This window comes from Streptomyces griseorubiginosus, from assembly GCF_001514195.1.
In the GTDB taxonomy this organism is placed as follows: domain Bacteria; phylum Actinomycetota; class Actinomycetes; order Streptomycetales; family Streptomycetaceae; genus Streptomyces; species Streptomyces griseorubiginosus.
Genome location: NZ_KQ948739.1, coordinates 1 through 57,382, shown reverse-complemented (window position 1 = coordinate 57,382; position 57,382 = coordinate 1). Strand labels below are relative to the sequence as shown.

Genomic DNA, 57,382 nt, shown 5'->3' with positions numbered 1-57,382 from the left:
GGCGCACAACCGTGCATCGGATCCGTCCCGAAGGACACCTGGGGGTCTTCCCACCCATGAGCAGAGCCGAACAGCCGTCCCGCAGAACCGTTCTCGCCGTCGCGGTCGCCGCCGCGGTGGCCGGCGGCACGGGCCCCGCGGCCGCAGCCGGCACCACGGCCGACGCGGATCACGACGAGCCCGCCCGACTGGTCGACAACCACGCCTGGACCACCTACGGCGACTGGCGCGCCGGCACCGCGCAGGGCGTCCGTGCCGTCGCCGGCAAGCGTCCCGGCGTGGTGATCAGCGCTCCCGCGGGCACCACCGACTACACCGATCCGCACACCGGGACCACCGCCACCTGGGAGTACGCGACCTGGACCTCGCCGGTGCACCGGCTCGCCGTGCCCTCGACGGAGGTGATCGCCTCCTGGAACGCCCACACCCCGGCCGGCACCTGGATCCAGATCGAGCTCCAGGGGACGTACTCCGACGGCACGGCCACCCCGTGGTACGTGATGGGCCGCTGGGCCGCCGGGGACGGGGACATCAAGCGCACCTCGGTCGACGACCAGAGCGACGACAAGAGCAGCATCTGGACAGACACCTTCGCGATCGACGCCCCGGCGACCGGGCTGCGTCTGGCGTCGTACCAGTTGCGGCTGACCCTGTACCGCAAGCCGGGGGCGAAGAACACGCCGACCGTGTGGCGCCTGGGCGCCATGGGCTCGGACGTCCCCGACCGCTTCACCGTCCCGGCCTCCACGCCGGGTGTCGCCCGCGAACTGATCGTCCCGCGCTACTCGCAGGAGATCCACAAGGGCCAGTACCCGGAGTACGACAACGGCGGTGAGGCCTGGTGCAGCCCCACCTCCTCGCAGATGATCATCGAGTACTGGGGTGGCCGGCTCACCAAGGAGCAACTGGCCTGGGTCGACCCGTCGTACGCCGACCCGCAGGTCTGCCACGCGGCCCGGTACACCTACGACTACCAGTACGCGGGCTGTGGCAACTGGCCCTTCAACGCGGCCTACGCGGCCACCTTCAAGGATCTTCAGGGCGTGGTCACCCGGCTCGGCTCGCTGACCGACCTGGAGACGCTGATCGCGGCCGGCATCCCGGCCATAACGTCCCAGTCCTTCCTCAAGGAGGAGCTCACCGGGGCCGGTTACGGCACCTCCGGTCACCTCATGACGGTGATCGGCTTCACCGCCGAGGGCGACGTGATCGCCAACGACCCGGCCTCGCCGAGCGACCCGGAGGTGCGGCGCGTCTACAAGCGGCGCGAGTGGGAGAACATCTGGCTGCGCACCAAGCGGTACAACGCCAGCGGCAAGGTCGTCTCCGGTACCGGGGGCGTCTGCTACCTGTACTTCCCCGCCTGCCCGACTCCGCGCCAGCGCAAGGCGCTCGAAGCGGTGGGCGTGCGCTGAGGTCCGGCCGGGGCCCCGGGTGACCGGGGCCCTGTGACCAAGCTCTCTGCCGCAAAAGCCCCTTTCGGTGGCAAGGTGGACGGACCGGTGGGGGGAGTCCACCCATTCGTCCGAGACGTCCGAGAGCAGCGAGCCACCATGACCGCACAGTCAGCCACCGCCGCCCGCACCCGCACCGGCGGCCCCCGGGACGACGGCCCGTCCGTCGTCGAACACCTCGCGGGCTGGGTCCTCGTCGCGGTGATCGCGATGCTCGTCACGCAACTTGGTCTGCTGTGACCTGACTCATTGTCGTGCTGTGACCTGACTCAAAGGCGACCTGACATACTGCGCTTGTCCCGCCACCAGCCCGAGACCAGGGTCGAAATTTGAATATCAGTGATCAGCGTGAAGCCGCTCGCCCGCGGGCCCGCGGCACCGAGCGCTCGGTTGCGCGCCGCGCCGAACTCATCGCCATCGGGCGGAAGTTGTTCGCGGACACCTCCTACGACGCGCTCTCCATGGACGACATCGCCAAGCAGGCGCATGTCGCCAAGGGGCTGATCTACTACTACTTCCAGTCCAAGCGGGGCTACTACCTGGCGATCATCCAGGACTCCGTCGCCGACCTGGTCACCTACGCGGCGAGCGGCCTCAGGCTGGAGCAGGAAGTGGGGCAGGTGGAACACGTCCACCGCACCCTGGACAGCTATCTCCGGTACGCCGAGCACAACCAGGCCGCCTACCGTACGGTCGTCAGCGGCGGGGTCGGCTTCGACGCCGAGGTGCACGCGGTCCGGGACGGGGTGCGCGAGGCGATCGTCGCGACCATCGCCCAAGGGGCGTACGGCCGTACCGACATCGCCCCGCTGGCCCGCATGGGCCTGCTCGCCTGGGTGTGCAGCGTCGAAGGTGCCACCCTGGACTGGATCGACGGCCCGCCCCAGCTCTCCCGTGACACCCTGCGCGACCTCCTGGTGAAGGCCCTCGGCGGCTCGATGCGCGCCATCGAGGAGATGGACCCCAACTACCCCGCGCCCCGGCCCGCCCGCAGGGACGGCTGACGGCAGGAAGCCCTGACGGCGGGTCCGGTGGCTGACGGCAAGGGGCTTCCGGCGGCTGACGGCAAGGGGCGGAGGCTCGTGGTCCCCCGCCCCAAGTCCCGGTTCGGATCGGCTAGTTGATCGCCTTGATCAGCTCACCGCCCGAGGTGTCCCCGCTCAGCTCCCAGAAGAAGGTGCCGCCGAGGCCCTGCTGGTTCTTGTACGTCATCTTCGTCGCGATGGTCGCGGGGGTGTCGTAACTCCACCAGTTGTTGCCGCACTTGGCGTACGCCGTGCCGCCGACCGTCCCCGTCGCCGGGCACTTGGACTTGAGCACCTTGTAGTCGTCGATGCCCTGTTCGTAGGTGCCCGCCGCCGGGCCCGTCGCGCTGCCACCGGGTGCCGACTGGGTGACCCCGGTCCAGCCGCGGCCGTAGAAGCCGATGCCGAGCAGCAGCTTCGAGGCCGGAATGCCGAGTCCCTTGAGCTTGGCGATCGTCGCCGAGGTGTAGAAGTTCGCCTTCGGGATGCCCGACCAGCTGTTCAGCGCCGAGTGCGGGGCCGTCGGTCCGGCCGCGTCCCAGGCGCCGAAGTAGTCGTACGTCATCGGGTTGTACCAGTCGACGTACTGCGCCGCGCCCGCGTAGTTCGCCGCGTCGATCTTGCCGCCCGCCGTGGCGTCGGCGGTGATCGCGGCGGTAACCAGCGAGCCCCTGCCGAACTTCGCGCGCAGCGCCGCCATCAGGTTCTTGAACGCCTCCCGGCCGCTGGTGTCACAGGTGTTGCCGCACGCGTTCGGGTACTCCCAGTCGATGTCGATGCCGTCGAAGACGTCGGCCCACTTGGAGTTCTCGACCAGGTCGTAGCAGGACTGCGCGAACGCGGCGGGGTTGCGGGCGGCCTCGCCGAAGCCGCTCGACCAGGTCCAGCCGCCGAACGACCAGATGACCTTCAGCCCCGGGTGCTTCTTCTTCAGCTCGCGGAGCTGGTTGAAGTTGCCCCGCAGCGGCTGGTCCCAGGTGTCGGCCACGCCGTCCACCGACTCGGCCGCGGTGTAGGTCCGGTCGGTCGCCGCGTAGGCGTCGCCCATCGCGCACTTGCCGCCGGTGACGTTGCCGAAGGCGTAGTTGATGTGCGTCAGCTTCGCCGCCGAGCCGGAGGTCTCGATGTTCTTGACGTAGTACTTGCGGTCGTAGGTGCCCCATTCGGTGAAGTAGCCGACGACCTTGGAGCCGGCCGCCTGCACGGTGGGGGCCGCCTCGGTGGTCGCGGTCGCGCTGCTCGCGCCGGCCAGCAGGCCCGCGCCGAGGACCGCGCAGCACGCGGCGGAGATCAGCGCCCGGAACCGGGCGCGCTGGGGAAGGTGCATCGGTGTCTCCTCGTGGGGGAGAGGGGAACGCCAGGGGATTGGCATGAACGCGGTAAAGCGTTGCCGGAACAGTAGGAGGACTAGACCACCGCGTCAATGGTTCGGACCAATTCCGGCGCGATCGCGCGGCCGCTTGTCGGTGCCCTGGGCTATCTTGAAGTAAGCGGTCGTTAACCAGTGACCAGGGGTCCCCGATCGGGCATACTCACAGGGCGCAGCCGCTGGTCAGCAGCTTCCGTGACCCGGGAGACGCGAGCAGCGGACGGCGCCCAGTGAGACCGGCGGAGCCGCCCCACCCCACGGCGTGCGTCCGCCAGCGCCCTACAGGGAGGAGAGCGTCGCCATGCCCGACCGCGCCCCGCAGCCGGTGGACCGGCAACTGCCCACGGACGAGGCCCGGGAACTGATCTCGCTCGTCCGCGACATCGCGCAGGCCGAGATCGTCCCGAAGGCGGCCGAGGAGGAGGACGCCGGGCACTTCCCGCGCGAGGTCTTCACCCTGCTCTCCCGGACCGGACTGCTCGGTCTGCCCTACGACTCCGAACACGGCGGCGCCGACCAGCCGTACGAGGTCTACCTCCAGGTCCTCGAAGAGCTCGCCGCGGCCCGCCTCACCGTCGGCCTCGGTGTCAGTGTGCACACCCTCGCCTCCTACGCGGTGGCGACCTACGGCACCAAGCAGCAGCAGGTCGAACACCTGCCCGCGATGCTCGGCGGCGGGCTTCTCGGCGCGTACTGCCTCTCGGAGCCGTCCTCCGGATCCGACGCGGCCTCGCTGCGCACCAGGGCGGTCCGGGACGGCGACGACTGGGTGATCAACGGCACCAAGGCCTGGATCACCCACGGCGGGATCGCGGACTTCTACACCGTCATGGCGCGCACCGGCGAGGAGGGCCCGCGCGGGATCACCGCGTTCCTGGTCCCCGCCGACGCGGACGGCGTCAGTGCCGCCGCGCCGGAGCGGAAGATGGGCATGAAGGGCTCGCCCACCGCCCAGGTGCACTTCGACGGCGTACGGGTCCCGGACGCGCGGCGCGTCGGCGACGAGGGCCAGGGCTTCGCGATCGCCCTGTCCGCCCTGGACTCGGGACGGCTCGGCATCGCGGCCTGCGCGATCGGGCTGGCCCAGGCGGCCCTCGACGAGGCGGTCGGCTACGCGACCGGGCGACAGCAGTTCGGGCGGCCGATCGCGGACTTCCAGGGGCTGCGCTTCATGCTCGCCGACATGGCGACCCAGATCGAGGCCGGCCGGGCGCTGTACCTCGCGGCGGCGCGGCTGCGGGACGCCGGGCGGCCCTTCGCCAAGCAGGCGGCCATGGCGAAACTGCACTGCACCGACACCGCGATGAAGGTCACCACCGACGCCGTCCAGGTCCTCGGTGGCTACGGCTACACCGCCGACTTCCCGGCCGAGCGGTACATGCGCGAGGCCAAGGTCCTGCAGATCGTCGAGGGCACCAACCAGATCCAGCGGATGGTCATCGCCCGTCACCTGGCGGGTCCTGAGACGCGCTGAACTGCCCCGGCCTGACCTGCGGCGCCGCGAGCCGGACCCACTCCGGGTCGTGGCGCCCCGGCAGGGTGCGGCCGCCGACGGCCCAGGTCCGCATCAGATCGCGGTAGATGGGCGGGTCCTGGGGCGGCGGCGGAGCGGGCCGGTAGGACGGGGGAACCGATTCGGCGACCGGCGCGTAGGCAAGGGTCATGCCGGGGCAACGCGACACCCCGCGACCGGGTCACCGCTCCCCGCAATCGAGCGTGAGTTCACCGGCGTCCGGCCGGACATCTGGTCACCGACAGCTCTCTGACGTACCGTCAGCCCCCACCCAGGCAGGGAGGTTGACCGTGCCCGACGACCGCCCGGTACCGCTCGACGAGTACCCCGTGCACCAGGTCCCCCTGTCCATGAAGTATGTGGCGACGGGCGACCGCAACGCCTACGACCGCTGCATCTTCCACGTCCTCGACCACGAGGGACAGGCCCTGCTGATACTCGGGCTCGGGGTGTACCCCAACCTCGGGGTCATCGACGCCTACGCCACTCTGCGCCTCGGCGACACCCTGCACGCGGTGCGCGCCTCGGACGCCCTGCGGGACGACGACCGTACCGACCTGGGCGTGGGCCCGCTGCGCATCCTCGTCGAACGCCCGCTGCGCGACTTCGTGGTGAGCTGCGAGGCCGCCCCGGACGACCCGGACGGACTGTCGTACGAGATCACCTGGACCGCCGACTTCCCCGCCCTGTGGGAACCGCACCACCTCCAGCGGCGGGGCGGCCGGCTCACCCTGGAGGGGCGGCGGTTCGTGCAGGCCGGGCACTGCGACGGGTGGATCCGGGTGGGCGGGCGCGAGATCCGGGTCCAGGGCTGGACCGGGACCCGCGACCGCAGCTGGGGCGTACGGCCGGTGCCGGGGGAGCAGGGCGGCCGGTTCGCCGAGGAGCAGCCGACCGAGGGCTTCCACTGGATCTGGTGCCCGGTCCGCTTCGAGGACCGGTTCCTCATGGTGATCGTCCAGGAGGACGCCGACGGCCACCGCTCGCTCAACGACGCGACCCTGGTCCGCCCCGGCCACCGGGACCGTCAACTCGGCTGGCCCCAGGCCGAGATCACCTACCACCCCGGCACCCGCCGACCCGAACACGCCCTCGTCCACCTCGGCGACGTCCGCAAGCCCATGGAGCTGGAGGTGGAGGTCCTCACCTCCTCGCCCCTCGCCCTCGGCGCCGGCTATCCGCCCGCCGACGACTGGCAGCACGGCACCTGGCAGGGCCGCGACTGGACCGACCGCCGCACCTACGACCTCTCGCGGGAGCACCCTTTGGCCGCGTTCGGCGTCACCGACCACGCGGCCCGCTTCCGTCTGGACGGCCGGGTCGGCCACGGCATCTTCGAACACGGCTCGTTCGGCCGCCACGACCCGAGCGGCTTCACCGGATTCGACTCCGTCGCACCGTAAGGGGACCCGCTCATGGCCACGGCACCCCGCCCGCGCACCACCACCCGCGACCCCGAGGAACTCGCCGGCCGCCTCACCGCCTGGCTCGGCGCCCGTCTCCCCGGAGCCAGGGCCACGGACATCACCGTCCCCGCCTCGAACGGCATGTCCAGCGAGACCCTGCTCTTCACCGTCGAGCACCCCGAACCGCCCCTGCGCCAGTGCGCGTTGAGACTGGCGGCGGACCCGTCGGCGTACACGGTCTTCCCGGTGTACGACATGGTCCGCCAGTACCGCACGATGCGCACGGTGGCGGAGTTCTCCGACCTCCCGGTGCCGAGGGTGCAGTGGCTTGAGGAGGACCCCGGGCCGCTGGGAGCACCCTTCTTCGTCATGGAGCGCGTGGCAGGACGCGTACCGCCGGACGTCATGCCCTACACCTACGAGGGCAACTGGCTGCACTCCGCGAGCGACACCGAACGCGCGCACCTGGAGGCGGCCTCGATAGGCCTGTTGGCGCGCCTGCACGACCAAGTCCCGCTGAAGGAGGCCGAGTTCCTGGCCCTGCCCGGCCAGGGCGACGCGCTGCGCCGACACGTCACCGCCCAACGCGCCTACTACGACTGGGTGGTGGACGGTCTCGCCCGCTCACCCCTCATCGAGCGGTCCTTCGACCGGCTGGAGGAGATCTGGCCGCGCGAGGTGGGCCCGGCCGTCCTCAACTGGGGCGACGCACGCATCGGGAACGTCGTCTACGACGGCTTCGACCCAGTCGCCGTACTGGACTGGGAGATGGCGGCCCTGGCCCCGCGAGAGGTCGACCTCGGCTGGACGGTCTACCTGCACCGCTTCTTCCAGGACCTCACCGTCGGCTTCGGGCAGCGCGGACTGCCCGACTTCCTGCGCCGCGACCGCGTCGAGGCACGCTACGCCGAACTCACCGGCCACACGCCGCGCGACATGGACTTCTTCACGCTGTACGCGGCGCTGCGGCACGCGATCGTCATGCTGAGGATCGCCTACCGCCAGGCGTACTTCGGCGAGGTGGTCGTACCGGACGATCCCGACACGCTGATCCTGCACCACGGCAGCCTGCGAGCCATGGTGCAGGGCGACTACTGGGACTGAGCGAAGCGGCTCAGGCGGCCTGGCGGCGGATCACCGGCACCCGCATGGGGCGCGACCCGGGGCCGCCCACGTGCGAGAACGGCTGGGTCCGCCAGTCGAGTCCCTGAGGGAGCGTCAGCAGGAGGGCCGTCTCCTGCTCCTGGGGCTCCGCGGACTCGTCCGCCGAGCCGGCCTCGGCTGCCCGGCGACCCGTACCGGCACACACCGTCAGGCCGAAGGGGTTCCACGGCGAGGCGCACAGCGCGTGCTCCGGCAGCACCTCCTCGTCCGCGAGGAGCGCGATGGGCTGCGCGCAGTCCGGGCAGATCACCCGGTACATCTCGAAGGTGTCGTACGCGTCGAACTCGTCGTCCAGGGCGTCGAGTTCGACGCCCTCCGGCTCGGGCTCGACGACTGCCAGGCGCTTGGGCGCGGTACGACCAGGGCGCTTAAGACTCTGCATTGGGTTCTCCCCCTCGGGCTGGGCCGTGAAGGCACTGCGGCCTCGACCACAGCAAGCACTTCCCGCCCGGTCACGGAGGTAATCACGAGAACATCACGGAGGCTCCCGCAGGGGTGTGGCCTTCGTCACATGCCGCTCGCAGGTGCCCGTGGCGGTCGCTTTGTCCCCCGGACGGCGCACCGGCGGCGCCCGCCCACATCACGAACCGGGCATGACCTGGGCCGCTCAGGTATCCGAGGAGATCAGGCGCACTGTAGGTTCTAGCGCCATGGAGGAGCTGGACCGACAAATCGTGCAGCTGCTCGTCAAGGACGGGCGGATGAGTTACACAGACCTGGGCAAGGCCACGGGCCTGTCCACGTCGGCCGTGCACCAGCGGGTGCGACGGCTGGAGCAGCGCGGTGTCATCCGCGGGTACGCCGCGGTGGTCGACCCGGAGGCGGTGGGCCTGCCCATGACCGCCTTCATCTCGGTGAAACCCTTCGACCCCAGCGCCCCCGACGACATCGCGGAACGCCTGGCGGGCGTCCCCGAGATCGAGGCGTGCCACAGCGTGGCGGGCGACGAGAACTACATCCTCAAGGTCCGGGTGGCCACTCCGCACGAGCTGGAGGAGCTGCTGGCGCGACTGAGGACCCTGGCGGGCGTCTCGACCCGCACCACGGTGGTGCTGTCGACCCCGTACGAGGCGCGTCCGCCGAGGATCTGATCCGGCGGGGCCCGCGCCCGTACGGCGGGACGGCCCCTGAAACACTGTCCCCATGAGTGAACAGCAGACGGTGCTCCTCCGCCGAGGCGAGGTCCACAGCCCCGCCGACCCCTTCGCCACCGCGATGGTCGTCGAGCGAGGACAGGTGGCGTGGGTCGGATCGGAAGGCGCCGCCGACGCCTTCGCCGACGGAGTCGACGAGGTCGTGGACCTGGACGGCGCGCTGGTCACCCCCGCGTTCACCGACGCACACGTGCACACCACCGCGACGGGCCTCGCCCTCACCGGCCTCGACCTCTCCGGCGCCCCTTCCCTGGCCGCCGCACTGGATCTCGTACGGGACTTCGCGACCGCCCGTCCGGACGACCGCGTCCTCCTCGGACACGGCTGGGACGCGGCCCGCTGGCCGGACGGCCGCCCGCCCGCGCGTGCCGAGCTGGACGAGGCCACCGGTGGCCGCCCGCTGTACCTGAGCCGCATCGACGTCCACTCGGCGGTCGTGACGACGGCACTTCTCGACATGACGGCCGTGGGGCACGCGGACGGCCCCCTCACCGCCGACGCCCATCACGCCGTCCGCGCGACGGCTCTCGCGTCCGTCTCCGCGGCCCAGCGCGCGGAAGCGCAGCGCGCCGCGCTCGCCCACGCGGCCTCCCTCGGCATCGGGACCGTTCACGAATGCGCAGGACCGGAGATCTCCTCGGAGGAGGACTTCACCGGGCTCCTGCGCCTCGCGGACGACGAACCCGGCCCACGGGTCGTCGGCTACTGGGCCGAACAGGACGTCGACAAGGCGCGCGAGCTCGGCGCGGTCGGCGCCGCCGGCGACCTCTTCGTGGACGGCGCCCTCGGCTCCCACACCGCGTGCCTGCACGAGCCGTACGCCGACGCCGACCACACCGGTATCGCCTACCTGGACGCCGACGCCGTGGCCGCCCATGTCACCGCCTGCACCGAGGCGGGCCTCCAGGCCGGCTTCCACGCCATCGGGGACGCGGCCGTGACCGCCGTGGTCGAGGGGGTCCGCGCCGCCGCGGAGAAGCTCGGCCTCGCCCGCGTCCGTGCCGCCCGGCACCGCGTCGAGCACGCCGAACTGCTCACCCCCGAGGCCGTCGCCGCCTTCGCCGAACTCGGCCTCACCGCCTCCGTGCAGCCCGCCTTCGACGCCCTGTGGGGCGGCGAGGAGGGCATGTACGCCCGCCGTCTGGGCCGGGAGCGGGCGAGGCGTCTCAACCCCTTCGCGGCCCTCCTGCGCGCCGGTGTCCCGCTCGCCTTCGGCTCCGACAGCCCGGTGACCCCGCTCGACCCGTGGGGCACGGTCCGCGCGGCCGCCTTCCACCACACCCCCGACCACCGGGTCTCGGTGCGCGCCGCCTTCACCGCGCACACCCGCGGCGGCTGGCGGGCGATCGGCCGGGACGACGCCGGTGTCCTGGTGCCCGGCGCCCCCGCGGACTACGCGGTGTGGCGCACCGACGAACTCGTCGTCCAGGCCCCCGACGACCGCGTGGCCCGCTGGTCCACCGACCCCCGCTCCGGCACCCCCGGCCTGCCCGACCTGACGCCGGGCCGTGACCTGCCCGTCTGTCTGCGCACGGTGGTCGGCGGACGGACGGTTTTCGTACGGCCGGGCGAGTGATCTCCTGGGGTGGCGCGGACCCGCTCACCCGTCCCCACCCTGTCGCGCGACCTGCGCATCCTCCCCACTGACCAGGGCATTGACGGCGGAGCCGCAGGTCAAACGGCTGTTGACAGCCGACGGCAGGGGGCCGGTAGGTTCGGCCGGGTCCACCACCGGACGCCCGACCGCGGAACCTCCGCCCAGTCGTCGCAGCGCCGCTGGGTCAGGGACGGTGTGCCGCACCGGGGCACCGCCACTGGGAGCCAGGCTCAGCGCTCGCGCCACGGCGAGGGAACGTTCCGTCCGGCCGGGAAGGTGTGACCCGGGTGGGGCCCGGACGTTCAGTAGACAACGGCTTTCGGTCGACCCGCAGCCAGCGGGCCCCAGGTCGGCCCGAAGGGCGCCGGGCCCCCATCCGCAGTGCGGCGACCGACGTCGGCGGGGGTCGCATTTCGCCACAGGGGCCGAAAATCGTAGTCTTACCCCGCTCTTGTGGAAACGACACCAGCATACGAACGCCTTGTCACGTCATCGCAGGCCGTGAGCACTATGGTGGACGCCTGCGCAATGACTCGAAGGGGCAGCAGTGAACGACGGTGACGTGGCCCGCACGGCCCAGGAGAGACGGTTCGGCCCGCTCGGCACCGCCTTGGTGATCATCCCGACCTACAACGAGGCGGAGAACGTCAAGTCGATCGTCCGCCGGGTGCGGGCTGCCGTCCCCGACGCCCACGTCCTCGTGGCCGACGACAACAGCCCCGACGGCACCGGCAAGCTTGCCGACGAACTCGCCGTCGAGGACGCCCAGGTCCACGTCCTGCACCGCAAGGGCAAGGAAGGTCTCGGCGCCGCCTACCTGGCGGGCTTCCGCTGGGGTCTGGAGCACGACTACGGCGTCCTGGTCGAGATGGACGCCGACGGCTCCCACCAGCCCGAGGAACTGCCCCGGCTGCTGACCGCCCTCAAGAGCGCCGACCTGGTGCTCGGCTCGCGCTGGGTGCCCGGCGGCCGGGTCGTGAACTGGCCCAAGTCCCGCGAGGTCATCTCCCGGGGCGGCAGCTTCTACTCCCGGGTGGCCCTCGACCTGCCCCTGCGGGACATCACCGGCGGCTACCGCGCGTTCCGCCGCGAGACCCTCGAAGGCCTCGGCCTGGAGAACGTCGCCTCGCAGGGCTACTGCTTCCAGGTCGACCTGGCCCGCCGTGCGGTCAAGGCGGGCTTCCAGGTCGTGGAGGTGCCGATCACCTTCGTCGAGCGCGAACTGGGCGACTCCAAGATGAGCCGCGACATCCTGGTGGAGGCCCTGTGGCGGGTCACCACCTGGGGCGTGGGCGAGCGGATCGGCCGGATCACCGCGCGCGGCAAGCGCCCGCAGGCGTAGCCCCACGGCCTGCCGGGCGAAACCGGTCCACGGGTCCACAGACCCGGCTGATCGTCCCCTTATGCCGTGCTGAGCCACGCCCAGGCACACTGGACATATGACGACAGGCGCTTCGACCCCCACGTACCCCGCCCGGCCCCGACGTTCCCGTGTCCGCACCTTCCTGCCGCTGGGCGTCGCCGCCTGGCTGGTGCTGGAGATCTGGCTGCTGACCCTGGTCGCGGGCGCGGCGAGCGGGTTCGCGGTGTTCCTGCTCCTCGTCGCCGGCTTCGTGCTCGGCTCGGTGGTGATCAAGCGCGCCGGCCGCCGCGCGTTCCGGAACCTGAACGAGGCGCTCCAGCGGGGCGGCGCCCCGTCGGACTCGGACAGCGGTGGCAACGGCCTGATGATGCTGGGCGGCCTGCTCCTGATGATCCCGGGCCTGATCTCCGACGCGGTGGGCCTGCTCCTGCTGATCCCGCCGGTCCAGAAGGCCGTCGGCCGGTATGCCGAGCGCACCTTCGACCGCAAGCTCCGCACCGCCGCGCAGGGCAGCCTGGGTGACGCCTTCCAGCAGGCCCGCATGCACCGCCCCGACGGCAAGGTGGTCCAGGGCGAGGTCATCCGCGACGTGCAGGACCGACCGGAGGACACGCCCGAGGACCGTAGGCCGCCGCTGACCCGCTGACCCGCTGACCCGCTGACCCGCTGACCCGCTGACCCGCTGGTCGGGCTCGGCGCCTGACGGTGCACAGCATGAGGCCGGCTCGTCCGTTGACCGCCGGCCGGCTCACCCGCTGACAGCACAGAACCGCGGGCGCCGTACGTGAATCACGTACGGCGCCCGCGGTTCTACACGTGCACTTGTGCTGTTATGCGGCCCAGTCCCTGCGGGGACTACGCCGACTTGCGGCTGTCCCGGGGATGAACCGCGATGTTCATCGCCCCGGATCGCAGAACCGCCAGACGCTCCTCGAGGACCTCTTCGAGCTCCTCGCGGGTGCGTCGCTCCATCAGCATGTCCCAATGGGTACGCGCGGGCTTGGCCTTCTTTTCCTCAGGGCCGTCGCCGTCGACCAGAAGTGCCTGGGCCCCGCAGACCTTGCACTCCCACTCCGGCGGGATCTCCGCCTCGACCGAGAAGGGCATCTCGAAGCGGTGCCCCTTCTCACATGCGTACTCCACGGCCTGGCGCGGGGCCAGGTCGATGCCGCGGTCCGTCTCGTAGCTGGTCACCACGAGGCGCGTGCCGCGAAGAGCTCGCTCACTCATGAATCGTGCCTCCCGGGCTTGTCGCCCACAGGACAGGTGTCGCTGTCGTCGTCATACCGGTCAACGTCCGGTCGGCGGTAAAGATTCCCGTTCCGGGTCCCGTCCCGGGCAATGCGTCGCCGTCGTAGCCGCCCCTTGTTGTACCCACCAGCGCCCGGTTTGTCACATCTGCTAGCAGATGTCACCCAGCGTTTCAGCATCTTTGACGCGCAGTAACGGTACGCCTGGCAGGCCAAACGCGTACACTACAGCGCTTTGGTGTTGAACGCTAAATCCTTTCGGGTACGGGATTGCCCGCGTCGCTGATCGCCTGCCGTACCGGAACCCTCGCGAGCAGGGCGAATCCGATGACGAAGAAGGCCACCAGGGAGATGATCGCGTCCCGGTAACTTCCCGTCAGCTGGTAGGTGATCCCGAACAGCAGCGGTCCCAGCCAGCTCATGCCCCGGTCGCTCATCTCGTACGCCGAGAAGTACTCGGCCTCCTTGCCGGGCGGGACGAGATGGGAGAACAGCGAGCGGGACAGGGCCTGGCTGCCGCCGAGCACCAGCCCGATCCCGGACGCCAGAACGAAGAACCACACCGGCGCGCCGGCCGGCAGGAAGAACCCGGCCGCCAGGATCACCGCCCAGGCCACCAACGAGCCGAGGATCGTGCGCTTGGCCCCGTGGGTCCGCGCGATCCGGCCCAGCGCCAGCGCCCCGGCCACCGCGAGCACCTGGACCAGGAGCACGGCCGCGATGAGGGTCGACTGGCCGAGGCCCAGCTCCTCCGAGCCGTAGACCGACGCCTGGGAGATGACGGTCTGGATGCCGTCGTTGTAGATCAGGTACGCCAGCAGGAAGGCGAGCGTGAGGGGGTGGCGGCGCATGTCGCGGACAGTGGCGGCGAGTTGTCGGAAGCCCGGGGCCGTGGGCTCCCTCGTCTCCCCGGCGGCAGACCTCCGGTCCCGCAGCCGGCGTAGCGGAATCAGCGTGAAGGCGCCCCACCACAGCCCTGCCGAGGCCAGGCAGACCCGGACCGCGGCGCTCTCGGAGAGGTCGAAGGACGCGTGGCCCATGTACAGGACGAGGTTCGCGACCAGGACCAGGGCGCCCGCCGCGTAGCCGAAGGCCCAGCCCTTGGAGGAGACCGCGTCGCGCTCCTCGGGCGGGGCGATCTGCGGGAGGTAGGAGTTGTAGAGCATCATCCCCACGGACTGCGCCGCGTTCGCGACGACCAGGAGGACGCCACCGAGCAGATACCGGTCGCCGCCGAGGAAGAACATGCCGGTCGTGGCCGCGGCGCCGGTGTAGGCGGCGGCCGCGAGCAGCGGCTTCTTGCGGCCGCCCCGGTCGGCCGCGGCGCCCACCAGGGGCATCACGAGCACGGCCACGATCACCGAGAGGGACACCGAGTAGGCGAAGAACGAGCCCGCCCTTACCGGGATGCCCAGCGGGTGGACGTAACCGTCAGCGTCCGCCGCGTTCTTGGCGACCGACGTCAGATAGGGGCCGAGGAACACGGTGAGCACGCTCGTCGAGTAGACGGAGCACGCCCAGTCGTAGAAGTACCAGCCGCGCTGCTCGCGCCGCCGTTCGGCGGCCTCGTCGGCCGAACCCGCCCGCACGGTGTCGGTGCCCACCCGTGCCCTCGCTTCCCGGTGGTGCCCTGCGCGGACCGGTGGCGGGACGGGTCAGACCCAGGTGCCCCGGTCCTCCATGACCTTGCGCAGAGTGTCGATGTGATCGGTCATGATGCCATCGACTCCCAGGTCCAGGAGCCGGTGCATGCGATCCGGTTCGTTGACGGTCCACACGTGCACCTGGAGCCCGTGCGCGTGGGCGGCGCGCACGAAGCGGTGGTCGACCACCGGGATGCCGGACTGGGCCTCGGGCACCTGGGCGGCGACGGCCGAGCGGCGCAGCGCCGCGGGCACTCCCCAGGAGCGCAGCCGCAGATTGAGCACGCCCCTCGTGCCGTACGACGTCGCAAGGCGCGGTCCGGCCAGCCGCTGGGCGCGCATCACGCGCGCCTCGGAGAAGGAGCCGACGCAGATCCGGTCCCAGGTGTCGGTGCGCTCGACGAGCTCCAGGAGCGGCAGGAGGGCCGGCTCGGCCTTGACGTCGATGTTCCAGCGGGCCTCGGGGAAGGTCTCCAGGAGCTCCTCGAAGAGCGGCACCGGCTCCTTGCCCGCCACGCGCGCGTGCCGTACGTCGGCCCAGGGCAGGTCCGCTATCCGGCCCGCGCCGTCGGTCACCCGGTCCAGCGTCATGTCGTGGAAGGCGACCAGCCTGCCGTCGGCGGTGGCGTGGACGTCGGTCTCCAGATAGCGGTAGCCGGCCTCGACCGCCTGCCGGAACTGGAAGGCGGTGTTCTCCAGACCGTCCGCCGCCCCGCCCCGGTGGGCGAAGGGGATCGGGCCGGGATGGTCGAGGTAGGGGTGGCGTATCCGCGGGGTCACGGTCGCAGTATCGCTCCCCGCGGTTGCCCGACGGCAACGACCGTGCTGCCGTCGGATGCCGGGGACACGGCGAACACCCTCAGGAAGAGCTGGGCGAGCGGGCCGATGGACACCGCGTAGAGGACGGTGCCGACGCCGATGGTGCCGCCGAGGGCGAACCCGGTGACCACGACCGCCACCTCGATCCCGGTCCGCATCAGCCGGATCGAGCGCCCCGTGCGCCGGTGCAGCCCCGTCATCAGGCCGTCCCGCGGCCCCGGGCCGAAGCGGGCCGCGATGTAGAGGCCGGTGGCCACCCCGTTGAGCAGGATGCCGGCCAGCAGGACAGGGATCCGTACGGCGAGACCGTGCACGTCGGGGACGGCGGCCAGGGTGGCGTCCATGGCGATGCCGACCACGAAGACGTTGGAGACGGTGCCGAGCCCCGGCCGCTGGCGCAGCGGGATCCACAGCAGCAGCACCGCCGCGCCCACGATGATCGACACGACCCCGATGGACACACCGGTGAGCTCCGCGAGGCCCTGGTGCAGCACGCCCCAGGGCTCCAGGCCCAGGCCCGCCTCGACGAGGAGCGCGGAGCTGGCCCCGTACAGGGCGAGCCCGACGTACAGCTGGATCAACCGTCGCCCGAGACGGCTCTGTGCGGACAAGGCGGGTTCCCCCTGATCGTGACATGTGAGGTGGTGCGGGTGGCCTGACACATGACACCCTGTGGCTTGGGATGGCATGCCATCTATGGCCAATTCCGGGAAGGTGGACTGATTTCAGTGGCGCAGTGGACCTCGGCGGTGGGTGCCGCGCAGCTCGCCCGGCTCCTCAACTCCCAGCAGGACCGCCCGGCGGGCGCCGCCACGCGCCGCCCGCCGGCCTACCGCGCCCTCGCCGACGGCATCCGCCTGCTGGTCCTGGAGGGCCGGGTACCGGTGGCCGCCCGGCTGCCCGCCGAACGCGAACTGGCCCTCTCCCTGTCCGTCAGCCGTACGACCGTCGCGGCGGCCTACGAGGCGCTGCGGGCCGAGGGGTTCCTGGAGTCCCGGCGCGGCGCGGGCAGCTGGACCGCGGTCCCGGCCGGGAACCCGCTCCCCGCCCGCGGCCTGGAACCCCTCCCGCCCGAGACCCTCGGCTCGATGATCGACCTGGGCTGTGCGGCCCTGCCCGCCCCCGAGCCTTGGCTGACCCGCGCGGTGCAGGGCGCCCTGGAGGAGCTGCCGCCGTACGCCCACACCCACGGCGACTACCCGGCGGGGCTGCCCGCCCTGCGCGCGATGATCGCCGAGCGCTACACGGCGCGCGGGATCCCGACCATGCCCGAGCAGATCATGGTCACGACGGGTGCGATGGGCGCGATCGACGCCATCTGCCACCTGTTCGGCGGACGCGGCGAGCGCATCGCCGTCGAGTCCCCCTCCTACGCGAACATCCTCCAGCTGATGCGGGAGGCGGGCGCCCGGCTGGTGCCCGTCGCGATGGCGGAGGGGCTGACCGGCTGGGACATGGACCGCTGGCGCCAGGTCCTGCGGGACGCGGCACCCCGGATCGCCTATGTCGTCGCCGACTTCCACAATCCGACCGGTGCGCTGGCCGACGAGGACCAGCGGCGCCGGCTGGTGGAGGCGGCGCGGTCCGCGGGGACCGTGCTGGTGGCCGACGAGACGATGACGGAGCTGTGGCTCGACGAGGTCTCGATGCCGCGCCCGGTGTGCGCCTTCGACCCGGCCGGTTCCACCGTGGTCACCGTCGGCTCCGCCAGCAAGGCGTTCTGGGCGGGGATGCGCATCGGCTGGGTCCGGGCGGCACCGGACGTCATCCGCAGCCTGGTCGCCGCGCGGGCCTACGCCGACCTCGGGACGCCGGTCCTCGAACAGCTGGCCGTGAACTGGCTGTTCAGCACCGGCGGCTGGGAACACGCGGTGGAGCTGCGCCGAGGCCAGGCCCGGGAGAACCGGGACGCGCTGGTGGCGGCGGTCCGCAAGGAACTCCCGTCCTGGGAGTTCGAGGTCCCGCAGGGCGGACTGACACTGTGGGTACGGGCCGGGGGGCTGTCCGGTTCGCGACTTGCGGAGGTGGGGGAGCGGGTCGGAGTCCGGGTGCCGTCGGGTCCCCGCTTCGGGGTGGACGGCGCCTTCGAGGGCTATGTGCGCCTGCCGTTCACGGTGGGAGGTGCGGTGGCTGAGGAGGCGGCTGCGCGATTGGCCGCGGCCGCGAGAGTGGTGGAGAACGGCGGGGCTTCGGGCGGGGGGGAATCGCCGCGCACGTTCGTGGCCTGAGGGGACTGCACCCACCCAGGGGCGCGGGGAACTGCGCGACCGGCCCCCACGGACCCGCAGCCGCACGACCGGCCCACACCCCTACGGCGCTTCCGCGACCACCGCTTCCGAAGTCACCGCTTCCGAAGTCACCGTTTCCGAGCCCACCGCGTCCGACGGAACCGTCTCCCCATCGGCCGGAGTCGTCCGCTCCGGCAGCAGCGCCAGCACCGCCTGCCGGTCCGCCTCGCTCGTCGCGTCGTCGTACGGATCCGGGGTCGCCGGAACCTGAAGCCGGTGCACGGGCCCCGTCCCGAGGCGGGCATACCCCCGCCCCGGCGGCACCTGCGCCACCGGAGTCGTGTGCGGCGGCGCCCCCAGCACGGCCTCCAACTGCTCCGCAGTCGCGGGCCCCAGCACCACCCGCGCGCGCGTGTGCTGCCGTACCGGATCGCTCAGCGCCTCCGCGCTGTCGAACTGGTCGGCCACGACCACCGTGACGTTGGCCGCTCGGCCGTGCCGCAGGGGGACCTGGAGCAGGGACTGCGGATCCTTGCGGCCGTCCGCGGCGGCGAGGTGGGTGAAGGCGGTGGGGCGGTCGAGCAGCACCCACAGGGGGCGCTTGGTGTCGTCCGGTGCGGGCCGGCCCGCCTGGCGGGCGTGGTTGACGGCGATCAGGCGGCGCTCGGTCTCGGTCGCCGCCCACTCCAGGCTCGCCAGCGCCCCCGCAAGACCGCACTCGACCGCGAGGACGCCGTCCCGCCCGGTCAGGCACGCGTACTCGCCGGTGCCGCCGCCCTCGACGATGACGACGTCGCCGTACTGAAGGGCCTGGAGCGCGATCGAGCGCAGCAGGGTAGAGGTGCCGCTGCCCGGCTGGCCCATGACCAGCAGATGCGGCTCGGTGGAGCGGATGCCGGTGCGCCAGACGACCGGCGGGACGTCCCGCTGCCCGTCGCCGTGGCCGAGCGGGAGCGTGCGCTGGACCTGGGTGGGGTCGGTGAAGCCGAGGACCGTCTCGCCCGGGGCGGTGACGAACCGCTGGGCGGCGATGTCGGTGGGAAGCGGGGCGAGGACGGTCACGGTGAGTTCGTTGCCCTCCTCGTCCCAGGTGAAGTGGTACTCGCGGCCGCGGCCCGACTTGGCGTGCAGCAGCTGCTCGATGCGGGCCCGGGACTCCGCCTCGCCGTCGGTGAAGTACGCCGGGTAGCGGACGAGCAGATGGGTGATGCGGCCGGTGGCGTCGAAGTCGTAGGCGGGGAAGGCCTTCTCCCACTCGCCGCCGTGCGTGTACAGCGGGTCCGGGTCCTCGGCGGCCGAGAAGTACGGGACGAGTGCTTCGTACAGCGACTGGAGGCGCTGGGTCTGCGACTCGTCGGGTTCTTCCGGCTCCGGGGACTTGCGCTCCCGGCCGTGCCAGGCCGCCGCCGCCATCAGGCTGATGACGGCGAGCAGCGGGCCGTACGGGACGAGCGCGACGACCAGGACCACCGAGGCCACCAGGAACAGCAGCGGCCCGCGTCTGTCCTTGGGGGTCTCGGCCCATCTGCGCCGCCCGGCCGAGGCCAGCCGGCGCAGACCGCGGGTGATCGTGATCAGCGGGTGGAGGACGTCGGTGGCGCTGTCGGCCGCCGTCCGGGCCAGCTCCCGGCTCCGGGCGATCTGCGCGCTGCCTGTGCTCAGGATGCGGGGGAGGGGGCGGCGGGCCACGGCTGTCTCCTGTTGGTGCGTGCGGACGGGAGTGACGACGTCAGAACTTGATGCCGCCGAGGAGGCTCGCCAGGCTCTCGCCGCCGGCCTTGATGCTCGGGGCGATGGCCGTGCTGGCCAGGTAGAACCCGAACAGCGCCGAGATCAGGGCGTGGGAGGCCTTGAGCCCGTCCTTGCGGAAGAAGATGAAGACGACGATGCCGAGCAGTACGACACCGGAGATGGAGAGGATCATGTGAGTGCTCCTGGTTCGTGGGGACAGTCACCATGAGTACTTCCAGCATCACAGCATGTATCCATACGACAAAAGGTGCAAATGGGTGAAATTCTTTTGATTTCACCGGTTTGGCGGAGCCGCGGTGATCCTTACGTCCGGCACTTCGGGTCATGTGCGGCGCGAGCCAGTACCCTTGCGGTTCACCTGAACGGTTGTATGAGAGGCGGTCCGGCCGATGAGCGAAGCCCCCGACCCCGAGGTCGTGGAGCTGGCGACGAAGATCTTCGATCTGGCCCGGCAGGGGCAGACCGAGGCGCTCGTGGCGTACGTCGACGCCGGGGTCCCGGCAGGCCTCACCAATGACCGCGGGGACTCGCTCGTGATGCTCGCCGCCTACCACGGCCACGCGGACGCGGTACGCGCGCTCGTCGCCCGCGGGGCGGCGGCCGGCGGCGTCAACGACCGGGGGCAGACACCGCTCGCCGGAGCGGTCTTCAAGGGCTCCGAGGGGGTCATCAAGGCTCTGCTCGAAGGCGGCGCCGACCCGTCCGAAGGCACGCCCTCGGCCGTCGACACCGCCCGGATGTTCGGCCGGACAGAACTGCTCGAATTGTTCGGCGCGCACTGATCCACATGTTCTGACCAGCGAAAACACACACAACGGGGGAGGCGGTACAGGGCCGCCGAAATTTCGGTCGCGGCAGACGGAAGTGCCGGGTCATCATGACGTCGTGGTTCACGGACGGGATGGCTGGGCAGGTGATGCCGCACCGCGTGGACCGTGAAACGGTCCGCATGGGCCACCGACGAGAGGCAGAGGAAGATGGCTTACAGCAAGCAGGAAACGGCGGGCGCCCCGACGTGTTGTCACGCGGCCAGGTAATGCACGTCCCCGGTTGCGTCGACGCTTGATGTGAGGCTGTTTCCCATGTTCGATCCGGTCATAGCGCCCAGCGGTACGCTGCTCGGCCTGCTCCAGCGGGGCCGCGGCGACGGCACGCTGCACGCGCTCACCGCCCCGCGCGCCGAGGCGCTCGCGGCCCTGAACCACTGCGTGCTGCGCGATCCCCGCCACGACTGGCAGGTGGAGAACCGCTCCCTTTACTACGCCCGTCTCTACCTCGACCTGAACGGCGAGCTGGACGAGATCGAGGCGCACCTCTTCGAGGTGGACGACGTCTTCGACACCGAGGAGTCACGCACGGGCCTCGCCCTCGCCGTCCTCGGCCATCTCGCCTCCTACGGCAGGCGCGACGCGCTCGAACTCCTGCGCAGGTACGCCGCCTCGGGCTCCAACTGGGCCTGGGCGCTCGACGAACTCGCGCTGCGGGACGACGACGCGGGCCTGCGGGCCCTCGCCGCCCCTGTGCTCGCCCGGTTCGGCACCGATCCCGAGGGCGAGGCCGAGCTGGCCGTCGCCGTCCGGGACGCCTTCGAGCCGAGGCCATGGCGGTTGTGGGCCGACGATCCCCGTGAATCCGTCTCCACGCGTGTGCGTGCCGCCCAGGAGGCCGGCTGTTTCGACCGCTGGCAGCGCCAGATGCGACCTACCGGGCCCCGTCCGGGGTGGAGCGTGCGGGCCGTCTTCGAGTGGGCCCAGCAGGGCGTCGAGCGGGGGGCCGCGCTGCATGTGCCCGCCGCCCGCTGCCTGGCCGCCGTGGCCGGACCCGAGGACCGGCCCGAGATCCTCGCGACCGCCGAGGACGGCACCGACGGGGCGCGCTGCACCGCCCTGCGCTACCTCGCCGACAGCAATGACGCCGCCGCCCTCGATCTGATCGAGCGGGCCGTGGCGACCGGCTCCGCGGCCGTCGTGGAGGCCGCGCTCGACTCATTCGAACGCATGCGCAGTATCGCCGCCGTCGACCGGGCCCGGAGCTGGGCGCGACGGCCCGATGCGCTCGGAGCCGCCGCCGGACGCATGCTCGCCTGTCTGGGCGGCGCCCAGGACCGGGACCTCGTGCTCGCGGCCCTCAGAGAGGCCGTCCGGGGCGAGGGCCCCGACGCACCCACCCTGTGGACCCTCGTCGACGGCGCCGGACGGCTCGGCATCGCCTGCGCCGCCCCCGTGCTGCGCCATGTCTACCGGGAGACGGCCTCCTCCCATCTCCGTGGCCGCGCCGCCCACGCGCTCGCCGCCACCGACCCCTCCTTCCCCACCGGCTTCGCCGTCGAGTGCCTCTGGGACTGCGAGGAGACCACCCGCGAGATCGCCGCCCGGCACGCCGAGACAGGTGACGCCCGGGTCGTGGAACGACTGCGCAGGCTGGCCGCCGACCCGGCGGAGGAGGCCGAGGTCCAGACGGTCGTCCGCAGCCGCATCGGACCGGACACCGCCGCCATGTGACACCGGCCCCGGGAGGGGACCGCCGGGCACCGTCAGGCCCGGTCGGTGAACTCGCGGTGACCCGCGGGTCAGGTCGGCATGGACACGGCCTGACCTGCTCGGGTGCGCAGCGGAACGCTCATGGGACGTTCACCGTTCGCAAAGATCCACGTTGACGCGGCCACGTCCAGTACGGCGACAACACCGGTATGCGTGTCGTCATAGTGACCGAATCCTTTCCCCCCGATGTGAACGGCGTGGCCCACTGCGCGCTCCAGACCGCCCGGCACCTCGTAGATCGCGGTCACCTCCCGCTCGTCGTCGCGCCGGCCACCGCGTCCGGCCCCGGGGCCGGCGTGGACGCCCTCGCGCCCTGCCCCGTCGTCCGTGTCCCCTCCCTCCCGCTCCCGGGCTACCCCCAGGTCCGCGTCGCCCTCCCCAGCAGGCGCGTGGCCGCGGCGATCGCCGAGCACCGTGCCGACGTCGTCCACCTGGCCAGCCCCTTCGTCCTCGGCGTCCGCGGCATGGCCGCAGCCGCCCGGCTCGGCATCCCCGCCGTGGCCGTCTACCAGACCGACCTCGCCGGATACGCCCGCACCTACGTGCACGCGGGCGAGGCCGCCGCCTGGCGCCGCATCCGCTCCGTCCACGCCGCCGCCGACCTCACCCTCGCCCCGTCCAGCGCCTCCCTGCGCGACCTGGAGGCGCACGGCGTGCCCCGGGTCAAGCTGTGGCCGCGGGGCGTCGACACCGTCCGCTTCCGCCCCGAACTGCGCGACGAGAGCCTGCGCCGGCAGCTCGCCCCGAACGGCGAGACGATCGTCGGATACGTCGGCCGGCTCGCCCCCGAGAAACATGTCGAACTGCTGGCCGACACCTGCCGCCTGGAGGGCGTCAAGGTCGTGGTGGTCGGCGACGGACCCAGCGAACCCGCGCTCACCGAAGCCCTGCCCGGCGCTGTCTTCCTGGGCCGCCGCACGGGCGACGACCTGGCCCGGATCTTCGCCTCCTTCGACGTCTTCGCGCACACCGGACCCTTCGAGACCTTCTGCCAGACCGTGCAGGAGGCCATGGCCAGCGGGATCCCCGTGGTCGCGCCCGCCTCGGGCGGCCCGCTGGACCTGGTCGCCCACGGGCGCACCGGGTTCCTCGTCCCGCCGCGCGACCCGGCCGCCGTACGGGACGCGGTGCGGTCCCTGGCCGCCGACCCCGGCCTGCGCGCCGCGTTCGGCTCCGCCGCGCGGGCCCTGGTCGAGGGGCGCACCTGGGCTGCCGTCGGCGACCAGCTGATCGGCCACTACGGCGCCGTCCTCGCCGGCCGGAAGACAGCGGTGGCGGCATGAGCGGCCAGTCGTTGCGGATCGTCCGGCTCGCCAACTTCGTCGCCCCCGCCTCGGGCGGCCTGCGCACCGCCCTGCGCGAACTCGGCAAGGGCTACCAGGAGGCAGGACACGAGGCGGTTCTCGTCGTGCCGGGCGACCGCGCGAGCGACCGGCAGACCGAGCAGGGACGCGTCATCACCTTGCCCGGACCGCTGCTCCCCGGCACCGGCGGTTACCGCGTCCTCGCCGACAGGCCCCGCGTGGCCCGGCTCCTGGAGGAACTCGCCCCCGACCGCCTGGAGGTCTCCGACCGGACCACGCTCAGGTGGACCGGCAAGTGGGCCCGCCGCGCCCGGGTCCCCGCCGTGATGGTCTCCCACGAGACGGCCGACGGCGTCCTGCGCACCTGGGGACTGCCGGAGAACGCGGCCCGGCGCGCCGCCGACGCCCTCAACGTCCGTACGGCGCACACGTACGCGCGCGTGGTGTGCACCACGGAGTTCGCGGAACGGGAGTTCGTACGGATCGGGGCCCGGAACGTCGTACGGGCCCCGTTGGGCGTCGACCTGGTCGCGCGGCACCCGGCGCTGCGCGACCCGGACCTCAGGAGCCGGTACGCGCGCGAGGACGAGACACTGCTCGTGACGTGCACCCGGCTCTCCGTCGAGAAGCGGCCGAGCACCGCTCTGGACGCCGTCGAGTCCCTGGTGCGCCGGGGCCGGCGGGCGGTGCTCGTGGTGGCCGGGGACGGGCCGCTGCGGCCGCGCCTGGAGCAGCGGGCCCGGGAACGCGGGCTGCCGGTGACCTTCCTCGGGCACATCTCGGACCGCGGGCTGCTCGGCGCGCTCCAGGCCTCCGCCGACGTGTGCCTGGCCCCCGGGCCCGCCGAGACCTTCGGGCTCGCCGCGCTGGAGGCCATGGCCTGCGGCACACCGGTCGTGGTGAGCGCCTCCTCCGCGCTGCCGGAGGTGATCGGCTCCGCCGGGGCCGTCGCCGCCGACCGCGGGGAGGCGTTCGCGGACGCCGTGGACCAGCTGCTGGAAGGTCCGGAGGCCGAGCGCCGCGGGGTCGCACGCGCGCGTGCGGAATGCTTCGGCTGGAACACCGCGGTGCGGGCGTTTCTCGCCGCCCATGACACGGAGGCACTCGTACGACGCTCCGTGCGCGGGGGTGTGGCATGAGCGGGGGCCTGTCATGAGCCCGGTGGGTCCGTCGAGAGGCCCGCGCTTCGTCGCCCTCGGTGACTCGCTCTCCGAGGGCGTCGGGGACCCCCTCGGAGACGGGTGGCGCGGCTGGGCCGCCCTGCTCGCCGACGGGCTGTCCGACGCGGACGTCGAGTTCACCAACCTCGCGGTGAGCGGGGCGCAGACGCGGGACGTGCTGGAGAAACAACTGCCGGTGGCGCTCGCACTGCGGCCGGACGTCGTGTCCGTGGTCGTCGGCGTCAACGACACCCTGCGCTGCACCTTCGACATCCACGCGGTCGCCGCCCGCCTGGACCGGGTGTACGCGGCCCTCAGCGAGCAGGGCGCGCTGCTGCTCACGGCCTGTCTGCCCGATCCGGGGACGATGCTCGGGCTGCCGGGTGCGCTGGCCCGGCCGCTGGCCCGGCGGCAGCGGTCGGTCAACACCGTGGTGCACGCGCTGTCGGAGCGGTACGGGGCGGTGCATCTGCACGCGGCCGAGGGCGAGTGGACCACCGAGCGGACCATGTGGAGCGCCGACCGGCTGCATCCCGGGGAGCGGGGGCACCGACAGCTCGCGGCGAGGTTCCACGCGTTGCTGGTGGAGCGCGGTCGGGCCACCGGCCCCGCCCCCTCGTCCGAGCCGGAGTTCCCCGTCCCCACCAGGGCGAGGAGTCTGTGGTGGCTGGCGACGGCCGGTACGGGGTGGGTCGTCCGGCGGTGCACGGATCTGCTCCCCCAACTGCTGGCGCTGGCCGCCGACGAGACGCGGCACCGGGTGCGGGGAACCAGCGCCAGGCTGGACCTGCGGACGGCCCACGCGGTCTCCATGGCGCTGGCGGCGCTGTCCGTGGCGGAGCAGCGGCCGGAGGCGGCCTAGGGGCTCGGCGTGGCGAGGGGCCGCCTCCCCACGGCCGGTCGGCGCGGCCCCGTCCTGGGGGCCTGGCCGGCAGGCGCCGGCCCCGCCCGGGGGCCTATCGCCGTCGTACCGCCAGGAAGCGCACCGGTGTTCCGGGCACCGCCTGGGCCGCCGCCGGCAGGTCCGGTTCGCGGACCACTCCGATCACCGGGTAGCCACCGGTGGTCGGGTGGTCGGCCAGGAAGACCACCGGTCTGCCGTCGGGCGGCACCTGGACCGCGCCCAGGACCATTCCCTCGCTGGGGAGTTCGCCCTTGAGTCTCCGCTCCAGGGCGGGGCCTTCCGTGCGCAGGCCGATCCGGTTGCTCGCCGAGGACACCCGGAAAGCGCGGGTCGTGAAGTCGCGCACCGCCTCCGGCGTGAACCAGTCGTTCCGCGGGCCCAGGACGACCCGCACGAGCAGCTCGCCGGGAGGCGCGGGCTGCGGTGCCGTGTCCACGCGCGTGGGGAGCGGTGCCGGGGAGCCCAGGGGCAGTATCGCGCCGTCCGTGAGGGGAGGCGGGCCCAGGCCCGACAGGAGGTCGGTGGAGCGGCTGCCGAGGACCGGCTCCACGGTGACGCCGCCGGAGACGGCCACATAGCTTCGTACCCCGGACACGGCCGCGCCGACGGTCAGCAGCGCTCCCGCCGGTACGTGCACCGGGGCGGCCCAGGAGGCCGGGCGGCCGTCCACCGCGACCGGGCAGGGAGCGCCCGTGACGGCCACGGTGACCGTCGAACGGGGGCGCAACGCACAGCCGTTGAGGGTGGTCTCCAGGACGGCTGCCTCGGGACGGTTGCCGACCAGACGGTTGGCGAGGGCGGCCGCGGGGCCGTCGAGCGCCCCCGAGCGGGGCACGCCGAGGTGGGCGTGACCGGGGCGGCCCCGGTCCTGGACGGTCGTCAGGGCACCGGCCCGCACGACGAAGAGGGCGCGGTCGCTCATGACGCCTCCACGGGACGGTGTGGCAGGTCTGCCACCGGCCTCCTGAGGGTCCGGTTCCTCATGGCGCCTCCACGAAGCGGACCCGGGTGCCCGGTGACAGGAGAGCCGCCGGGACGCGCGCGTGGTCCCACAGGACGGCGTCCGTGGTGCCGATGAGCTGCCAGCCGCCCGGCGACGAGCGCGGGTACACGCCCGTGTACGGCCCGGCGAGCGCCACCGAACCCGCCGGCACGGCTGTGCGAGGGGTGGCCCGGCGCGGGACGTCGTACCGGGCGGGCAGACCGGTGAGGTAACCGAAGCCGGGAGCGAACCCGCAGAAGGCCACGGTGAATTCGGTACCGGCGTGGATGCGGGCCACCTCCCGGGGCGGGACGCCCCAGTGCGCCGCCACGTCGGCCAGGTCCGGGCCGCCGTAGCGCACCCGGAGTTCGACGGCCTCACGCGCGCGTGGGGGAGCGGGCGGCACCTCGGCGGCGGCGAGCTCGGCGGCCAGGCGGGCCGGATCCGCGAGACCGTCGAGAAGGACCGTGCGGGCGGCCGGGACGATCTCGCCGACAGACAGCGAGCCCTCCGCGCGGCGCCGCACCAGCTCGGCGTGCAGGGCCTGGGCCTCCTCGCCCGAGGAGACCTCGACGAGCAGGGCGTGGTCCCCGACCGGCAGCGTCCTCATACGAAGGCTTCCACGCGGATCCCCGAGGACTCCAGCCGCTCCCGGACCCGTCGGGCCAGGTCCACCGCGCCCGGTGTGTCCCCGTGCAGGCACAGGGAGCGGGCATCGACGCCGATACGGGTCCCGGAGCGGGCGATGACCGCGCGGTCCCGGGCCAGGTGCAGCGAGCGCTCCACCACTGCTTCCGGGTCGGTGACCACCGCGCCCTCCTGCCCGCGCGGCACGAGGGTCCCCTCCTCGGTGTACGCGCGGTCCGCGAAGGCCTCTGTGACCCCCGTCAGGCCCGCCGCGCGGGCCGCTTCCAGGAGGCGCGAGCCGGGCAGCCCGAGCACGGGCAGTGCGGCGTCGGCGAGAAGCACGCCCGCGACGACCGCCGCGGCCTGCTCCTCGTCGTGCACGACCCGGTTGTACAGCGCACCGTGCGGCTTGACGTAGGACACGCGCGTGCCCGCCGCCCGGGCGAAGACCTCCAGGGCGCCGATCTGGTAGGCCACCTCGGCCGCAAGCTCGGCGGACGGCACGTCCATCGCGCGCCGCCCGAAGCCCGCCAGGTCCCGGTAGGAGACCTGGGCACCGACCCGCACCCCGCGCGCTGCCGCCAGCTCGCACACCCGCCGCATGGTGACCGCGTCCCCGGCGTGGAACCCGCAGGCCACATTGGCGCTGGTGACCACGGTGAGCAGCTGCTCGTCGTCGGTCAGTCGCCAGCGGCCGAAGCCCTCGCCGAGGTCGGCGTTCAGATCGATCGAGGTCATGGAGCTCTCGGTTCTCCTTGAAGGGACTCGAGCGGCTTCTCAGGCCACTCTGTACTGCTCGTCGCGGGCGTCGGTCAGGAACATCTGGCCCGGTGCGTGGGTGAGGGCGAACGGCGGGCGGGAGGCCATGACCGCGGCCTGCGGGGTCACTCCGCAGGCCCAGAACACCGGGATGTCGTCCGGTTCGGCGGCCACCGGGTCGCCGAAGTCGGGACGGCCGAGGTCGTCGATGCCGAGCGCGGAAGGATCACCGCAGTGCACGGGGCTGCCGTGCACCCCCGGGAGCAGACTGCTCTCCCGGATGGCGGCTGCCAGGTGCTGAGGCGGTACGGGGCGCATCGACACCACCATGGGTCCGTGCAGCCGCCCCGCGGGACGGCACTGTCGGCTGGTCACGTACATGGGAACGTTCCGGCCCTGCTCGATGTGCCGGATCGGGACCCCCGCCCCCGAAAGTGCCCACTCGAAGGTGAAACTGCACCCGATCAGGAAGGAAACCAGGTCGCCGCGCCAATAGGCGCGCACGTCCGTCGGCTCGTCCACCAGTTCGCCGTCCTGCCACACCCGGTAGCGCGGCAGATCGGTGCGCAGGTCCGCGCCGTCCGCGAGGACGGTGGTCCACGCTCCCGCGTCCGTGACGTCGAGGACCGGGCACGGCTTGGGGTTGCGCTGGCAGAAGAGCAGCATGTCGTACGCCCAGTCGGCGGGCACCGAGATCAGGTTCACCTGGGTGTGGCCGGCCGCGACACCGGCGGTGGGGCCGGCCAGACCCGCGCGGAAGCGGGTGCGGGCCTGTGCCGGGCTCCACGCGTGCGCGTGCTCGTCGACCAGGGTGAGGGGGCGGTCCTCGGTCGGGCGGGAAGGTGCAGGGGTGGGGCGGCGGTCCTCGGTCGTGCGGGCCGGTGCGGGGGTGGGGCGGCGGTCCTCGGGCGTGCGGGCCGGTGCCAGGTCTTCCGTGCGGTTCACGCGAGTTCCTTTCCACGGGTCTCCGGCAGTCCGAGCAGGGCCAGTGCGGCGATGCCGTAGCCGATGGCGCCGAAGACCAGCGCCCCGCCCACGCCCCAACTGTCGGCCAGGAAGCCGACGGTGGTCGGGAAGACCGCGCCGACCGCGCGGCCGGCGTTGTACGTGAAGCCCTGGCCCGAGCCGCGCACGGCCGTCGGGTAGAGCTCGCTCAGATAGGACCCGAAACCGCTGAAGATCGCCGACATGCAGAACCCGAGGGGGAACCCGAGCACCAGGAGCCAGGTGTCGGCTCCGCTCGGGAGGTTGCCGTAGGCCACGATGCAGACGGCCGAGAGCAGCGCGAAGAGCCAGATGTTGCGCCGGCGGCCCAGCCGGTCGGTCAGGTAGCCGCCGGTCAGATAGCCGAGGAAAGCCCCCGAGATCAGGAAGGTCAGATAGCCGCCGGTGCCGACCACCGACAGCCCGCGGTCGCTCTTCAGATACGTCGGCACCCAGGTGGCCAGCGTGTAGTAGCCGCCCTGCACTCCGGTGGACAGCAGCCCCGCGAAGATCGTCGTGCGCAGCAGGTCCGGCTTGAAGATGGCCGCGAAGGAGCCCTTGCCTGCGCTCTTCTCACGCACTGCGACGGCCTCGGGGGCGTCCTGGACACGGCGGCGCATCCACACCACCAGCAGGGCGGGCAGCGCACCGGTCCAGAACATCACGCGCCAGGCCGTGCCGTCGTCGAAGACCGAGAAGACCAGCGTGTACATGATCGCGGCCAGGGCCCAGCCCACGGCCCACGAGCTCTGGATCGCGCCCAGGGTGCGGCCCCGGTGCCGGGCGCTCGCGTACTCGGCGACCAGGATCGCGCCGACCGCCCACTCGCCGCCGAAACCGAGGCCCTGGAGGGCGCGGAAGACCAGCAGCGACTCGAAGTTCGGCGCGAAGCCGCAGGCCACGGTGAAGATCGCGTAGGTGACCACGGTGATCATCAGCGCCCGGACCCGGCCGGCCCGGTCGGCCAGCACCCCCGCCAGCGCGCCGCCGATCCCGGAGGCCAGCAGGGTGACGGTGGTGAAAAGGCCGGTCTGGCCGCTGTCCAGGCCGAAGTAGGCGGCCAGCGCGACCATGCTCAGCGGGAGCGTGAAGTAGTCGTAGGAGTCGAGGGCGTAGCCGCCGAACGCGCCGGCGAAAGCGCGCCGGCCTCGCGGACCGAGCGCCCGGAACCAGCCCAGGGCGCCGTCTTCGGTCGTCGTGGCGCTTTCGTGCATGGCCTGAGGGGGACGGGTTGTGCTCATGGGCACCTCGCAGGAGGGGGACGGAGGGTGCGGAGCTGAACCGTGCGGTGTTCCAGCAACGTAGAGGATCGTTCAACGATCCTTCAATACCCCTGTTGTTTCGTTCTCCTCACTGCGGTTGAATTCCGGGCATGGCAGAGCAGTTGAGCGGACTGGCCGACGACCGCGCCCTCCTGGGCCGCACCAGCACGGCCGAGCGGGTCTCGGACATCCTGAGGAGCCGCATCGCCGAGGGCTATTTCCCGCCAGGGACACGCCTCTCGGAGGACAGCATCGGAGGCGCGCTCGGGGTCTCCCGCAACACCCTGCGCGAGGCGTTCCGGCTGCTCACGCACGAGCGCCTGCTGGTCCACGAACTGAACCGGGGCGTGTTCGTGCGGGTCCTGACCGTCGAGGACGTCGACGACATCTACCGCACCCGCGCCCTCGTCGAGTGCGCCGTCGTCCGTGGCCTAGGCGAGCCGCCGTACGCCCTGGACGCGCTCGCCGAGGCGGTCGCCGAGGGGCAGCGCGCGGTACGCGAAGGTGACTGGAAAACGCTGGGCACGGCCAACATCCACTTCCACCGCGAACTCGTCGCCCTGGCCGGCAGCGACCGCACCGACGAACTGATGCGCAGCGTCTTCGCCGAACTCCGCCTGGCGTTCCACGTGGTGGACGACCCTCGTCAGCTGCACGAGCCGTACCTGGCCCGTAACCTTCAGATCCTCCGGGCGCTGGAGGCGGGCGACAGGGGCGAGGCCGAAAAGCTGCTGGAGGTGTATCTGCGCGATTCACTGAAACGCGTGGTCGATGTCTACCGACGGAGAGTGAGCGCCCCTTAGGGGCGCGGGGAACTGCGCGACAAGCCCCCACCGGCCCGAACGTACCCCACGACCTGCGCTCACCCGGCGCCCCGGCGGAGCCGTTCCGCGTCGTTTGGGGAGTTGTCAGACCCAGCACCTAGTCTGTGCACCGTGACTTCGCCTGCATCGACGGACAGCGTTCCGCCCCAGTTCAGCGCGGGGCCGCGCCCCGCTCCGGGCCCGGCCGCCGACGAGGGACTGGCGCGGCGGCTGCGCGCGCTCGCGTGCACCGCGCCGCTGCACGACCTGGACGCGCGCAAGGCGAACCTCGCCGGTGAGTACTCGGTGTACGGCATGGCGGAGGTGGCCCTCGCCGGCATCGACCTGGTCACCCTGAACATGGACTTCGACACCGGCGCCGACCACGACCAGATCGTCGCCCGCCTCATCCCGCGCATCGCCGCGCAGGCCCCGCAGCGGCCCGTCGCCGAGCACGAGCGCGTGGCCCGCTGGGTGCTGGAGAACCTGATCAACGTCGGCAGCGTGGACCGCGGATTCCGGGCGGTCTACGGCACTTTCGCCCCGGACGGCACCTATGTCCGGCGTGACTACGACTTCAAGCTGATCGAGGAGGTCCCGGGCCCCGGCGGCTCGGTCTACCTCCGTACGACCGACGAAGCGGTCAACGTCCTCGTCGGCGCCCTGGACACGGATGTCACCAGCGCCCAGATCGCCGCCGAGGTCAAGCTGGAGGTGCTGATCAGCCGCGGCCGCCTCGCCGACGCCCAACTCGCCGCCGAACAGGCCCGGTACCGCACCGTGCAGTACTCCGAGACCCTGCGCCGGGCCCTGGACGCGACCCGGCGCAATGTCCGGGCTGTCGACTGGCTGAACTCCGTGCCGGACATGATCGCCGAGGCCCTGGACCACGTCGCCGACCGGTACCGCCACGAGAACGCGATCCTCACCAACATCCGCAAGGCACGGGACGAGTCCGAGGACCCCGAGCAGAAGAGGCGGGCCGCCGAACTCGTCGACATCGTCAAGGACTGCATCCGCCGTCACACCCAGCTCCAGTCCCGGCTCCTGGAAGCGGGCCCGCTGTTCCGCGCCGAGCAGGACCGCCAGGCCTTCGCTACACCCATGACCACGGCCGGGATAGACCTCTACGGCCACCTCGTCGCGCCCGTGCTGCCCCTGCCGCTCGAGCAGGCCACGAGGGTCACGGACGCCTTCTTCGCGCGCGGGACCGGCATGCGCACACCGGTGTCGGTGCGGGTGGGCGACCTCGTCGACATACTGCTGACCCCGCCCATGGAGCGGGAGCACCTGGGCGCGGAGATGCCGGAGCCGGACCTGATCGCCACCCCCGACGACAGCCGGTTCAGCGAGGAGCAGCTGGCGGCCGCGAAGGAGCTGCTGGACCTGCCGGCGGACGCGCCCCGGCGCCTGTCGGGACTGCTCGCGGAGGCCCGCCGGGCCGGTGGCTTCGACCTGGCCTACCTGGTGGCCCTGATGTCGATCCACGCGGCCAGCCCCCCGGTCGGCACCGCCTACCGCCAGGGCGAGGAGAAGCTGCTCTTCGCGGTGGACGACGGCACCGAACTCGACGACCCGGACTTCGGCGGCGCCGACCTCATCGTCGGCACCGCCCTGCTGGACGCCCTGGGGATGGCGGCGGACCGGACGGAAGCAGCATGAGTCAGGCGGACCGGACGGAAGCAGCATGAGTCAGCAAGAGCGCGACAAGGAGCCCCAGCCGTGAGTGAGCAAGTCGAGTGGAGCGACACGGAGGCCTCCCCGACCCCGTCGGTGCCCGCCGCCGTCACCCCGGCCGACGCCGCCGACGCCGCCCGGCTCGTCGCCTTCGGACTCCAGCCCAAACTCCAGCCCGCCCGGGACCAGGAGTACGCCGAGCTGCTGCGGCGCTACCGGGAGGACCCGCCGTTCGCCCGGCTCGCCGACGCCGTCGCCGCCGGACTGGGCCTGATCGTCCTCGAGGTGTCCCCGCGCGCGGGGATGGCCGTCACCGCCGCCGAGGACTCGGTGTTCGCCGTGCGGATGGGGGACTACGCGCGTCGTACGTCGGCCGACGGCGGCGACCGGTTCCTGCACGGGCTCGCCCATCTCGCCCTGGCCGCCATGGCGTTCCCGCGGCCCGAGGACCTCGCCGACGACGGATACATCGGGCGCGTCTCGGTCAACGGCGTCGACGCCTTCGTACGGCAGGCCTGCCGCCGCCTGGAGGAGCGGGCCGAGGAGGTCGGCGAGAACACCGACCCGGCCACCGACGCCCCCGGCCTGGAGGCGGCCTGGCGGATCTGGGCCAGACGCAGCGCCGCCGGGGCGACCAAGGACGCCCGTCGGCTCGCCGGGTCCACCACCGGCATCGTGGGCAAGGCCGCCGCCTTTCTCACCGACTCCGGCTTCCTCCAGCGCACCGGGGACGACAACGGCGGTACCTACCGGACCACGGCTCGTTACCAGCTCCAGGTGCGGGACATGGCCGGCAGCGCCGCCATGGCCGAGCTCCTGGAGCTGGGCGTCGTCCCGGTGACCGACGGCACGCCGACCCTGGTGCCCGCCGCGGACGACGACGCGGAGCTGGTGGCCGACGCCGGGCTGCCGTTCCACTCCTGAACCACCCCGACCTGCCGAAGACCTACGAGAGTCCGCCATGTACGAGCTGTCCCGGATCCGCCTCTACTCCATCGGTCCCGCCGGTGCGCGCTACGCCGACACCGTGCTGGACCTGCGCGGTGTCGGCGCCGAGGTGCCCGACCCCGCGCCCACCCAGGCGGAGTTCTTCGAGGAGGAGCCCGTCGGCCCGCCGCGCCGGCCGGCGCCCGCCGGGGTGCTCTTCCTGGAGAACGGAGGCGGCAAGTCCGTCCTGCTCAAGCTGATCTTCTCGGTGATGCTGCCCGGTCACCGCAACACCCTGGGCGGCGCCAGCTCCGGCGTGCTGCGCAAGTTCCTGCTGGCCGACGACTGCGGGCACGTGGCCCTGGAGTGGCAGCACACCCTCACCGGCGAGTGCGTCGTCGTCGGCAAGGTGAGCGAGTGGCGGGGCCGTCAGGTCTCCAACGACCCGCGGAAGTTCGCCGAGGCCTGGTACTCCTTCCGGCCGGGCCCCGGACTCTCGCTGGACAGCCTTCCGGTCGCCGAGTCCACCGGCGTACGGCCGCCCGCCGAGGGCCAGTCGGCCGCGCAGGGCCGTCGGCGCACCATGAAGGGCTTCCGGGACGCCATCACCGAGGCGGGCAAGGCGTATCCGCATCTGGAGGTGCACTGGGAGGAGATCCACGACCGCTGGATCGAGCACCTCGGCGACCTCGGCCTGGACCCCGAACTCTTCCGCTACCAGCGGGAGATGAACGCCGACGAGGGCGAGGCCGCCGGCCTCTTCGCGGTGAAGAAGGACTCCGACTTCACCGACCTGCTGCTGCGCGCGGTCACCGACACCCGCGACACCGACGGACTGGCCGACCTGGTCAGCGGGTTCGGCAACAAGCTGGGGCGCCGTGCCGAACTGATCGCCGAACGCGACTTCACCGCCGGGTCGGTGGACCTGCTCGGCCGGATCGTCGAGGCCGCCGAGGCGCGTTCACGCGCGCGTGACATCCACACCGGCGCCGAACGCCGTACGCGCACCCTGGCCCGGCGGCTGTCCGCGCGGGGCGTCCGGGAGCGGGTGCGGGCGGCCGATCTCGCCCAGCGGGTCACCGCCGCTGCGTACGCCGTCACCCACGCCGAGGGCGGCCGGGAGCGCAGCGCGCTGGTCGCCGCCGAACTCGCCTACCGGCACGCCTCCCTGGCGCTCGCCGCCGCCGAGAAGTCGGCCGCGGCGCAGAAGCGCGAGCTCGCCGACGCGCGCACCCTGCACTCCGCCTGGCAGGCCGCCGAGGCCGTACTGCGGCACCGCGCCGCCGCCGACCGGGTCGCGCGCGTCGCCGCCGCGATCCAGGAGGCCGAGCGGGACGCGGCGCCCGCCCTCGCCGCCCGCGCCAAGGCCGCCGTCGAGCTGGTACGCGCCCTGCACGCGGCCGCCGAGCGCGCCGAGACCCTCGCCAACGAGGAGGAGGAGCGGTCCGCCGCCCTCCAGGAGGTCGGCGAGACGGCCTACCGGGACTCCACCGCGGCCGCCACCGAGGCACAGCGCGCCCGCAGCGAGGTGGGGCACCTGCGCGAGCGGCTGAGCGAGGTCGAGCAGGAGACCGCCGAGGCGGTCCGCGCCGGCTGGCTCGACGACAGCGCCCCCGACGCCGACCCGGCACGCGCGGCGCTCGCCGCGAGTGACGCAGAGAAGACGGCGGTGGCCGCCTGGGACACCGCCCGCGAGGCCTCCCGCCGGGCGAGCGAGCACGCGCGCGAGGCGGCCTCCGCGGAGTCCCGCGCGGAACTCACGGCAGCCCGTGCGGAGGACGCAGCCGCCGCGGCCGAGCGGTCCTACGAGGCCGAGCGCCGGCTCGCCGAGGGCCTGGCGGGGGAGGAGCGGCTCGCGGAGCTGCTGAGCCTGACCGGAGCCCCCGGAGCCCCCGGAGCCCCCGGAGCCCCCGGAGCCCCCGGAGCCCCCGGAGCCCCCGGAGCCCCCGGTTCCGTGTCGGGGCCGCGCACCGGGGCCGACGGCAGGAAGAGCCCCGCGGAGAGTGCCGATCCGCACCCCGACTCCACCGGCGGTCTCACGCCCGAGGAACTCGACCGCTTCGCCGACGAACTGCGGGAACTGCTCGACGACTCGGTCTCCTCCGCCGAACGCCAGCTTTTCGAGCTGCGCACCGCCGCGGCCGACGACTCCCGGATCCTCGGCGCCCTCGGTGACGGCGGGCTGCTGCCGCCCGGCCCCGACGTGCTGGCCACGGTCGAGTTCCTCGGCGAGAACGGCATCCCCGCGCTGCCCGGCTGGCGCTATCTCGCCCAGGCCGTCGACCCGGCCGACCACGCACGCGTGCTCGCCGCGAGGCCGGAACTGGTCGACGGCGTGATCATCACCGACCCCGACACGCACGCGCGGGCCCGCGAGGCGCTGAACGACGCGGCGCTCCTGCCGCGTTCGGCCGTCGCGGTCGGCACCGCCGCCGCACTCCTGGCGCCGACTCCGGCGACCGACTCCCAGAGCGGCGACGTCTTCCTCGTACCGCCGAACCCGGCCATGCACGACGAGCACGCCGCCGACGAGGAGCGCCAGGCGCTGCGTGCACGAGCCGGTGAGCGGGACGAGGAGATCCGGTCGCTCGCCGCCCGGCTCGGCAAGGACCGTGAACTGGCCGCCCGGCTCGCCTCCTGGCGCACGGGCTGCCCGGCCGGCCGGCTCGTCGAGCTGGCGCGCGCCGCCGAGGACACCCGCGCCTTCGCCGAGGAGGCGGAGGCCGAGCTGGCCGAGGCGCGCACCGTACGGGCCGAGGCCGACGAAGCCGCGGCGGAGGCCGCGCAGACGCGCGACGAACGGCAGGAGGCCGCCCAGAGGGCCCGGCGGGCCGCCGACGCCCTCGCGGGCCTCGCCTACCGGCTGCGCGAGCGGGCCGGCTGGCAGGTCAAGCTGCGGGAACTGGCCGACGAGGCCACCGAGTCGGAGGCCCGCGCCCAGACCTGTCTGGAGCGCGCCCGCGCCGCCGACGAGGACCGGCGCGGTGCCCAGCGGGCCGCCGACGACGCCCGCCGCACCGCCCGCGCGCTGCGCGCCGAGCGCGCCGAGATCGCCGGCGCCCCCGACGACGTACCGGAGGACGAGGCCGCCACGCCCAAGGCGTCCCTGCCCGCCCTGCGCGAGGCCTACCGGGCCGCCTCCCAGGTGTACGAGAAGGTCGGCGTGGGCGCCGATCTGCGGGCCGAGCAGGCCCGTGCGGAGAGCGACGAGAGCGGGGCCCTGGCCGAACTGGACCGGCTGAGCAACAAGGTCCGCACGCGCGCGGAGCAGCTGCTCCAGTCGACCGACGGTTCCGACGGGCCCTCCCGGCAGGCTGCCGCCGCGCGCGCGGAGGAGCTGGTGCAGCTCCTCGAGACCCGGATGTCGACCGCGAGCGAGCAGCTCGGCCGGCTGCGCGGGGAGGCCGAGCGGCACGCGCCCGAGGACGGCGAGGCGCACACCGAGCTGCCGGAGGAGCTGGAGCCGCGGGACGCCGAGCACGCGCAGGCGCTGCTGCGTACGGCCACCTCCGAACTCGCCTCGCGCACCGAGGCGTTGGCGCAGGCCAGGGAGGCGCACGCGGAACTGCTCGGCTCCCACCGGGCGGCCGAGGACGCGGCGAGCGGCTTCGACGAGATCGCCGCGATGCTCCGCGACCTGCTCCGTGAGCACGCCGTGGAGGACGAGCAGGAGGAGCCGGAGCCGTACCCGGGCAGCCCGGAGGAGGCCCGGCAGGCCGCGGCGGAGACCCGCCGGTCGCTGCGCGGCTGCGCCGCCGACCTGTCCGCCGCCGAGTCCGCCGTGCGGGAGGCGAGCGATGTGCTCGTCCGGCACGCCAACTCCACGCGCTACGAGCAGGTCCGCACCCCCGCCCGCCAGCAGATCCGCGAGCTGCCCGCCTCCGCGCTGCCCGAGCACGCCCAGAAGTGGGCGGACGCCTTCGCGCCCCGACTCCGGGTGCTGACCGACGAGTTGGCGCAGCTGGAGCGCAACCGCGACTCGATCGTGGACCGGCTGCGCGGGCTCGTCGAGTCCGCCCTCGCCACGCTCAGGTCCGCCCAGCGGCTGTCCCGGCTGCCCGAGGGACTCGGCGAGTGGTCAGGGCAGGAGTTCCTGCGGATCCGCTTCGAGGAGCCCGACCAGGCCACGCTCACCGAGCGGCTCGGTGAGGTCATCGACGAGGCGACCCGCGCCGCGGTGAAGAAGAACTCCGACCTGCGACGCGACGGCATGTCCCTGCTGCTGCGGGGAGTCGCGGCCGCGCTCCAGCCCAGGGGAGTGGCCGTCGAGATCCTCAAGCCGGACGCCGTGCTGCGTGCCGAGCGGGTGCCCGTCGGGCAGATGGGCGACGTGTTCTCCGGAGGCCAGCTGCTCACCGCCGCCATCGCGCTGTACTGCACGATGGCGGCCCTGCGCTCCAACGACCGGGGCCGGGACAAGCACCGGCACGCCGGCACGCTGTTCCTGGACAACCCGATCGGCCGCGCCAACGCCACGTATCTGCTGGAGCTCCAGCGGGCCGTCTCCGACGCGCTCGGGGTCCAACTCCTCTACACCACGGGCCTGTTCGACACCACCGCGCTGGCCGAGTTCCCGCTGGTCATCCGGCTGCGGAACGACGCCGACCTCAGGGCCGGCCTGAAGTACATCAGCGTGGAGGAACACCTCCGCCCGGGGCTGCCGCAGCAACCCCAGGCGGGCGAGGCGGTGCACAGCGAGATCACGGCCACCCGGATGTTCAAGCGTCCGGCGCCCGCGACCTCGTAGGAAAGCACCGGCGGCCGCCGTGACTTCACGAGGAAGTACATGGGGCCGCCGGTGACTCGGTACGACACTAAGTAGCTGTAGCTGTAGCTGTAGCTGTAGCTGTAGCTGTAGCTGTAGCTCAGTAGCCCAGCAGCTCAGGAGTGGGACAGCCGCGCCTTGCTGCCGCCCTGCCGCCGTACGCGCGCCTGTGCCCGCTCGGCGAGACGCGCCTGGCGACGGGCCTTGCGCCGCTCGCGCCGCAGCGCGCGGGCCGTGCTGCTGGGAGTCGACACCACGCCGTTGCGCTGGTTCCACACCTGGCGGGTCACCCACACGTCCAGCGCGCTCCAGGTGGCCACCACCGTGCTGGCCACGCTGCTGATCACCATCGGCAACGCCAGCCATGAACCGGCCATGGTGCACAGGAAGGCCACCATCGCCTGGAGCAGGGTCACGGCGATGATGAGCCCCGCCCGCACCGCCGAGGTCCGCACCGGATCGGGCAGCCGGCGCCTGCGCGCGGGTTCCTCGACCCACAATGGCCGGTACGGCTCCTCCCGGACCGCGTCACGTGCGCTTCGTGCGCCCGCCCTCGCCTGATTGTCGTGAACCGGCGCCCCGGAGCGCCCCGGTGGCCTCGAACGAGCCGTGTCCACGCCGCCCTGCGGCGCCTTCTGCCGTTCCGCCGTGCCCATCACCGTGTCACTCCCCACCGCCGGCAGTCCCCTCGTCCCGGTGTCCGTGGACCGGGCTTCAGTTTGGCTGCCCGGCTTGCGCTGCTTTACGCCGCCCAGTTGCAGATGCGGCTCCTGTGGCCGAATCCACCGCCATTTCCCGAAGAGAAGGACGAACAAGACTCCTTCAAGATTCCCGCACAACGTCAAAGAAACGAAAAAATCAAGCCAACCACGAGACCGGGGCGGTCGGTTCCGGTCTGACGTGGACTGCCTGGTGACGGGAGGCAATCTCCCGCAATGGCCGGACAACTCCCCATGTCCGAACCGTGGAGCGGAAGTTCAGGTTCCGGACGGAGCTTCGAGTTACGCCTGCGTCGGTAGTAGGCTCGCGCCGTTTGTTGACGTACATGTGTACCCCCGGCGGATGGGGGTCGAGCTGGGGGAGGCCATGCGCTTTCGCGGGAAGTCGATCCGCCGGAAGATCGTGGCGCTGCTTCTCGTGCCGCTGGTGTCCCTGATCGCGGTGTGGGGCTTCGCCACGGTGCTGACGGGACGTGAGGTCGCCCAGCTCTTCCAGGTGTCGGCCGTCACGGAGAAGCTCGCCTATCCCATCGAGGACACCGTGCGGGTGCTCCAGCAGGAACGCCGCCAGTCGCTCGTCTACCTGGCCGATCCGCGCGCCTCGGACGCCCTGTCCGCGCTGCGCAACACGCGGAACGCCTCGGACGAGGCCATCGCCAAGTTCCGGAAGAACGCGCACGACCCCGACGTCCGCGACGGCCTGGACCAGGACGACGAAGAACGCCTGACCGCCGTCCAGGACGCCTTCGACGGCATCGACTCGCTGCGCCGCAGCGTCGAGGACCGCACCGTCACCCGCCTCACGGCGCTCGACCAGTACAACCGTCTCGTCGACCCGGCCTACGCCCTCCTCGCCACCCTCGACGGCGTCGACAGCGTCGAACTCGACAAGCAGGCACGGGCTCTGGTCAACATCACCCGCGCCCGCGAACTGCTCTCCCGCGAGGACGCCCTGCTCGGTTCCTCCCTGGTGGTGGGCAAGCTCAGCCACGACGAGATCCGTGACGTCTCCGACCTCGTCGCCCAGCGCACCCTGATGTACGACGTCAGCCTGGCCGTGCTGCCGACGTCCGAGCGCGAGCGGTACGAGCGGTTCTGGAAGAACGCCGGCACGGCGCCCCTGCGCTCCGCCGAGCAGTCCGTCGCCGGCGCCGAACCCGGCACCTTCACCAAGGTGAGTGCCAAGAGCTGGGACGCCGCCGCGGGCACCGCGCTCGACGAACTCGCCAAGCTCGACGACCAGGCGAGCGACCGCCTCCAGGACCGCGTCCAGCCGGAGGCGATCGGCGTCATCATCAAGGCCGCAGCGGTCGGCGTCCTCGGTCTGGTCGCCCTGCTCGCCTCGCTGATCCTCTCCGTACGGGTGGGCCGCGCCCTCATCCGCGACCTGCGGCAACTGCGCCTGGAGGCCCACGAGGCGTCCGGCGTACGCCTGCCCAGCGTGATGCGCCGCCTGTCCGTCGGCGAACAGGTCGACGTCGAGACCGAGGTCCCGCGCCTCGAGTACGACAAGAACGAGATGGGCGAGGTCGGCCAGGCCCTCAACACCCTCCAGCGCGCCGCCGTCGAAGCCGCCGTGAAACAGGCCGAGTTGCGCGCCGGTGTCTCCGAGGTGTTCGTCAACCTCGCCCGCCGCAGCCAGGTCCTGCTCCACAAGCAGCTCACCCTGCTCGACACCATGGAGCGCCGCACCGAGGACACCGACGAGCTCGCCGACCTGTTCCGCCTCGACCACCTGACCACCCGTATGCGCCGGCACGCCGAGGGTCTCGTGATCCTCTCCGGTGCGGCCCCCTCACGGCAGTGGCGCAAACCCGTCCAGCTGATGGACGTCGTCCGCGCCGCCGTCGCCGAGGTCGAGGACTACGAGCGCATCGAGGTCCGGCGGCTGCCCAGGGTCGCCGTGACCGGACCGGCCGTCGCCGACCTCACCCACCTGGTGGCCGAACTCCTGGAGAACGCCACGGTGTTCTCCCCGCCGCACACCGCCGTCCAGGTCCTGGGCGAGCGGGTCGCCAACGGCTTCACCCTGGAGATCCACGACCGCGGACTCGGCATGGCCGCCGACGCGCTGCTGGACGCCAACCTCCGGCTCGCGGAGACACCGGAGTTCGAGCTGTCCGACACCGACCGCCTCGGCCTGTTCGTGGTCAGCCGGCTCGCGCAGCGGCAGAACGTCCGGGTCTCCCTCCAGCCTTCGCCGTACGGCGGCACGACGGCCGTGGTCTTCATCCCCGACGCGCTGCTGACCGACGACGTCCCGGACACCAACGGCATCGGCTTCCGCCTCGACCGCCCCGGGCCCTCGAAGGAGGCCGAACTGGAGGCGGCCCAGCGGGTCTCGCTCACCCGAGGGCCGGCCATGCCGCCCGCGATCCTGGACGGCCCGGTCGAACTGGAGGCTCCCGTCGACCTGGACGCCCTGACCGACTTCCCGGGGGTGCTCGACTCCGAGGACGAGCGCGGCGGGCTGTTCCGGCCGCGCCGCTCCCTGGCCCAGGTGGACGACGACGGTCTCGACACCGACGGGGCCGGTCTCGGCGACGGTCCGGACGACCTGGTGTCGCCACCCCGCCGCCGTACCCCCAAGCTGGTCAGCTCCCACGGCCGCCCGGTCACCGACGAGCGGCCGGGCCGCGAGGAGAGGGACGAGGCGGCCCCGATCGGCCCCGGCGACCCCCGCCCCCATACGGCGCCCTCGGTCACCGCGGACGCCTCGCGCTCCGAACCTCCGACGCTGCCCAGCCGCCGCCGTGCCGCGGCGCTGCGCCGGGGCACGGGCGTGGCCGACCGTCTCGACGAGCTGACCCAGACGCCGACGTCCTCGGCGGCGCGGGGCCGCGACCTCGGCGGCCCGTCAGGATCCCCCGCACTGCCCCGACGCACCCGGCGCGCCGAGATCGCGTCGAGCGGGGGCGGGGCGGACGAGGGGGCGCTCGGAGGTGCTGGGGCGGCCGGCGGTTCCGGAGCCACGGGGGCTTCCGGAATCACGGGATCGACCGGAGTCACCGGCGGCAGGCCCGGTGCTCCCGCTCTCGGCCCCGTCAGGTCCGTCTCAGGCATGGACGCCCTCGGAAGCGGCGGCCAGACGCGCGAGCCGCAGGACTCCGGTCCCGGCGCCACGCCACTGCCCCGCCGCGTCCGGCAGGCCAACCTGGCCCCGCAGCTGAAGCAGGCCCCCGACCGGCGCCCACGGAAGCAGGCGGAGCCCGCCGACCGGGACGCCGACGAGGTACGCAGCCGTATGGCCTCGCTCCAGCGCGGCTGGCAGCGCGGCCGTGAGGAGAACGCCGCGGGCGACGACACGTCAGGCGGCACAGCACCACACCGAACGACAAAGGGGGACGGTCGATGACCGCACCGAAGGCGACCGACAAGTCCGGCGAGCTGAACTGGCTCCTCGACGACCTGGTGGACCGTGTCGCGAGCATCCGCAAGGCCCTGGTGCTCTCCAGCGACGGCCTCCCCACCGGTGTGTCCCAGGACCTGACCCGCGAGGACAGCGAACACCTCGCCGCCGTGGCGTCGGGCTTCCACAGCCTGGCCAAGGGCGTGGGCCGGCACTTCGAGGCGGGCAACGTCCGCCAGACCGTGGTCGAGCTGGACGACGCCTTCCTGTTCGTGACGGCCGCCGGCGACGGCAGCTGCCTCGCCGTCCTCTCGGACGCCGACTCGGACGTGGGCCTCGTCGCGTACGAGATGACGCTCCTGGTCAAGCGGGTCGGTGTGCATCTCGGCGCCGCTCCGCGCACCGATCTGCCTCAGGGCGGGTAGTGAGATGGCATGAGCACAGACGGTCAGGGAAGAAGCCACTGGTTCGACGACGAGGCCGGACCGGTGGTCCGTCCGTACGCCATGACACGCGGCCGCACCACAAGTGCCGGTCAGCACCGTCTCGACCTCATCGCGGTCGTCGTCGCCGAACCCCACACGGACGATCCCGAAGGGGACCAGTCGCTGTCCCCCGAGCACGTGGACATCGTCGACCTGTGCCGGGACAACCCCCAGTCGGTCGCCGAGCTGTCCTCCGAACTCGACCTGCCCATCGGGGTCGTACGGGTCCTGATCGGTGACCTCGTCGCCTCCGAGTGGGTCCATGTGAACCGGCCGGTGCCGCCCGCCGAGCTCCCGGACGAAAGCATCCTGCGCGATGTGATCAACGGTCTCAGGGCCCTGTGACCGTCCACGTCTGACATCGGCGCCGCCCCCAGCAAGCAGCAAGCAGGAGAAAGAGACCAATGATCTTCGGGCGTTCTGAGCGCGGAAAGCCCCCGGTCGAGCCCGTCACGCTCAAGATCCTGGTGGCCGGCGGCTTCGGCGTGGGCAAGACCACGCTGGTGGGCGCGGTCAGCGAGATCAGGCCGCTGCGCACCGAGGAACTGCTCACCGAGGCGGGCCGCCCGGTCGACGACACCAGTGGCGTGGAGGGCAAACGCACTACGACGGTCGCCATGGACTTCGGCCGCATCACCCTGCGCGAGGACCTGGTGCTGTACCTGTTCGGCACGCCGGGACAGGAGCGGTTCTGGTTCATGTGGGACGAGCTCTCCGAGGGCGCCCTCGGAGCCGTCGTGCTCGCCGACACCCGCCGCCTGGAGGACTGCTTCGCCGCCGTCGACTACTTCGAGCGGCGCTCCATCCCCTTCCTGGTCGGCGTCAACTGCTTCGAGGGAGCGGCCCGTTACCCCGAGGAGGACGTACGCCAGGCTCTCGACCTGGACGAGGACGTCCCTGTCGTGCTGTGCGACGCCCGGGACAGGCAGTCCGTCAAGGACGTCCTCGTGGGAGTCGTCCAGCACGCGATGGCGTACTCGGCACGTCAGCGCCGGACCGTCACCACCTGAGGGCACCGGCGGGGATGCGGCCCGTACCCCCGCCGACAGGGGTACGGGCCGCGGCTTCATCGCACCACGCGCGCGTGCCCGGTGCTCGGCACCACGCGCGTGTGGCTAGCTCTCGCCGTCGTCCTCCTCCCAGCCGAAGCTCTTCTCCACGGCCTTGCGCCAGTTGTGGTACTGGCGGTCCCTCACGGACGGCTCCATGTCCGGCGTCCACTCGACGTCCTTCTGCCAGTGGGACTTCAGCTCGTCGAGGTCGTTCCACACACCGGTGGCCAGCCCGGCCGCGTACGCGGCGCCCAGGCACGTGGTCTCGGAGACCTTCGGCCGGACCACCGGCACGTCCAGCACGTCGGCCTGGTGCTGCATCAGCAGGTTGTTCTTGGTCATGCCGCCGTCGACCTTCAGGGTGGTGATCTGCACCCCCGAGTCCTGGTACATGGCGTCCACGACCTCACGGGTCTGCCAGCTCGTCGCCTCCAGCACCGCGCGGGCGAGGTGCGCCTTGGTGACGTACCGCGTCAGGCCCGTGACGACTCCGCGCGCGTCCGAGCGCCAGTAGGGCGCGAACAGCCCGGAGAAGGCGGGCACGATGTACGCGCCGCCGTTGTCGTCGACGCTCGCGGCGAGGGGCTCGATCTCGTCGGCGGTCCGGATGATGCCGAGCTGGTCGCGGAACCACTGGACCAGGGCGCCGGTGATGGCGATCGACCCCTCCAGGCAGTACACCGGCGCCTCGTCGCCGATCTTGTAGCCCATCGTCGTCAGCAGCCCGTTCTTCGACGGCACCGGCCGGTTGCCCGTGTTGAGCAGCAGGAAGGAGCCCGTGCCGTAGGTGTTCTTCGCCGTACCCACGTCGTAGCAGGCCTGTCCGAACACGGCGGCCTGCTGGTCGCCCAGCGCGGACGCCACGGGCACGCCCGCGAGTTGGCCGACCGCGGTGCCGTAGACCTCGGCGGACGACCTGATCTCGGGGAGCACGGCCTCCGGCACGTTCATCGCGGACAGGATCGACTGGTCCCACTGGAGGGTCTCCAGGTTCATCAGCATGGTCCGCCCGGCGTTGGTCACATCGGTGACGTGCCGGCCGCCGTCCGTGCCGCCGGTGAGGTTCCAGATCAGCCAGGAGTCGATGGTGCCGAAGGCGATCTCACCGTTCTCGGCCCGCGCGCGCAGCCCCGGCACGTTGTCCAGCAACCAGGCCGCCTTCGGACCGGAGAAGTAGGTGGCCAGCGGCAGCCCGGTCTGCTCGCGGAACCGGTCCTGACCGTCCGAGCCGCCCAGTTGGTGGGTGAGGGCCGCGGTGCGGGTGTCCTGCCAGACGATCGCGTTGTGCACGGGTTTGCCGGTGGCGCGGTCCCAGAGGACCGTCGTCTCGCGCTGGTTGGTGATGCCCAGCGCGCTGAGCTGGTCGGCGCGGAGTCCGGCCTTCGCGATCGCCCCGGCGACCACGGCCTGCACCTTGGACCAGATCTCGGTGGCGTCGTGCTCGACCCAGCCGGGCTTGGGGAAGATCTGGCGGTGCTCACGCTGGTCGACGGCCACGATCGCGCCGTCCTGGTTGAAGATGATGCAGCGGCTGGAGGTGGTGCCCTGGTCGATGGCGGCGACGAACTTGTCCGTCATGACGTCCCCTTCGTCGGGTTGCTGCTCAAGGCGTTGCTGAGGGAGTGCGTTTCGCGAGCCGTGATCTCAGAAGGCCGCTTTGAAGATGAGTCCGGACAGCGCGCCGCCGATGAGCGGTCCCACCACCGGGATCCACGCGTAACCCCAGTCCGAGGTGCCCTTGTTGGGTATCGGCAGCAGGGTGTGGACGATGCGCGGGCCGAGGTCACGGGCCGGGTTGATGGCGTATCCGGTGGGTCCGCCGAGCGACAGACCGATGCCGACCACCAGGAACGAGACGACCAGGACCGCGGTACCCGACTCGCCGAGCCCCTTGGTGAGCCCGAACGCCAGGATCGGCAGCACCAGACCGACGGTCGCGATGATCTCGGTGACGAGGTTCGCCACGGGATTGCGGATCGCCGGACCGGTGGAGAAGATCCCGAGCGTGGGCTGGGCGATCTCGTCGTCGGCGTTGGCCTGGAACTGCGCGTAGTAGACCAGCCAGCACAGGACCGCCCCGAGCATGGCACCCACCATCTGCCCGGCGATGTACACCGGTACCTGGTCCCAGTCCCCGGTGTCGACGGCGATCCCTATGGTCACCGCGGGGTTGAGGTGCCCGCCGGACAGCGGAGCGGCGGTGTACGCCCCGGCCAGCACGCCGAAGCCCCAGCCGAACGCGATGACGACCCAACCGGAGTCCTTCGCCTTCGAGTAGTTGAGGAGGACGGCGGCGACCACGCCGGCGCCGAAGAGGATCAGAATCGCCGTACCGATGACCTCACCGAGGAATACGTCTCCGTTGCTCATGGCGGCTCCTAGGCCTGGCCCGGGACGGTCCCGCCCCGGTCCACCTCCGTGCAGGGTTGCGGTTCCCTTGGCGAACTGCCGAGGCCAGGGAGGATCCCGCGCCCCGCCCGGCGTCCGCGACGAGCGTGCCGTCGCGGCCGAATCGCCTGTAGGGGCACGGGCCTTGGCTCATGGGGGACCCGCACGGCGTGATGCCTGGAACGCCGAGAATGTACGGCGATGTCGACCGACACCGGAAGTGTTCACCGGGCCCCGGGGGGCGTCAAGGTCGGCGACGGCAACGGTTGGGACGGGCGTGGGCGGCGTCCCCCGGTCACCTCACCGCCACCACCGCCGAACCATGACCGAACAGCCCTTGGTTCGCGGTGATCCCCACGCGCGCGTGTTCCACCTGACGCGGCCCCGCGTCACCCCTCAACTGCCAGGTCAACTCGCACACCTGGGCGATGGCCTGGGCCGGGACCGCCTCGCCGAAGGAGGCGAGGCCGCCGCTCATGTTGACGGGTATGCGCCCACCCGGTGCCGTCGCCCCCTCGCGCAGCAGCTTCGCGCCCTCACCCTCGCCGCACAGCCCGAGATCCTCGTACCACTGCAACTCCAGCGCGGTGGAGAGGTCGTACACCTCGGCGAGCGAAAGATCCTCCGGCCCGATTCCCGCCTCCTGGTAGGCCGCGTGCGCGATCGAGGCCCGGAACGTCCGCTCGGCCGGCTCGACCACCGCCGCGGAGTCGGTCGCGATGTCGGGCAGGTCCAGCACGGTGTTCGGATAGGTCGGCGTCACCGTGGACACCGCCCTGATCCGCACGGGCGCGGCCACGCCCCGCCGCCGCGCGAACTCCATGCTGGAGAGCACCAGTGCCGCCCCGCCGTCCGAGGTCGCGCAGATGTCCAGAAGCCGCAGCGGATCGGCCACCACGGCGGAGGCCGCGACCTCGTCCGCCGTGACCCGCTTCCGGTAGCGCGCGTGCGGATTCAACGCGCCCATGGCGGAGTTCTTGACCTTGACCTCGGCGAAGTCCTCGGGAGTGTCCCCGTGCACGGCCATCCGCCGCCGCGCGTACAGCCCGAAGTACGTCGGGTTGGTCGCCCCGAGAACCCGGAACCGCAGCCAGTCCGGATCGTCGGGCCGATCACCGCCCGCGGGCCTGAAGAACCCCTTGGGGGCCGCGTCGGCGCCCACCACGAGCACCACGTCGGCCAGCCCTGCGAGGATCTGTGCCCGCGCGGCGGCCACTGCCTGCGCCCCCGACGCGCAGGCCGCGTACACGCTGGCGACCCGGGCCCCCTGCCAGCCGAGCGCCTTCGCGAAGGTCGCCCCCGCCACGTAACCCGGATAACCGCCCCGCACGGTGTCCGCGCCGACGACCGAACCGACCTCCCGCCACTCCAGCCCCGCGTCGGCCAGCGCCGCACGGGCCGCCGCCACGCCGTACTCGACGAACGAGCGCCCCCACTTGCCCCACGGGTGCATGCCCGCGCCGAGCACCGCCACCTCTGCCGTCATGCCGCCACCCCCGTCGGCCGCCACCGCCACGTGGTGAAGACCGTCTCCCCGTCCTCGTGCAGGACTCCGGGGACGACCTCCACCTCCGCACCCACCGTCAGATCGGCGACGGTGACCCCGGGAACGGCCTGCCCCAGCACCACGATCCGCTCGGCGGCCAGCTCCACAGCGATCAACGTGCAGGGCTCCCACGGAAGTTCCGGATCCGTCACATAGGGTGACGGCGGCCGGTACCGGCTGTCCGTGTAGGACCAGATTCGTCCGCGTCGCGAAAGGGGAATCTCCGCCAGATCGCCACCGTCGCATCCGGGGTTGCGGCAATGCCCGTCCTCGCGCGGGAAGAAGACCGAGGCGCAGGCGGAGCAGCGGGTGCCCAACAGCGTGAAGTCGGCTCCGTCACCGGTGAACCATCCGGTGACCACTGGTGTACGCGTGCGTGGCAACGTCCCTCCCCGGACCGTATCTGACGGATCGTCAGAAGTGTTGCACGGACCACCGCGAAGAGGCAGAGGGCCCGACGGAATCGAAGCCACCGGTGATCGGATACAGTCCGCCGCGTGTCCGAAACTCAGCACTCCATCCCCAACTCCGGGCCCGGCTCCCACTGTTCGAGCTGCGGAGCGCCCTACGGAGAGGGCGTCGCGGGCTGGCCCCGCACCTGTCCCGTCTGCGCCGCCGTGGCCTACCGCAACCCCTTGCCGGTCGCCGTCGCGCTCCAGCCCGTCTACGACACCCAGGGCATCGCCCTGGTCGTCATCACCCGGACCGTCGAGCCCGCGCGCGGAGGCATCGCCCTGCCCGGCGGCTTCGTCGACGACCGCGAGGACTGGCGGCACGCCCTGGTCCGCGAACTCAAGGAAGAGACCGGCATCGAGGCGGCCGCCCGCGACGTACGGCTCGTCGACGCACTGAGCTCGCAGGACGGCCACCTGCTCCTGTTCGGGGTGCTGCCGGAGCGCCCCGCCGACGGCCTCCCGCTGTCCACCGCCACGAACGAGACAGAGGGCTGGCACCTGCTGCGCAGGCCCGAGGAACTCGCGTTCCCCCTGCACACCGTGGCCGTCCGTGCCTGGTTCGAGGGCCGCTACGCCTGAGCTCAGCGCGCCGGGAGCCCCCGCAGCCGCACCGGGAGGGACGGCTCGCTCACACCGTCCTCGCCCTCCCGCTGGACGACCACCTTCCGGCCCTGCCAGCGGGTGACGTAGCGGTCGATCTCCGGCTCGTCCCACCCGTCGCCCGCGTCCACCACGACCAGGCCGCCCCCGCTCCGTCCCCGGGCGGGGGCCCACACCTCCAGTTCCAGACCTCCGTCCGCGCCCCGCACCGGTATGACGGCACCCGCGCGCGCGAGCACCGGGATCCGCGACAGCGGGGCCTCCACCAGCACCTGGCCCGGCCCCTCGTACGCCTGCTCCGTCACCGTGTCGTACCAGCGCCCGCGCGGCAGCTGGACCGCCCGCCGGTCGCCGCCAGGATCGAGCACCGGGGCCACCAGCAGGCTGTCGCCCAGCAGGAAGGCGTCCTCGCAGTCCCGCAGGGCACGGTCCTCGGGCGCGGACCACCACAAGGGCCGTACATAAGGCGCCCCGGTACGGCGTGCCAACTGCGCCAGCGTCATGAAGTACGGCAGCAGCCGCCGGCGTTCCACGAGCGCCACGCGCGCGTGCTCCAGCACCTCGGCACCGAACTCCCACGGCTCCCTGCACCCCGCGCGCGGGCTCGCGTGCGTACGGAACAGCGGCATACAGGCGCCCAGCTGGAACCAGCGCAGATACAGCTCGGGCGACGGACTCCCGTCGAAGCCGCCCACGTCGGGCCCCGAGTACGGCACCCCGCACAGGCCGAGCCCCATCACCAGCGCCAGCGAGGCCCGCAGGCCCGGCCAGCCCGTGGCCACGTCACCGGACCACGTACCGCCGTAGCGCTGCATTCCGGCCCAACCGGAACGCGAGAACAGGAAGGGCCGCTCGGCGGGCACCAGCGCGCGCAGCCCCTCATAACCGGCCCTGGCCATGCACAGCGCGTAGACGTTGTGGGCCTCCCGGTGGTCGCCGCCCCGGCCCTCCAGGGCGTGCCGGGCCGAGCGCGGCAGAGTCGACTCCCCGAAGGCGTGCAACGACGTGGGCTCGTTCATGTCGTGCCAGAAGCCCGCGAAGCCGGCCGCCAGCCGCTCCTGGTAGAGACGGCCCCACCACTCACGCACGCGCGCGTGGGTGAAATCCGGATAGACCGCCTCCCCGGACCGCACGACCCCCTCCACCAGCCGTCCGGACGCGTCCTTCACGAAGGCGTCCTCGGCCGTCCCGCCGTCGAACACCGCGTTGCCCGGCGCCGCCTTGACCGCCGGACCGACGACCGACACCAGCCGGATCCCGTCCCGCAGCAGTTCCCCGGCCAGTTGCGGAAGCTTGGGGAAGCGATCCTGGTCGACCGTGAACACCTCGTGCTCGTCCAGGTGGTCGATGTCCAGATGCACGGCGTCGAGCGGTAGATCGCGTTCCTGGTACCCGGCGACGATCCGCCGCACCTCCTGCTCGCTGCCGAAGCCCCGACGGGCGTGGTGATGGCCAAGCGCCCACGACGGCGGCAGGGCGGGCGCACCCGTGAGAGACGCCCACGCGAGCAGCACGCGCGCGGGGGTGCCCACCATCACCCAGCAGCGCAGCGGACCGCCGTCCATCCGCAGCTCCGACGCCCCCACCCGGTCGTGCCCGGACCCCGCGCCCTCCTCGCCCTCCCGAAGGGTCACGGTGCCGTCCCAGGACGTGTCGTGGAACACCAGATGGGTGGTGACGTCGGCGACCACCAGCTGCACCGGCATAGTGACGTACAGCGGATCGTCACCCGGCCCGAACGACCGGCCCGGGGCGGTGTTCCACAGCCGGTACGCGCCGTCCCGCAGCCGCGGCCCCGACGCCCGGCCCCCGAGCCCGAAGAACCGCGCGTCGGCGGCCACCTCGGACCGCTGCATCCAGCGCGCCGTGCCGCCCTCCACCGGCTCCCACCACCGGGGCGGCAGATCCCGGCGCACGGTCACCCCGCCGGGCGTCCGCACCTCGACCGCGCCGTGCCGCGACACCACGACCGTCGCCCGCTCGGACACCACCCGCCAGCCGTCGTCCTTGTCCGGCTCGAGAACCGCCCGCGGATCAGGCTCCGGACAGCGGCCCGCCAGCGCGTACGACGGCTCGGGTCCGGCCCCGTCCCAGCCCCAGAAGACCGCCCCGTTCACCGCGACCATGATCCGCAGCTCGGACCGTGCGAACCGGACGACGCCCCCGCCGGGCCCCGGCTCGGCGCTCCGCACCGGACCCGGCACCCGCGCCCGCTCGGCCCCGCGCGCGGGCAGCCCGGCAGCATCGGTACGCCTCCTGCGCCACGCGGCCCGTACGGTACGCAACCCCTGGGACGCCCCCGCCGAGCCGACCGCCTTCACCGAGCGCACCAGGTCACGACCGTTCATGCTGCTCACCCTGCCACTCACTCACCCACACGCGTGTGCCGTTCAACTTCCGTTCACCCGTGCCGGGACCACATCTTCACGACACGGACTATGTGGGCCGCACCCTGGCGTTGAAGTTGATCACATGGCATCGTCCCTGTCAGCCGCGTCACGCGCACACCCCTGGCCCGTGCGCGGAGGACGCACACGACGCGCAGAGTCCGGGAGCAGCCCCATGTCGACCGTGAACCCCCAGCCGCTCTGGCAGCCAGATCCGCAGCGCATCGCCCGGTCCCAGGTCACCAGGTTCCAGGCCTGGGCCGCCGAGCACCACGGCGCCCCCGCCGACGGCGGCTACCCGGCCCTGCACCGCTGGTCCGTGGACGAGCTGGAGACGTTCTGGAAGGCCGTCACCCAGTGGTTCGACGTACGGTTCTCGGCCCCCTACGCGCGCGTGCTGGGCGACCGCTCGATGCCCGGCGCCGAGTGGTTCCCCGGCGCCACTCTCAACTACGCCGAGCACGCCCTGCGAGCCGCCGACACCCGCGCGGACGAACCGGCCCTGCTGTACGTCGACGAGACCCATGAGCCGCGCCCCGTGACCTGGTCCGAGCTGCGCCGCCAGGTCGCCTCCCTGGCGGCCGAACTGCGAGCCCTCGGCGTACGGCCGGGAGACCGCGTCAGCGGCTACCTCCCGAACATCCCGGAAGCCGTCGTCGCCCTTCTCGCCACGGCCGCCGTGGGCGCTGTGTGGACCTCCTGCGCCCCCGACTTCGGCGCCCGCAGCGTCCTGGACCGCTTCCAGCAGGTCGAACCGGTGATCCTGTTCGCCGTCGACGGCTACCGCTACGGCGGCAAGGAGCACGACCGCCGCGCGACCGTCGCCGACATCCGCCGCGAACTGCCCTCCCTGCGCGCCGTCGTCCACATCCCGCTCCTCGGCACCGCGGCCCCCGAAGGCGCCCTGGAGTGGTCCGCCCTCACGGCCACGGACACCGAGCCGGTCTTCGAACAGGTGCCGTTCGCCCATCCCCTATGGGTCCTCTACTCCTCCGGCACCACCGGACTGCCCAAGGCCATCGTCCAGTCCCAGGGCGGCATCCTCGTCGAACACCTCAAACAACTCGGCCTGCACTGCGACCTCGGCCCCGAGGACCGCTTCTTCTGGTACACCTCCACGGGCTGGATGATGTGGAACTTCCTCGTCTCCGGCCTCCTCACCGGCACGACCGTCGTCCTCTACGACGGCAGCCCCGGCTACCCCGACACCGGCGCCCAGTGGCGGGTCGCCGAACGCACGGGAGCCACCCTCTACGGCACCTCGGCCGCCTACGTCATGGCCTGCCGCAAGGCCGACGTGCACCCAGGCCGCGACTTCGACCTCTCCAAGGTGCAGTGCGTGGCCACCACCGGCTCACCGCTCCCGCCCGACGGCTTCCGCTGGCTGCACGACGAGGTCCGCGAGGACCTGTGGATCGCCTCCGTCAGCGGCGGCACGGACGTGTGCTCCTGTTTCGCGGGCGCCGTCCCGACCCTGCCGGTCTACATCGGCGAGCTCCAGGCACCCGGCCTCGGCACCGACCTCCAGTCCTGGGACCCCAGCGGCGAACCCCTCGTCGACGAGGTCGGCGAACTCGTCGTCACCAACCCCATGCCCTCGATGCCGATCCACTTCTGGAACGACCCCGACGGCAGCCGCTACCACGACAGTTACTTCGACACCTACCCCGGTGCATGGCGCCACGGCGACTGGATCACCGTCACCTCGCGCGGCTCGGTCGTCATCCACGGCCGCTCCGACTCGACGCTCAACCGGCAGGGCGTCCGCATGGGCTCGGCCGACATCTACGAAGCCGTGGAGCGACTCCCCGAGATCAAGGAATCGCTGGTCATCGGCATCGAACAGCCCGACGGCGGCTACTGGATGCCGCTCTTCGTGCACCTCGCCCCCGGAGCCGCGCTCGACCAGGCACTCCTGGACCGCATCAAGCAGACCATCCGCGAGAACCTCTCACCCCGCCACATCCCCGACGAGGTCATCGAGGTGCCCGGCATCCCGCACACCCTCACCGGCAAGCGCATCGAGGTCCCGGTCAAGCGCCTTCTCCAGGGCACCCCCCTGGAGAAGGCGGTCAACGCGGGCTCCATCGACAACCTCGACCTGCTCCACTTCTACGAGGACCTGGCCCGCAAACGCGCCTGACCCAGCGGGCCCCCGACGCCCTGGCGGGATCCGAGGCCGGTCTTCGCCTCGGCCGCCGCCACTCACGGTCACGGCGGCCATCGCCACCGGCCCGGCAGACCCGGGCCGCACGCCGTTGTCAGTGCCGCCGGTTACTGTGAGTGAGCATTGATCGACTGCGCACAGGGGGAAAGATGGCGCACACCGACCACCAGAGCATGCGACGCGTCCTGCGCCGCGAAATCGCCGGCACCATCGGCCTGCTCACCGACGAACACGACTTCCGCGCCATGCGGCGCTACCGCAGCTTCACCTTCGACGACCACCCGACCTACCTGAAACAGGTGGAAGACCTCCTGCGGACCCGCGCCGCACAGGGCAGCCACACCACCGTCGCCCTCTTCGACCCGCAGGAATACGCCGAGTTCTGCGCCGAGACGGGCCTGAACCCGGACGTCCCGGCTAGCCGCACACGCTTCACGGCGGAACTCGCCGGCACCGGCCCGACCCTGCCCTACGAGGGCCAGCCCCTGACCCAGCTGGTGCCCGCCCTCGTCGACGAGGCCGTACGCCAGGCCACCTGGGATTACGCGACCACCCTCCTCGCCCGCCTCGGCAGCTGCGGCTCCTGCGGGGAGGACATCGGCCGCGCCGCCTTCACCCGCGCCTCCGACCTCCTCGTCCGGATCCTCGACACCGCCCAGCCAGGCGAACACCACCTCGTGTGCAGCGTCACCGGCACCCCGGAGGCCCTCGTCTCGGTCCTGCACTCCGACGAGAACAGCGACGGAGCCGTCCAACTCGACGAAGCCGAAGCCCTCGAGTTCACCACGGTCCTGGCCCTCGGCATCGCCACCCAGAGCCCCGGCGGACTGGTCATGCGCACCTGCACGCCGGGAGCCACCGACCGCGTCTACGGCTGGCGACTGCGCGGTGACGGCCTCGAACCCCTCACCGCCGGAGAGGTCTTCGACGCCTACTGCACCGACATCGAGTCCGGCGACCTGATCTCCCCGGAATCCGATGTCGACTACTGCGTCCCGCCGGACCTCGGGCCCGAAGGACCGACACCGCGCCACAGCCACTGAACAGCAGGAGGGCGCCCCACCCGCCGGTGGAGCGCCCTCCCAGAGCCGTCGGCAGGACCGGCTTCGTCCCGCTACTCGCCGGACAGCACCGCCTGAGCGGCCTCCCGCGCCTCCTCGGCGCTGTCGGCAGCCCGGGCGGCCGCGGCCGCCCGCTCGCACTGCGCCAGCGTGTACTTCGCCAGAGTCGCCCGGACGTAAGGAATGGACGCGGCACCCATGGAAAGGGAGGTGACCCCGAGACCGGTCAGCACACACGCGAGCAGCGGGTCCGACGCGGCCTCGCCGCAGACGCCACAGCTCTTGCCCTCGGCCTTCGCACCCTCCGCGGACAGCGCGACCAGATCGAGCAGCGCCGGCTGCCACGGGTCCTGAAGCCGGGACACCGCACCCACCTGGCGGTCGGCGGCGAAGGTGTACTGCGCCAGGTCATTGGTCCCCAGCGACAGGAACTCGACCTCCTGAAGAATCGACCGCGCCCGCAGCGCCGCCGAGGGAATCTCCACCATCGCACCGAACTTCGCCCGGAGCCCCGCCTCCCGGCAGGCGTCGGCGAACGCCCTGGCGTCGGCCCGGTCAGCCACCATCGGAGCCATGACCTCTAGGTAGACCGGCAAGCCCTCGGCGGCCTTCGCCAGCGCCGTCAGCTGGGTGCGCAGCACCTCGGGGTGGTCGAGCAGCGTCCGCAGCCCACGCACACCCAGAGCCGGGTTCGGCTCGTCGGACGGCGTCAGGAAGTCCAGCGGCTTGTCCGCACCCGCGTCCAGCACCCGTACGACGACCCGCCCCTCGGGGAAGGCCTCCAGCACCTGCCGGTAGGCCTCGACCTGCTTCTCCTCGGTGGGCGCGTTCTTGCTGTCGTCCAGGAAGAGGAACTCGGTACGGAAGAGGCCCACGCCCTCGGCACCGGCCTCAACCGCGGCGGGTACGTCCGCCGGCCCACCGACGTTGGCGAGCAGCGGCACCTTGTGGCCGTCGGCGGTGGCACCGGGCCCGGTGGAGGCGGAGAGCGCGGCCTTCCGCTCGGCGGCGGCAGTCTCCAGCTCGGCCTTCTTCTCGTCGCTCGGGTTCACGAAGATGTCACCGGTACTGCCGTCGACGGCGATGACCGTGCCCTCCGCGAGCTCGCCCGCACCCGGCAGCGCCACGACGGCCGGTACACCGAGGGCCCTCGCCAGAATCGCACTGTGACTGGTCGGCCCGCCCTCCTCGGTGACGAAGCCCAGCACGAGCGTCGGGTCCAGCAGAGCGGTGTCGGCGGGCGCGAGATCCCGCGCCACCAGGACGTACGGTTCGTCGCTGTCAGGGACACCCGGCATGGGCACCCCGAGCAGACGAGCGACGATACGATTCCGCACGTCATCGAGGTCCGCCACCCGACCGGCGAGGTACTCACCGGCACCGGCCAGCAGCTCGCGGTACGCGGCGAACGCGTCGTACACGGCACGCTCGGCCGTGCTGCCGACGGCGATACGCCGGTCCACATCGGCGATCAGCTCGGGGTCCTGGGCCATCATGGCCTGCGCCTCGAGCACCGCCTGGGCCTCGCCGCCCGCCAGGTTGCCGCGCGCCGTCAGATCGGCCGCCACAGCCTCCACGGCCTGGCGGGCACGCCCCTGTTCGCGCTCCGCGTCCTCAGCCGGTATCTGCTTGGCAGGCGGCTCCAGCACCGCCGTTCCCATATGCCGAACCTCGCCGATCGCCACACCGTGGCTCACGCCGACGCCTCGCAGCGTTGTCTCCATCTCACCCGTCTCCGATAGTGCGGCGGGTCCCGCCGCCGCGATGGTTGTCGTGCCTGTTCGCCGTCCTACGACGGCATGGACGTCACAGCCGGACGCCACTTGCAGAGGTCACTTCCAGGCGTCAGTTCCAGAGGAAGAGGCTGTCGCCGGCCTTCACGTCACCGTTGTCACGGAGCTCGGAGAGGGATTCGGCCGTGGCCTCCAGCGCCACGACGGGGCACACCGCCGACTTGCCGGCGGCCTCGACGGCTGCCGGGTTCCAGCGCACGACAGCCTGCCCGCGGGTGACGGTGTCACCCTTGTTCACCAGCAGCTCGAAGCCCTCGCCGTTGAGCTGCACGGTGTCGATGCCGAGGTGCACGAGCACGCCGTGTCCCGTTTCGTCGACGACGACGAACGCGTGCGGGTGAAGAGAAACGATCACGCCGTCCACGGGTGCGACGGCCTCGGACGGTTCACGTACGGGGTCGATCGCCGTGCCCGGGCCGACCATGGCCCCGGAGAAGACCGGATCCGGCACTGCGGCCAGTCCGATGGCGCGTCCTGCAAGAGGGGACGTCACGGTGGTCATGGGAAGCCTCCCAGGGGTGGAGCTGCGTATACGGGCCGTCACTGCCTGTCTCGGACGGCTCTGTCCAGCAGCGTATGTCAGATGAAGTGAGGGTTCCGCACGGAAGATACCGGCTGGTGGTCTAGACCACCAGCCCGGGAGATTTGCATGGCCTTCGAGGCCCCGTGTACAGTCGTACTCCTGCTTGGGGCTGAGCGACGCAAACACGCGTCCGTGCCTGGCAGCAACCAAACTTGTCAGACCCTATCTCGATCAACTTCTGCATGCCCGCAGGACGGTGGTCAGAGAGTCGGAAAAACACTGATAGAGTTTGAAACACCGAAGGGAAGCCCGGAGGAAAGCCCGAGAGGGTGAGTACAAAGGAAGCGTCCGTTCCTTGAGAACTCAACAGCGTGCCAAAAATCAACGCCAGATATGTTGATACCCCGTCTCCGGCCGGTCATCGGC

Annotated in this window: 48 protein-coding genes; 27 read left to right on the top strand and 21 right to left on the bottom strand. The window is 72.2% G+C overall.

The window, feature by feature from the left end:
• Positions 1-56: 56 nt before the first annotated feature.
• The 3 genes from AQJ54_RS26010 (at position 57) to AQJ54_RS26005 (ending at position 2,458) form a co-directional block, all read left to right on the top strand.
• Positions 57-1,415 carry a C39 family peptidase gene (locus AQJ54_RS26010; RefSeq protein ID WP_062241411.1) on the top strand — a complete coding sequence of 453 codons (1,359 nt, stop codon included), beginning with the start codon at positions 57-59 and terminating at the stop codon, positions 1,413-1,415.
• A 138-nt stretch (positions 1,416-1,553) separates the two neighbouring features.
• Positions 1,554-1,694 (top strand): SCO1431 family membrane protein, encoded by a 141-nt coding sequence (locus AQJ54_RS45130; RefSeq protein WP_107047873.1) that lies wholly within the window; start codon positions 1,554-1,556, stop codon positions 1,692-1,694.
• A gap of 89 nt (positions 1,695-1,783) precedes the next feature.
• On the top strand, positions 1,784-2,458 hold the full coding sequence (locus AQJ54_RS26005) for a TetR/AcrR family transcriptional regulator (protein WP_062028163.1): 675 nt from the start codon (positions 1,784-1,786) through the stop codon (positions 2,456-2,458).
• A gap of 112 nt (positions 2,459-2,570) precedes the next feature.
• Here the strand turns inward: AQJ54_RS26005 and AQJ54_RS26000 are convergent, their stop codons facing one another.
• Entirely contained in the window at positions 2,571-3,806 is a 1,236-nt protein-coding gene (locus AQJ54_RS26000; RefSeq protein WP_062241409.1) for a glycoside hydrolase family 18 protein, read from the bottom strand.
• 343 nt (positions 3,807-4,149) lie between these two features.
• Here AQJ54_RS26000 and AQJ54_RS25995 point away from each other — a divergent pair, with 343 nt between their 5' ends.
• From AQJ54_RS25995 to AQJ54_RS25985, 3 genes are all read left to right on the top strand, one after another.
• Positions 4,150-5,322: an acyl-CoA dehydrogenase gene (locus AQJ54_RS25995; protein WP_062241407.1), complete on the top strand. Its 1,173-nt coding sequence runs from the start codon at positions 4,150-4,152 to the stop codon at positions 5,320-5,322.
• Positions 5,323-5,651: 329 nt separating this feature from the next.
• Positions 5,652-6,764: an Rv3169 family protein gene (locus tag AQJ54_RS25990; RefSeq protein ID WP_062241405.1), complete on the top strand. Its 1,113-nt coding sequence runs from the start codon at positions 5,652-5,654 to the stop codon at positions 6,762-6,764.
• Positions 6,765-6,776: 12 nt separating this feature from the next.
• On the top strand, positions 6,777-7,871 hold the full coding sequence (locus AQJ54_RS25985; protein ID WP_062241403.1) for a phosphotransferase family protein: 1,095 nt from the start codon (positions 6,777-6,779) through the stop codon (positions 7,869-7,871).
• Between the two features lie 10 nt (positions 7,872-7,881).
• Here the strand turns inward: AQJ54_RS25985 and AQJ54_RS25980 are convergent, their stop codons facing one another.
• Entirely contained in the window at positions 7,882-8,313 is a 432-nt protein-coding gene (locus AQJ54_RS25980) for a hypothetical protein (protein ID WP_062028154.1), read from the bottom strand.
• A 268-nt stretch (positions 8,314-8,581) separates the two neighbouring features.
• Between AQJ54_RS25980 and AQJ54_RS25975 the strand changes: the two genes are divergently transcribed.
• The 4 genes from AQJ54_RS25975 to fxsA all read left to right on the top strand — a co-directional run bounded on the left by AQJ54_RS25975 (position 8,582) and on the right by fxsA (position 12,691).
• Positions 8,582-9,022, top strand: a complete 441-nt coding sequence (locus AQJ54_RS25975; protein ID WP_020138156.1) for an Lrp/AsnC family transcriptional regulator — start codon at positions 8,582-8,584, stop codon at positions 9,020-9,022.
• Positions 9,023-9,074: 52 nt separating this feature from the next.
• On the top strand, positions 9,075-10,661 hold the full coding sequence (locus AQJ54_RS25970) for an amidohydrolase (protein ID WP_062241401.1): 1,587 nt from the start codon (positions 9,075-9,077) through the stop codon (positions 10,659-10,661).
• A gap of 568 nt (positions 10,662-11,229) precedes the next feature.
• On the top strand, positions 11,230-12,024 hold the full coding sequence (locus tag AQJ54_RS25965; RefSeq protein WP_062028150.1) for a polyprenol monophosphomannose synthase: 795 nt from the start codon (positions 11,230-11,232) through the stop codon (positions 12,022-12,024).
• A 97-nt stretch (positions 12,025-12,121) separates the two neighbouring features.
• Positions 12,122-12,691: an FxsA family membrane protein gene (gene fxsA / locus AQJ54_RS25960; protein ID WP_062028148.1), complete on the top strand. Its 570-nt coding sequence runs from the start codon at positions 12,122-12,124 to the stop codon at positions 12,689-12,691.
• A gap of 209 nt (positions 12,692-12,900) precedes the next feature.
• Here the strand turns inward: fxsA and AQJ54_RS25955 are convergent, their stop codons facing one another.
• From AQJ54_RS25955 to yczE, 4 genes are all read right to left on the bottom strand, one after another.
• Positions 12,901-13,275 (bottom strand): RNA polymerase-binding protein RbpA, encoded by a 375-nt coding sequence (locus AQJ54_RS25955; protein WP_003977404.1) that lies wholly within the window; start codon positions 13,273-13,275, stop codon positions 12,901-12,903.
• 268 nt (positions 13,276-13,543) lie between these two features.
• Positions 13,544-14,899, bottom strand: coding sequence for an MFS transporter (locus tag AQJ54_RS25950; protein WP_062241400.1), 1,356 nt, complete (start codon positions 14,897-14,899; stop codon positions 13,544-13,546).
• 51 nt (positions 14,900-14,950) lie between these two features.
• Positions 14,951-15,718 (bottom strand): glycerophosphodiester phosphodiesterase family protein, encoded by a 768-nt coding sequence (locus tag AQJ54_RS25945; protein WP_062241399.1) that lies wholly within the window; start codon positions 15,716-15,718, stop codon positions 14,951-14,953.
• Positions 15,715-16,368, bottom strand: coding sequence for a membrane protein YczE (gene yczE / locus AQJ54_RS25940; RefSeq protein WP_062241398.1), 654 nt, complete (start codon positions 16,366-16,368; stop codon positions 15,715-15,717). The genes AQJ54_RS25945 and yczE overlap by 4 nt, the downstream gene beginning before the upstream one ends.
• 117 nt (positions 16,369-16,485) lie before the next feature.
• Here yczE and AQJ54_RS25935 point away from each other — a divergent pair, with 117 nt between their 5' ends.
• Positions 16,486-17,985, top strand: coding sequence for an SCO1417 family PLP biosynthesis transcription factor (locus AQJ54_RS25935; protein ID WP_062241397.1), 1,500 nt, complete (start codon positions 16,486-16,488; stop codon positions 17,983-17,985).
• Positions 17,986-18,066: 81 nt separating this feature from the next.
• Here AQJ54_RS25935 and AQJ54_RS25930 read toward each other — a convergent pair whose 3' ends face one another.
• Both AQJ54_RS25930 and AQJ54_RS25925 read right to left on the bottom strand, forming a co-directional pair.
• Positions 18,067-19,674, bottom strand: coding sequence for an ATP-binding cassette domain-containing protein (locus AQJ54_RS25930; protein ID WP_062241396.1), 1,608 nt, complete (start codon positions 19,672-19,674; stop codon positions 18,067-18,069).
• Positions 19,675-19,714: 40 nt separating this feature from the next.
• Positions 19,715-19,909 carry a hypothetical protein gene (locus AQJ54_RS25925; protein WP_007380617.1) on the bottom strand — a complete coding sequence of 65 codons (195 nt, stop codon included), beginning with the start codon at positions 19,907-19,909 and terminating at the stop codon, positions 19,715-19,717.
• Positions 19,910-20,126: 217 nt separating this feature from the next.
• Between AQJ54_RS25925 and AQJ54_RS25920 the strand changes: the two genes are divergently transcribed.
• The 5 genes from AQJ54_RS25920 to AQJ54_RS25900 all read left to right on the top strand — a co-directional run bounded on the left by AQJ54_RS25920 (position 20,127) and on the right by AQJ54_RS25900 (position 25,603).
• A complete protein-coding gene (locus AQJ54_RS25920; RefSeq protein WP_062241394.1) occupies positions 20,127-20,519 on the top strand; it encodes an ankyrin repeat domain-containing protein in 393 nt (130 codons plus the stop codon).
• Positions 20,520-20,819: 300 nt separating this feature from the next.
• Positions 20,820-22,238: a hypothetical protein gene (locus tag AQJ54_RS25915; RefSeq protein WP_062241392.1), complete on the top strand. Its 1,419-nt coding sequence runs from the start codon at positions 20,820-20,822 to the stop codon at positions 22,236-22,238.
• 188 nt (positions 22,239-22,426) lie between these two features.
• Positions 22,427-23,560, top strand: a complete 1,134-nt coding sequence (locus tag AQJ54_RS25910) for a glycosyltransferase family 4 protein (RefSeq protein WP_062241391.1) — start codon at positions 22,427-22,429, stop codon at positions 23,558-23,560.
• Entirely contained in the window at positions 23,557-24,720 is a 1,164-nt protein-coding gene (locus tag AQJ54_RS25905; protein WP_062241389.1) for a glycosyltransferase, read from the top strand. Before AQJ54_RS25910 ends, AQJ54_RS25905 begins: the two co-directional genes overlap by 4 nt.
• A 13-nt stretch (positions 24,721-24,733) precedes the next feature.
• A complete protein-coding gene (locus AQJ54_RS25900) occupies positions 24,734-25,603 on the top strand; it encodes an SGNH/GDSL hydrolase family protein (RefSeq protein WP_062241387.1) in 870 nt (289 codons plus the stop codon).
• Positions 25,604-25,697: 94 nt separating this feature from the next.
• On the opposite strand, the gene AQJ54_RS25895 is transcribed toward AQJ54_RS25900, so the two are convergent.
• From AQJ54_RS25895 to AQJ54_RS25875, 5 genes are all read right to left on the bottom strand, one after another.
• Entirely contained in the window at positions 25,698-26,567 is an 870-nt protein-coding gene (locus AQJ54_RS25895) for a 5-oxoprolinase subunit C family protein (protein WP_062241386.1), read from the bottom strand.
• Between the two features lie 58 nt (positions 26,568-26,625).
• Positions 26,626-27,237, bottom strand: coding sequence for a 5-oxoprolinase subunit B family protein (locus AQJ54_RS25890; protein ID WP_062241385.1), 612 nt, complete (start codon positions 27,235-27,237; stop codon positions 26,626-26,628).
• Entirely contained in the window at positions 27,234-27,992 is a 759-nt protein-coding gene (locus AQJ54_RS25885; protein ID WP_062241383.1) for a LamB/YcsF family protein, read from the bottom strand. The genes AQJ54_RS25890 and AQJ54_RS25885 overlap by 4 nt, the downstream gene beginning before the upstream one ends.
• Positions 27,993-28,031: 39 nt before the next feature.
• Positions 28,032-28,823, bottom strand: a complete 792-nt coding sequence (locus AQJ54_RS25880; protein ID WP_062028857.1) for a putative hydro-lyase — start codon at positions 28,821-28,823, stop codon at positions 28,032-28,034.
• A gap of 131 nt (positions 28,824-28,954) precedes the next feature.
• Complete coding sequence (locus AQJ54_RS25875; RefSeq protein ID WP_062241381.1) at positions 28,955-30,238, bottom strand: MFS transporter; 1,284 nt, start codon at positions 30,236-30,238, stop codon at positions 28,955-28,957.
• 131 nt (positions 30,239-30,369) lie between these two features.
• On the opposite strand from AQJ54_RS25875, the gene AQJ54_RS25870 reads away from it, so the two are divergent.
• The 4 genes from AQJ54_RS25870 to AQJ54_RS25855 all read left to right on the top strand — a co-directional run bounded on the left by AQJ54_RS25870 (position 30,370) and on the right by AQJ54_RS25855 (position 38,413).
• Positions 30,370-31,062 carry a GntR family transcriptional regulator gene (locus tag AQJ54_RS25870; RefSeq protein ID WP_062241379.1) on the top strand — a complete coding sequence of 231 codons (693 nt, stop codon included), beginning with the start codon at positions 30,370-30,372 and terminating at the stop codon, positions 31,060-31,062.
• 132 nt (positions 31,063-31,194) lie between these two features.
• Entirely contained in the window at positions 31,195-32,724 is a 1,530-nt protein-coding gene (locus AQJ54_RS25865; protein ID WP_062028123.1) for a hypothetical protein, read from the top strand.
• A gap of 60 nt (positions 32,725-32,784) precedes the next feature.
• Entirely contained in the window at positions 32,785-33,663 is an 879-nt protein-coding gene (locus AQJ54_RS25860) for a hypothetical protein (protein WP_062028121.1), read from the top strand.
• A 37-nt stretch (positions 33,664-33,700) separates the two neighbouring features.
• Positions 33,701-38,413, top strand: a complete 4,713-nt coding sequence (locus AQJ54_RS25855; RefSeq protein ID WP_062241377.1) for a hypothetical protein — start codon at positions 33,701-33,703, stop codon at positions 38,411-38,413.
• 134 nt (positions 38,414-38,547) lie between these two features.
• On the opposite strand, the gene AQJ54_RS25850 is transcribed toward AQJ54_RS25855, so the two are convergent.
• Entirely contained in the window at positions 38,548-39,087 is a 540-nt protein-coding gene (locus AQJ54_RS25850; RefSeq protein ID WP_062241375.1) for a hypothetical protein, read from the bottom strand.
• Positions 39,088-39,517: 430 nt separating this feature from the next.
• Between AQJ54_RS25850 and AQJ54_RS25845 the strand changes: the two genes are divergently transcribed.
• The 4 genes from AQJ54_RS25845 to AQJ54_RS25830 are packed head-to-tail and all read left to right on the top strand — an operon-like array spanning position 39,518 to position 43,994.
• The gene (locus AQJ54_RS25845; protein WP_062241863.1) at positions 39,518-42,505 is read left to right on the top strand and encodes a nitrate- and nitrite sensing domain-containing protein; all 2,988 of its coding nucleotides are present in this window, start codon (positions 39,518-39,520) and stop codon (positions 42,503-42,505) included.
• Positions 42,502-42,924 (top strand): roadblock/LC7 domain-containing protein, encoded by a 423-nt coding sequence (locus tag AQJ54_RS25840; RefSeq protein ID WP_030321671.1) that lies wholly within the window; start codon positions 42,502-42,504, stop codon positions 42,922-42,924. The genes AQJ54_RS25845 and AQJ54_RS25840 overlap by 4 nt, the downstream gene beginning before the upstream one ends.
• 9 nt (positions 42,925-42,933) lie before the next feature.
• Positions 42,934-43,329, top strand: a complete 396-nt coding sequence (locus AQJ54_RS25835; protein WP_030321672.1) for a DUF742 domain-containing protein — start codon at positions 42,934-42,936, stop codon at positions 43,327-43,329.
• A 59-nt stretch (positions 43,330-43,388) separates the two neighbouring features.
• Positions 43,389-43,994, top strand: coding sequence for a GTP-binding protein (locus AQJ54_RS25830; RefSeq protein ID WP_062028115.1), 606 nt, complete (start codon positions 43,389-43,391; stop codon positions 43,992-43,994).
• Positions 43,995-44,099: 105 nt separating this feature from the next.
• Here the strand turns inward: AQJ54_RS25830 and glpK are convergent, their stop codons facing one another.
• From glpK to AQJ54_RS25810, 4 genes are all read right to left on the bottom strand, one after another.
• Entirely contained in the window at positions 44,100-45,614 is a 1,515-nt protein-coding gene (gene glpK / locus AQJ54_RS25825) for a glycerol kinase GlpK (RefSeq protein WP_062241373.1), read from the bottom strand.
• Between the two features lie 66 nt (positions 45,615-45,680).
• Positions 45,681-46,406: an MIP/aquaporin family protein gene (locus AQJ54_RS25820; RefSeq protein WP_062028111.1), complete on the bottom strand. Its 726-nt coding sequence runs from the start codon at positions 46,404-46,406 to the stop codon at positions 45,681-45,683.
• Between the two features lie 313 nt (positions 46,407-46,719).
• On the bottom strand, positions 46,720-47,910 hold the full coding sequence (locus AQJ54_RS25815; protein ID WP_062241861.1) for a lipid-transfer protein: 1,191 nt from the start codon (positions 47,908-47,910) through the stop codon (positions 46,720-46,722).
• Complete coding sequence (locus AQJ54_RS25810) at positions 47,907-48,332, bottom strand: Zn-ribbon domain-containing OB-fold protein (RefSeq protein WP_030321679.1); 426 nt, start codon at positions 48,330-48,332, stop codon at positions 47,907-47,909. Before AQJ54_RS25810 ends, AQJ54_RS25815 begins: the two co-directional genes overlap by 4 nt.
• 135 nt (positions 48,333-48,467) lie before the next feature.
• On the opposite strand from AQJ54_RS25810, the gene AQJ54_RS25805 reads away from it, so the two are divergent.
• The gene (locus AQJ54_RS25805) at positions 48,468-49,004 is read left to right on the top strand and encodes an NUDIX domain-containing protein (RefSeq protein ID WP_062241372.1); all 537 of its coding nucleotides are present in this window, start codon (positions 48,468-48,470) and stop codon (positions 49,002-49,004) included.
• A gap of 2 nt (positions 49,005-49,006) precedes the next feature.
• Here AQJ54_RS25805 and AQJ54_RS25800 read toward each other — a convergent pair whose 3' ends face one another.
• Entirely contained in the window at positions 49,007-51,373 is a 2,367-nt protein-coding gene (locus AQJ54_RS25800; protein WP_062241859.1) for a glycoside hydrolase family 31 protein, read from the bottom strand.
• Positions 51,374-51,587: 214 nt separating this feature from the next.
• Between AQJ54_RS25800 and AQJ54_RS25795 the strand changes: the two genes are divergently transcribed.
• Positions 51,588-53,555 (top strand): acetoacetate--CoA ligase, encoded by a 1,968-nt coding sequence (locus tag AQJ54_RS25795; protein WP_062028106.1) that lies wholly within the window; start codon positions 51,588-51,590, stop codon positions 53,553-53,555.
• Positions 53,556-53,728: 173 nt separating this feature from the next.
• Positions 53,729-54,622: a hypothetical protein gene (locus AQJ54_RS25790; protein WP_062241369.1), complete on the top strand. Its 894-nt coding sequence runs from the start codon at positions 53,729-53,731 to the stop codon at positions 54,620-54,622.
• A 71-nt stretch (positions 54,623-54,693) separates the two neighbouring features.
• Here the strand turns inward: AQJ54_RS25790 and ptsP are convergent, their stop codons facing one another.
• Positions 54,694-56,364 (bottom strand): phosphoenolpyruvate--protein phosphotransferase, encoded by a 1,671-nt coding sequence (ptsP, locus tag AQJ54_RS25785; protein WP_062241366.1) that lies wholly within the window; start codon positions 56,362-56,364, stop codon positions 54,694-54,696.
• A 121-nt stretch (positions 56,365-56,485) separates the two neighbouring features.
• Positions 56,486-56,935 carry a PTS sugar transporter subunit IIA gene (locus tag AQJ54_RS25780; RefSeq protein WP_062028100.1) on the bottom strand — a complete coding sequence of 150 codons (450 nt, stop codon included), beginning with the start codon at positions 56,933-56,935 and terminating at the stop codon, positions 56,486-56,488.
• Positions 56,936-57,382 lie beyond the last annotated feature (447 nt).

Bases quoted from the DNA above. Each gene is read 5' to 3' on its own strand.
- AQJ54_RS25845 (WP_062241863.1), top strand. From the start codon at position 39,518: ATGCGCTTTCGCGGGAAGTCGATCCGCCGGAAGATCGTGGCGCTGCTT.
- AQJ54_RS25815 (WP_062241861.1), bottom strand. From the start codon at position 47,910: ATGACGGCAGAGGTGGCGGTGCTCGGCGCGGGCATGCACCCGTGGGGC.
- AQJ54_RS25830 (WP_062028115.1), top strand. From the start codon at position 43,389: ATGATCTTCGGGCGTTCTGAGCGCGGAAAGCCCCCGGTCGAGCCCGTC.
- AQJ54_RS25885 (WP_062241383.1), bottom strand. From the start codon at position 27,992: ATGACCTCGATCGATCTGAACGCCGACCTCGGCGAGGGCTTCGGCCGC.
- AQJ54_RS25925 (WP_007380617.1), bottom strand. From the start codon at position 19,909: ATGATCCTCTCCATCTCCGGTGTCGTACTGCTCGGCATCGTCGTCTTC.
- AQJ54_RS26000 (WP_062241409.1), bottom strand. From the start codon at position 3,806: ATGCACCTTCCCCAGCGCGCCCGGTTCCGGGCGCTGATCTCCGCCGCG.
- AQJ54_RS25795 (WP_062028106.1), top strand. From the start codon at position 51,588: ATGTCGACCGTGAACCCCCAGCCGCTCTGGCAGCCAGATCCGCAGCGC.
- fxsA (WP_062028148.1), top strand. From the start codon at position 12,122: ATGACGACAGGCGCTTCGACCCCCACGTACCCCGCCCGGCCCCGACGT.
- AQJ54_RS25800 (WP_062241859.1), bottom strand. From the start codon at position 51,373: ATGAACGGTCGTGACCTGGTGCGCTCGGTGAAGGCGGTCGGCTCGGCG.
- AQJ54_RS25870 (WP_062241379.1), top strand. From the start codon at position 30,370: ATGGCAGAGCAGTTGAGCGGACTGGCCGACGACCGCGCCCTCCTGGGC.
- AQJ54_RS25975 (WP_020138156.1), top strand. From the start codon at position 8,582: ATGGAGGAGCTGGACCGACAAATCGTGCAGCTGCTCGTCAAGGACGGG.
- AQJ54_RS25820 (WP_062028111.1), bottom strand. From the start codon at position 46,406: ATGAGCAACGGAGACGTATTCCTCGGTGAGGTCATCGGTACGGCGATT.
- AQJ54_RS25875 (WP_062241381.1), bottom strand. From the start codon at position 30,238: ATGAGCACAACCCGTCCCCCTCAGGCCATGCACGAAAGCGCCACGACG.
- ptsP (WP_062241366.1), bottom strand. From the start codon at position 56,364: ATGGAGACAACGCTGCGAGGCGTCGGCGTGAGCCACGGTGTGGCGATC.
- AQJ54_RS25995 (WP_062241407.1), top strand. From the start codon at position 4,150: ATGCCCGACCGCGCCCCGCAGCCGGTGGACCGGCAACTGCCCACGGAC.
- AQJ54_RS25900 (WP_062241387.1), top strand. From the start codon at position 24,734: ATGAGCCCGGTGGGTCCGTCGAGAGGCCCGCGCTTCGTCGCCCTCGGT.
- AQJ54_RS25855 (WP_062241377.1), top strand. From the start codon at position 33,701: ATGTACGAGCTGTCCCGGATCCGCCTCTACTCCATCGGTCCCGCCGGT.
- AQJ54_RS26010 (WP_062241411.1), top strand. From the start codon at position 57: ATGAGCAGAGCCGAACAGCCGTCCCGCAGAACCGTTCTCGCCGTCGCG.
- AQJ54_RS25890 (WP_062241385.1), bottom strand. From the start codon at position 27,237: ATGAGGACGCTGCCGGTCGGGGACCACGCCCTGCTCGTCGAGGTCTCC.
- AQJ54_RS25905 (WP_062241389.1), top strand. From the start codon at position 23,557: ATGAGCGGCCAGTCGTTGCGGATCGTCCGGCTCGCCAACTTCGTCGCC.
- AQJ54_RS45130 (WP_107047873.1), top strand. From the start codon at position 1,554: ATGACCGCACAGTCAGCCACCGCCGCCCGCACCCGCACCGGCGGCCCC.
- AQJ54_RS25850 (WP_062241375.1), bottom strand. From the start codon at position 39,087: ATGGGCACGGCGGAACGGCAGAAGGCGCCGCAGGGCGGCGTGGACACG.
- AQJ54_RS25985 (WP_062241403.1), top strand. From the start codon at position 6,777: ATGGCCACGGCACCCCGCCCGCGCACCACCACCCGCGACCCCGAGGAA.
- AQJ54_RS25790 (WP_062241369.1), top strand. From the start codon at position 53,729: ATGGCGCACACCGACCACCAGAGCATGCGACGCGTCCTGCGCCGCGAA.
- AQJ54_RS25955 (WP_003977404.1), bottom strand. From the start codon at position 13,275: ATGAGTGAGCGAGCTCTTCGCGGCACGCGCCTCGTGGTGACCAGCTAC.
- glpK (WP_062241373.1), bottom strand. From the start codon at position 45,614: ATGACGGACAAGTTCGTCGCCGCCATCGACCAGGGCACCACCTCCAGC.
- AQJ54_RS25840 (WP_030321671.1), top strand. From the start codon at position 42,502: ATGACCGCACCGAAGGCGACCGACAAGTCCGGCGAGCTGAACTGGCTC.
- AQJ54_RS25910 (WP_062241391.1), top strand. From the start codon at position 22,427: ATGCGTGTCGTCATAGTGACCGAATCCTTTCCCCCCGATGTGAACGGC.
- AQJ54_RS25835 (WP_030321672.1), top strand. From the start codon at position 42,934: ATGAGCACAGACGGTCAGGGAAGAAGCCACTGGTTCGACGACGAGGCC.
- AQJ54_RS25980 (WP_062028154.1), bottom strand. From the start codon at position 8,313: ATGCAGAGTCTTAAGCGCCCTGGTCGTACCGCGCCCAAGCGCCTGGCA.
- AQJ54_RS25895 (WP_062241386.1), bottom strand. From the start codon at position 26,567: ATGAGCGACCGCGCCCTCTTCGTCGTGCGGGCCGGTGCCCTGACGACC.
- AQJ54_RS25920 (WP_062241394.1), top strand. From the start codon at position 20,127: ATGAGCGAAGCCCCCGACCCCGAGGTCGTGGAGCTGGCGACGAAGATC.
- AQJ54_RS25780 (WP_062028100.1), bottom strand. From the start codon at position 56,935: ATGACCACCGTGACGTCCCCTCTTGCAGGACGCGCCATCGGACTGGCC.
- AQJ54_RS25915 (WP_062241392.1), top strand. From the start codon at position 20,820: ATGTTCGATCCGGTCATAGCGCCCAGCGGTACGCTGCTCGGCCTGCTC.
- AQJ54_RS25970 (WP_062241401.1), top strand. From the start codon at position 9,075: ATGAGTGAACAGCAGACGGTGCTCCTCCGCCGAGGCGAGGTCCACAGC.